This is a genomic window from Rhizobium sp. 21-4511-3d (assembly GCF_053522545.1).
Window position 1 is genome coordinate 1 of record NZ_JBNWCF010000022.1, and the last position, 56380, is coordinate 56380.

Consider the following 56380-nt stretch of genomic DNA (forward strand, 5'->3'; position numbering starts at 1 on the left):
CTCAATTGGATGCTTCGTCATATGACTACTCCTAGTGTTACCACTAGGACTGGCAGTCAGCAGGCCGTCATCGCAAGACGGCCTTCACCGTGGGCTTACCGCGCATGCCCCGCGACGCGATGTGGTGGCATGCGGAAGAGATCCGCACGGGTATGACACCGCTTCCAGAGGAGGTCGTGCTGACTGAACCTGTAGACGAAGAAACGGACCCGGCATACACAATGGCCATGTGAGGTCTGTCGTGTAGCCCATCTTTCCAAAACGTCGCTGTTGGTGGCAGTTGCTACTTGATCGCAATTTTCCTGTCCACTGCCGCACAAAGCTTTCCAACTTCGTAATGATGGGAATGCAGATCTTCCTCCTATTCGCGATATAAGGGCAAATCGGCTTCTGTACGGTTTTGAACAATCCCTCCCGAACAACTTTTCAGCGGTGTCGTTTCAGCGAGGTGAATTGGAGCCTCGCATGCCGGGAATACAGATCAACTCCTCTGTTCGTCTTATGTTGCTGTTGAATTCGATGAGTGACGTAGCGTTTCGCCCCCTCCCGCATAACGTCGGCATCAAAACGGTCATCCTCGCCGAGAAGGCAGGCCTCATTCAGCGGGAGGGTTCGCTTGGGCTACGTCCCCGCTGCAAGCTAACCCAAGCAGGCGCATCATATCGTCGCGAACGCGGATATCCGACGGGATAATGGCGGCCGGGTTTACATAGCCGCGACGCTATCGTGCTCTCCATGTCGCGGCAATCCCGCGATAGCCTCAAGGTGGCTCAATATAGATCCGTCATAGTGGCCTGCAGGAGGGACTCACACACAACTTGGTGGCCAAACGCGCACGCGATCATCGAGGCCAAGGCCATAATCAAGAAGCCTATGGCATTGGCAATGACCCTTCAGCCTTATCGCGGCCCAAACCCTATGGGTGTTCCACCTGCGGCCGCAATCACCAAGAAGATAACTGCAACGATTATCAGGGTGTACATATAGTCCTTGAGCTTTTCGAAGGGTTCATCGGGCATTCCGAAACTCCTAAGCTATCCAACGTCGACGGTATTGCACCAACCCTTGCGGGCGATCAAGGGGCTCACTCCCATGTCGTGAGGGAGCCAATGAGCTACATCACTGAAATCCAATGGACATGCCACATTCGTTTTGCTGTTGATGCCACTCCCGCCCTAATCCCGCCGGGCCGTCGACCAAAGCGTTCGAGCGTTTGCCGCCATTGTCGTACATTACGTCTCTTCCCCTGCCCGCATCGAACGCCAATCCAGGCCGCTGTAGCTGCCCACTGTATCTTGGAGGCGCCTGCGCAATACAGGGATCTGCCGGGGTTCTAGCTTGACGACAGCCTGTCGCGATCCGGTCGCTTACGCGGGGCGGCTGCTGGCAACGCCACGCAAATGCAGAGCTCGGTAGCCCATTTCTGGGGATTGGCTCGGCTCAACCAAGGCCTTAGGCTCCGCGGAAACCACCAATGGGCGAGACGAATGAACTCAGTTACGAGAACTTGCTGCACGCGCTCGCAAGCCGCGCGCAGCGTCCTGACACACAAGCTTGGCTATCTGTCGGTCGCGGCTTTGGCCGTTTTGATATGGGCGAGCGAGGATGTTCCGACTTCTCCCAAGGGTCAACTTGCTCAGAACGAGGCTGCGGTCCGCCAAAGATCGCAATGACCCGATCGCAGTGCGCGCCTCCCACGATGTTGCGAGCGCTACCTTTCGCGTATGTCGCACCTACAATATTGGGTCTTCAAGAATGTTTACCACCAGTGCTGGTCGATCATCGACATCTTTACGGGCTGGCCGCTCGATTTTGACGGCGTGCTGCTTAATACGCTCGAGGCCGAGGAGGCAGACAGGATGGCCGATGTCTTCAAAATCGGCGATTGTGCCCGCCGCGGCAATCTCCGATAACTGCATTGAAGCCTGAGCTCCCCCGACATGCACGCCATTTGGCACACCTCGCGGAGAGTTTAGCGTCTGATCGCAGCACTGCAGCAAACCCCTTCCCATATCGGATTCTTCTGCGAGCGGTAGCTCGGCGGCACATAGTCCTTCGGCCGCGAAATTTGGGGCAGCAGCCGCCATCCAATCCACTTCCAGTTCTATGCCGATCAGGCATTGAACAATGCCCGTGCGAGCACGATGTAAGTGGGGTCAGGAGCCACGTCATGCTTGTCATCATCTCAGCCGCGGTCATCACGCTCGTTGCCACTCTGGCCGCTCGATATCTGCTCGCGAAAACGCGGCTGACGGAAAAGTCGATCGACGCCGCAATCGCCCGGAGGCTCCATACGTCTCCGGTGCTGTCCGAGATGCGCGAACTGCGTGAACTCAATGGTGTGATGCGCAATATCTTGGCCGATCTCGTCGAAAACGAGGAACTGGCAGTGCGGAGACCGGACGATCATCGTTCGCCTGCGACCCGGACTCGATTGGTGGCAATGCGCGAAGCGCGCCGCCGGGAGATATATGGTGAGGCGATCCTTTTGCTTCGGCAGACCGCTCGAACCCGAACCGCGGAAAGCCCCGTTAGAGCAGCAGACTGAAGATGTTTGGGCGTGAAGAGCCCCCACCATATCTGAACCACCACCGTTCAAGTTGATGGTCGCGTCTTCAACTCCGAGGGCATGCGACCAGGGATCCCCGGTTGATATCTTTCGCGCACCGGGAACTCAAGTCGTCGTGTGTGCGTTTTCTCCGTCGTCTTTAGAGAGAGATCACATGTCCTCGGGTAGCAAAGCTCGCCACCATATGTACATCTTCGTGGCGATTATTTTCGCAGCAGCGCTCGCATTAGCGGGGACCTATGTCGTTATCGCAAAACCAGGTGAGGCCGCGAAGGAGCCTGTGTCCGAGGTTGTTAATCCGAACAGCTAGCCCGCGGCAGGAAGCCTGTGGGATCGAAACCGACAGGGGACGAACACACGGCCAATCGCGCATGTCCGCTTCCTTGTCACCCACGTGGCGTCAATCCCAGGCCTGCAACGAGCCGGCCGACAATCGGGTCCAAGCGTACTCTTCATAACCAGGACGGCTCGCCAGTCCGCAATGCAGCCTCCGTGCGGATGGCATGATCTCCCCAATTCAAGAGAGCCAATTAAAACCAGCCTTACAGCCGCCGAGACAGAGGCGTGATCGGGAACAGACCGAAAAGGTCATCGTACCGCACGAGCAAAAGGGATAGCTGCGTTTATATCTTATTCCGCCGCTATTCCGCTCACTGTTGCCTGCCGCTGGAAGTGGTCGAAATCATGTACCCGTACCGATGGACACACCTTTTTCGCAATATCGATTAGGTGTCTGTGATGCGTGAGGTAGATCACCTGGCCATGTTGCGCCATCCCGGCAAACAGCCTGAAGGCTTCTTCCGCCCGAAAGTCGTCGAACGTCTCCATGATGTCATCGGCGATGAACGGGACGCCGGGCCGCTCGGTCACGAATTCGTGGTATCCCGCCACTCGCAATGCCAGGTAAAGCTGAAACCGTGCTCCCCGCGACAGCGCGTCTGCCGATAGAGATCCGCCGCTCGCTGATAGAGCCATCAACACTTCCCCATCTTTGCCGGGCTGCGCGGCTACCCCGGAATAGGCGCCGCGGCTGATGGTCCGGAACGCTTCCGACGCTCTGGACATCATCCCGCTCCGATGACGATCCCTGTAAAGCCTGAGCGCCTGTTCGGCAGCAACGATACCGATCCTCAGCTCGAGATATCTCTCTGCCCGCTCTTCAATGTCCAGCAGCGTGGTCCGACGCCGTTCCTCGATCTGAGCGGCCGCTGCGTCGCCTCCGACCGCGTCCAATGCCTTGCGGATGGTGGAGAGCTCGTGAAACGCATCTCGGCACGCCTTCTCGTGGTGTGCAAGAAGCGGCTTCATGCCCTCCAGCTCGACCTCAAGCGCATTCCTGTCGGCAAGCGAAAGTCGGTGTTCAACCTCGAGAATGTCCTGGACGCCGGTGATCTCCAGGAGTTCGCGCTCAAGGTCATCAATGGCCGCGCGGACTGCCTGCCGCTTCAAGCAAAGATCAATTTGCGCTTCCACCTCATCAATGGTGGTGCAGCCGAAGAATGCCGTCATCTCGTCAGTGCGAGCGGAAAGAACCTGTCGGGTCACCAACAGCTCTTTCTCCTGCTCCCGCGCCTGATCGAGTGCTTCTTCAAGCTTCTCGACCCGATCCCGGTCCCGCTCGGCGATTTTGATCTTTTCTCCGATTGCCCGCGTCATATCGCCGAGCGATCCCGACCGGTCCATACCGAGGCCCGAACACAGAGCAAAGACCGTCTGCTCGAAGATAATGGCGTCCTGCTCCATCTTCTGAACGCGGTCTACCAGGCTCTCTTTCATTTCGACCGCCGACGACAGCTTTTCAAGGATCGGTATGATCACATTGACGGCGTCGACATCCGGAACAGATTGTTGATCCTCGAGCCAGCAACCAGCGCATAGCTCCGCCCACCTAGCGTTCCACTCGGCATCGTCGCTTTGCGCTTCGGCCAGAAGCTTTGTCCGCTCGTTGCGGTCAGCATTGAGGCGTTCAAGCCGGTCGGCTTGATCCATCGCCGAATTGAACCGATCGAGCTCACGTTCGGCCAGCGCGATGAGTGAGACGGTATCGTCAACATCGACGGCCTTGATGCCGGCGGCTTTGAGCGCTGCTGTTATGCGCAGCTTCGCCGAGACAGATCGATCTCGGACATCCGCAATCTCCTGGTCGATCGAACCCAAGTCGTCGCGGGCCGCCAGAGCCGTTGTCCGGCGACGGAGCCATTCTTGAAGTTCGTTTGGGTCACGCACGAGGAGCTGGGCCGCCGCCACGCCCGAGAAACTGGTGAGCATCTCCGAAGTCAACGCTGCCAGCGCAGAGCGCGCGTCTGAAAGGCGCTGGTCCGCGGACTGAAGCTCTGCGATGGCAACGGCGCGCGTGAGGCTGAGTTGCGCCAGCATTCCGCTATCGGCGAAATGCAGAAGACGCGCCGACACGGCCTGGTCGTCTGCCCTCATGGTGCGTTCGAAGTCGAGCGCGGTCTCGATCGTTAACGTCTGTCGATGCAATAGCCATGCTTCATCGCGCGCAGCACGGCTGGCGATCGCCGACGTCTCGTCGATTTTTCCGGAACGTCCCCGAATATCCGCGATTTCGGCATCCACACGGTCGAGTTCGGATTGCAATCTATCTCTGTCCGAGGCCGCGGACTTTTCAGAATCGCGGCAGTTTGCATATGTGGCTTTCCATTTTTCGACGGTGGTCGTCAACGGAACCGGGATCGCAGCCAGCTCAGCCGACGTGCCTCGCCACGGCACGAGCTGGGCCATGCTTTCCAGCACGCTGGCCTCAGCGGCTTGTCTGCGCCGCGTCAGAAGCCGAAGCGATGTTTCGTCGTCGAGCGTCTCGATCGCGTTGACAGTCGCGGCTAAAGCCTCGAACGCTCTGCGGCGTTCTGGCTGCCTGTATTCAACTAGGCGCTCGTAGGCTCCGCCCTCCTCTGCAAGAGCGCGATTGGTTCGGGCGAGCTCTTTGCTGGCGGCTTCCAACCGCGCATCAACGCCTGACCTCGCGTTGATGAGGCCCCTCAGTCTGCCGACTGTGGTCGCGTCAAGAATCAGGCGAGCCGGGTTCTTCTCTCCCGGCTGCCCAAGCTGGAGAAGCAGCGCGTCAACTGAAAGGTCTGCGATCCGCCCTTTCAATTTCGGAATGTCGACCACCGCCGTGACATAGCGTGGCTCCAGTGTCTTTAGGAGCTCCTCCCCCCTACCTGCGAAGGCCAGAACCTCCGATGGATCGGCAACTCTCTCGATCTCGCTCTCGATGGTGGCGATCGAATGCGCAACGGCGTCAATCTTAACCCGCAGTTCGATGCTTTCCTTGCGAATGGCCGAGAGTTCATTCTTCCATGAGCCTGGGGGCTCCGGTACGGCAATCGTCGCCCGCAGTTCTTCCCGGTAGAGTGACAGCCGCGCCATCGTTGGAAGAGCTCGCAGGATGCGGTTAATCTCGTTTGACCGCCGTTGAATCGCCGACTGTTGATCAACCGCCTTCTGGTATCGTTCCTCATGCGCCGCAAGTTCAATCCTCATCCGCGCGAAATCAGTTGCCAGCAGATCGAGTTCGTCACGCTTCACCTTAAGGTCCGCGAGACGCGACCTGAGCTCTCCGAGTTCCGTGTTGCGAGCCCGTAGCTTATAAAACCGATCGGCTTCGCCCCGGATTTCGCCGAGCCGTCGACTGAGATCTGAAAGACCCGCGCTTGCAGAAAAAAGCAGCTGCCCGAGATCGCCTTTGCTGGCCAGGATGCTCTCGCCGCCGCTCTTGAGGGTTTCTTCGTCGAGCGAGAACATCGTCGAGAACGCAGAGCGATCGATCCCACCGAGATCAGCCATGATCTCGGTTTCCGCAACAGTGCGCTCATCGCCGTCCAGCAGGCTATTTTGCAGGCGCTTGACCCGGACGAACTCACGATCCCGTCCAGCGACAAGCAGGTTGCCGCCTAATCTCATTGCTGAATAAGGATGTAAAAATCCGTATTTGGTGCTGTGTCCGATCCCGAAGACGAGATCGAGGATCGCATTGAAAGTGGTCGACTTGCCTGCCTCGTTAGGGCCGTAAACGACATGCAGGTCGGGCGATCCGACCGGACGTTGCCCAAAATCAACAACAGCGTCCGTGAATTTGCCGTAGCGCGTCAGGTCGAGACGATTGATCCGCACGTCACTCTCCCTCGGCCCCCTGGAGAAGCGCGAGCACATGCGCTGTCCCCTCTTTTGCAAACTTCGCCATCAAACCGTCATACGCCGCCTGATCTTTTCCGATGATGTCCCTGAGCTCCGCCGGCAACTGGCCGCGCAATTCGTCGGCAATCGCCTTGACCTCCGAATTGAAATCGATCGAGCCATGGATCTCTCGCGCAATGATAGTCGCAAGCTCGCCCAGCGCTCCCGGATTCCCGCCGTTTTGCCGCGGCCGCGACGACGAGACTTTCACTTTTTCGATCCAGATATTTCCGATCAACGACCCATGTGTTTCGAACTCCGTCCTCAGAAGATCGATGTCCCTGCGAGCGCGCCAAGCAAGCTCACTCGTCCCTATCACCTCCACCCGTGCCACGATCTGGCCTTTCGGTATCGCCGAGGCCAGTTCGCCAAGCTGAAGTTTGCACAGTGCCACCAAGTCGTCCCAGTCAGCGGCCATTGAGACGTCGATTTGGAGCCGCTCGAATTGGGCGACGGCAGTTCTTCGTTCTTCGACGAGGATCGAGCGGTCATCACGCACGGTCACCAGTGACACCGTCTTCGATCCGTCCTCATTGATGTCACGCCCCTGCGGTATTCCGGGCATCACGACAGCGCAGCTTTGGTCTTGCAGAGCGGATCGTTTGTGAATGTGGCCGAGCGCCCAGTACTGAAACCCTGCCTGTCTGAGCTCGGCAACACTGCAGGGCGCGTAAAGATCGTGTCCTGCTGAGCCACCAAGGCTGGTATGCATGATCCCGATATTGACCGCGCCGGGCAGTGGGGCGGCGAAGTGTCGGAGGAGAGATTCTGGCGCATGCGGCTTAGCAAAACTCATTCCGTGGATCGCAACGTCGAAATCCCCGGCGGACCGCTCGATGGTGACCAGTTCAGCGACCTCACCGAACACCTTGACCGTGTCCGGCATCACAAGCTGTGCGGTGATCTTTGAGAGGGCATCGTGGTTGCCGCGGATGATGTAGGTCCGAATACCGCCCTGATGCAAGCGCCCGAGTTGTTCGGCAAGGAACCGCGCCGTTTTCATCGACGTCTGCTCACCGTCGTAGAGGTCGCCAGCGATGATCAGAGCGTCGACCTGCTCTTCGAGGCACAGCTCGATCGTCTGGATGAACGATTGCCTGGTAGCAAGCCCGATGAGATCTGCCAGCTCGCCGTTGAGAAGCGCAAGGGACTTCAGCGGCGAGTCGAGATGGATGTCGGCGGTGTGGACGAATCGGAATGCCATGGTCTGCCCTTGTCCGTGTCAGCCTCGTTAGCCTTTCTGGGTTCAAAATGCCAGTTCGAATTCCTGTTTTGTTCTGCTATCCCCAACTTTCCGCAAGGTCAAATCCTCACCCGCGGCTGCGCGTTTTGCCGGCTTCTTCGATGGGCCCCAATTCTTCTGGGCGCGCCACCAGGAGGATTGCGATCGCTAAATCTCGGCTTTAAAACGCACGTTAGGCCACGCGGAAGCTGCAGAATGCGAGAGGAAGGCATGACCACCGATATAGGGATGAGGATGCAAAGGCTTATCGCCAGCTTGACGGACAAGCATTTCACCTATCCGCCGCATAACATCGGTTTGAAAACCGCGCTGGCAGCCAAGCAGGCGGGGTATATCGAAATCCAGACCGGTTTTAAAACATCGCTGAAATGCAGTTTGACCTCGAAGGGCGTCACGGCTCAGAGGCAGATCAAGCGTCACCCGACAGCCGTTTGAAGTCGGCTTCTCCATCGCGTCGTACGCCCTTTCCCGGCCGACCGGAGCGACAAGTCCAGTTCCGATGGCTATCGTTGCGCGCGCTGGATCACGTACTTTCTCATCAGCACGTCTCGGCGACGGTGCTTTATCGCGGTGAAGCGGAAGAGGCGAGCGGGCTCTCGCTCTTCAGCAAAGACCACGACGAAGCCAGCATTCGGCCCTATCAGTATTGACGGCGGTGATCATCAACGCTTGTCCATGAGGCCAGCCGCTTCAACGCGACGCTGAAGAGCATGCGTTCAACTCCGGTGCGAAGCCCAACCCCCGTAGTTGATGTGGCTTCTTCGTTGTGTAGGTAAAGCGGGTATTTGCCGAGGACACGCGGATGCCGGTGTTCGCAGGTTTTTGCACGTCTGTTCCGGCCGGCGCGCAACTCACACGGCCTGCCGCATGCAGGTAGGTGTAGCCTCGAACGAACCGATCTATACCCAAACCGGATCGCTGGAACGTTGGATCTCACAGCCTTGCAATCTTAGCCAAGGTGTAAACGTGAGCCTCAACCTGTTCGCCATCGATGGTGACGGAGACCGGCGCCCTACGATAACCCTCGCCTTCGAACGAATCCAGCCGCTGCCAGTGATGTGGAAGATCGGAGGATTCGAAGACCGACACCGGGATCGCGTAGGCCTGGTCATCGAGCACAAGACCGGGAAAGCCCAAGTCCGAGCCCCAGCCAGCGTCCACGAGGCGCCCGAAAATCTTGCCAGACCGCCAGAAGCCTGCAAGTCCGTCAAGTTGGTTATTGTTGAGCTTTCCAGGTGCAAGGCTGCCATAGGTCGCGAGGCGATGTTCAACTGTCATTGTTACTGTGCCGTATTTTAAAACCAGACGTTCTGATAACGCCTAAGTGGAAAGGAATTGCGAATGATCGCCAAGTCGCTTGAAAGGCCGGCTACTTCTTCGGCCTTTGGGAAACGCTTGTGGCTGTGGCAGACACCGCCTCGCTTGCTGGCCAGGCTTGGAAACCTTCGTCGACCTCTCCCTTTAGGGTCTCGTGATCTTGCCCGTGACGCACGCTCGATGGTGTTTGCAACCCCAAGCCGCCCTCGTCGAAGTTGCCGTCGCTGAGGGCGTCATTTCGATTGACGCCAGGATCTTCACCCTCGCCTCCCGACGACACGAGCTCAACCATGATTGCTTTCGCGTGCTCCACCGCATTTTGTGCATCAATGTTGTTATCGGAGTTATCCATAGCAATGGATACAAGCTCGCCACCCTGTCCCACAAACTCGACGGTCAGCATCCTCCCCTCCGGCGTGATCCGGGTGTCTCGCACTTGCATTGCAGCCTCCAAAGTCATTTCCTGCGAATAACTCGGGTTACGCGTTGCAGTTCCACGAAGCCGACGTCGGCATCATCGGTGCAGCATCGGCCGAATAGTGGCGACAGGTTTCCCATTGCAGAATGCGCAGGCCATTGTCGAACGGGAAGCCTGTCTCTTCAGGGCGGAGGCATTGGCTGAAACTTTCTGGGCTGCCGAGACGTAGTTCGATCGTGATCGAAAGGTTATGGCCGCCGCACCCCCCTCCCGCAGTCTCCTGTCGGGACGCGGCGGCCGCACTACGTCGCCGTCTGCGAGGTTCGATTGGCTGGCGTACCGGCGCTACTCTCCTCACTCGCCGGCACGAGCCAGAACACAGCGCAGGTGACCCTCCAGGAGTTCGCAACGCACGACAGAATGCTGCCACCGTCCGCTACTCTCCCGGACTGTTTTTCACACGATCGGTATTTTGCTGAGGAATCGCAACGACGATAGTAGCGCACAGCATTTTCTCTGGCTCCGGCCTATCCTCTCGGTCAACGCGGTCCAGGAATTTCTCTATCGGTATTCAAGCGAATGTCTTGCGCCTCAAGATAAAGCAGCTGGGCGGCGTCGGCGAAAGCAGCATTGCGTTCAGCGTTCTCAGTGAAAATCCCGCTATCCGGCGCGACGAGAACAAATTCGCCACCATCGTCTCCATCAGCCCACGCCGTTCAAAGCCTAGGCTCTCGACGGAGGGAGAAGCGAACGCTTATGTAAAGCGAAGGGCACCGGCGCCCGGCACTCGACCCTGCCTCAGTTCGCAGTGTTTCGCACAACGTTCGACATTGCTGTCGTTTCCGTGCATGCTGGTCCTCAGGCGTCAAAGCATCAGACACTTTCCCGCCTAGAGGTCATTGCTTCTCCCATCACTCTCTGGCAATGACCTCGCCGAAATCCAGGTCCGGCGGCTCGTCACTGCTCCGCCGCACAGAGATCGCCTCACAAGTCCAAGGCCTAACCCGCCGCATGAGTGAGGCGATCTCACGCGCCGGGCGTCTTGAATCGGCACGTGATCTTCGAAGGATTTTCTACGGTGATTCTTGCGTGGCCGCTTTGCCACGGTTTGGGCCGGTTGATGTCGGATCCAGGGGCCATTCGAGAACCCTCCCCTGAACGGTGCGGACGACCTCAGCCGAAAGGCTTCGTTGCCTCGCGCGCCGCTTTGAGTCGCTCGGTCTTACGGCGACGGGCCTCTGCTTCGGCCTCTATCGCCGCAATGGCAACGCGATGCGTCTCTTCTTCGCGCGATCGCCGCTCGGCCCTTGTTATCGCATTTCGGTGACGGATTTTGGGTGGATCGTCTTGCTCACTCATGCGCGCATAACTGCGTCGGATCGAGGACAAGGCAACAGTCTCGTCCGATAGCGTACAAGACCCGGTTCCAGACATCGCTCAGCCAGCAATTCCAGTCACCAGCTCCATTGATGCCAGAATGCACTGAACAACAGCGAGGCCGCCGGAGCTTCCAACATCGGATTCGTCTTGGGTCGTTGAAACCCGCGCTCGGCGGGCTATGCGAGCATTGACTAATGCTGTGTGCAGCGACATGGAGCAGACCCACAATTCGCGAAGATGGACATGACCACTTACCGCTCTACAGGCCGGCACATCCCACACTCAGACGATGGCGCCTCTGATGTCGATGTCTTCGCAGAGATCACGTGCCTCCTCGAAGCCTTGACGGGCTTCTTGGAGCACCACGTCGTCAAGACGTTGAAAGGTCCCGAACCGGCGCTCGTTGTTTGCCGCCGGGCAGATGGCGAACCGGTTCCGCATACTTGGCTGAAGCAAGAACCAGGCACCGGGCGTCTCTACAGAGACTTCGCGGTGCGAAGTGGCTCCACCAGGATCGTAGGATCAGCACGACAGGTCTTTCGCGACCCTTATGATGCAGCCCATCACCTGACGTCCCTCATGCAAATTCCATCGCCTCGCATGAGTACTTAGCGATGGAAGGCGCATAGCTGCTATGCGCCAGCTTATCTTTCTCCACCTGAGGCGAGCCTATAATGAGCAGGCCCTTCGAGACGCCTGCTGCATCGCGCGGCTTTCGCGTTTTCGAGCAACACGTGTGGGCGCTCCCCGTCTTCGGGTTGAGCGCCCTACTTGTATTTCATCAGCACCGACGCGGTTCGTCAGGCACCCGTCCAAACAAATCAGCCGATAATCCTGTTCGCCCAGCAGGTCCGACGTCCTTCATGATAAGGTCCGCAATTAGGTAGCAAATGCCATCCCTCGCCTGACTTGAGCCGCTTGATGCCGTTGCACGGATCGACCTTCGCCTCGCCCACCTCGATGGCCCACGCATAGAGAGCGCTGATCGCCGTGACGATGTTGTTGGCAGCCTCCGGACTGTCGATCCGCGTGTCTCGAATAGCAGTCACATGCTTTCTCTCGAGGAGTTCGAAAGGCTTGTCGCCATGCTTGATGCAAATGGCGCCGGCGACTCATCGGCTCGCTTGAAATACTGCTGGCAGAGCCAACGGAACGACCGCGCGACAACGGGCTTGGCCGAGTCCGCGATGACTGAAGCGTCGCTATAGGGGATGCCCTTTTCGGCGCATGCATATTCGCGCAGAAACGCGGCCGTGCCCTGCTTCTCGCGAAGCTGGACCTTCTTCCTTCCTTTGACACCGAAATAGAAGCGTACTTCGACTAGGCCGTCCTGGCGGCTCCTCGTTGCCAAGTGCGGAAGTTCAATGTAAGACTTTATGTCAGATATCAGCCTTTCTGTCAGCACTAGATCCAACGTTGGACTTTATGTCGATTTCTCCGTCGCAGTGCAGAGCCGCTCGTGCCCTATTGGAATTAGACCAAAACGAGCTCGCAGCTCGCGCTTCCGTATCGCGTGGCGTGATTATCGATTTCGAGAAAGGCCGGCGGACGCCTGGCGCAAATAACCTCGCTGCTATAGCGCGCGCCCTTCAAGCTGCTGGCGTCACCTTCATTGACGGTACTTACAGCGGAAGCGGCGGGCCTGGTGTCCGTCTTTTCGCGCCGGCCGGTGCCTCTATCGACACCAACGAAGACGAGACTATCCAATACAAGGACATGTTTGAGAACGACGCGCATCCCGGTGCCGGCGGATGAACCACACACCCAAAGCCACCACTGACCTCCTAGCATCCGCCAAGACTGTCCACGACCGGTATCTAGTCGGCCGCATGGAGCGCGAGACGGTCCGCGAGTGGGCAAGCCGCCTCGGCTTATATCCCGAGCCGCAAGGCGCACGGGTCAAGGCCGTTGCAGACTGGTTCCACGCCAACAAGAACGACGACGTCGACGACGAGATAAAGCGGAAGGATCTGGCCGTGCTGGCTGCTCTCATTGCGGAATGAGGCATCCCTCACACGATTGCGTCTGTATCGTGAAGCGCAGCAGTACGCTGGATGTCGCTCGGAATAAAAAGCCCGCCGCCGGGGGTGGCAACGGGCTTCTAGGGTATCATGCCTTTGGTCTTCGTGTCGGGACATCTCACCTTCTCGACACAGACACGATAAGGCAACATGGTTGAAACAGTTACGGAACCATCCCTGCCCTTCCCCAGTTCTTCCACCAACTCAAACTCCTGGAGGAAGACAATGGCTAAGGACGATCTGACAACCGGCTTCACCGGAACCCCCACTGAGCCGCCGACAGGCGTTCGCAAAGTGGCATCTGACGCTGTGGACGCTGTCCGCCGCGAGACGAGCGCAGTGGCTGCCGGCGCAGCCGAACATCCGCACACAGCAACTGGCCTCGCGCTGACGGTCGGCGCAATCGGCCTGTGCATCGGCTACATTCTCGGCCGCAATTCTGCGGCATCGGACTACGATTATCGCCGCTATTGGCGCTGATATCTGTGTAGGTGGCGGACGGCCCTGGGCAAACGCGCGCCGCAGACACCGGTGTGTCGCCACGCCCACCAACTGAGGGACCAGAAAGCCCGCTGAGCAACCAACTCGGCCGGCTTTCTGCGTTACCGGCCGAACACCCAAAAAAATCGGTGGGTTGTTTATCGCGCCGCTAAACACGTCCTCAAGTTGCTGCTAGATCACAAGCAGGAATTGGGGAACATCATGAAGAAACTGGTTGTAATAGCGGCAAGCCTTGCCGTCCTGTCGTCGTGCACGCCTACGCCGCAAAAATACGCTGGCACGCTGACGGTCACCGATCCGAAATTCAACAGCGCGGAGTGCAAAGAGATCCGCCTGCAAGCGCTTAACTACGACGACAAGGTCGGCGGCCGCATGGCTATCGGCCTGGCATCTGGTATCTTGTTAGGGCCGTTCGGCCTTCCTCTCGCCGCTGCGGCGGATGCCAGCCAGGAGGAAAAGCGTAAGGCATTCGCCCGAGAGATGCACCTGCATTGTTCAAGCACGCCGCTACCGAAGAACCTTGAAGAAAAGCCGTCAAAGCCATCGGCCAAAAAGAGTTGAGCGCCGAATGATCTTCACCAAGCTAATCACCATTGCGGCGTGGATCGTCCTCGTTGGCAGCGTCCTGAGAATCATCACCGGCCTCGGCATCGCGACCGAGTTCCTGGGCCCGTACGAGGAAGCGCTGCGCCGATACGGCGGCACGGCGGCGAGCTCCGGAGCAATCATAGATTGAGGCGTTTATGGCTTCCTTGCCGCACTGATGCTCGGCACCCTGGGAGAAATCAGCAAGCGTAGGGAGAAGTAGGTTGCGCCCTTCGAGTTTGGGTGCGGATGGAGCGACGAGCGATAGCAATCGTAAGATTTAGCTATAGCCTACAAATCGATTTCCGCTACTGATTTCCTCAATCATTAGAGGAAATTCGATGCACAAAACCTTCGCAGCGGCAATCTTGGCGATCATGCTGCCGGTCGCCGCAAACGCCTGTAACATGGCCTATGCGTCCTGCCGCCATAATGACTCTCGTACCGACACCAACCGCTCGGACACGCCCAAGCCCAAACAGGCTAAGCCGGCGTACGGATGGCCCGGCCTGCACGTCGAAAGTGTTGGGGGCATGCGGGTTGTCGTCGATAGCCGCATTTCGGGTGGTGTTGGCGTGATTGTAGCCTACGACAACAACGGTCACCTCAAGGTTCGGGACCGAACAGGACGAATTTTTGTGTTGACCGATCCATCGAAGAGAGCTGCGCCCAAGCCCCATGTTCGAACGACCCTGGCTCGATCACTCCGAAGCGCGCCTGCCACCGATGTGCCAACCTCAATGGCAGACGATCGCAATCAGCAGACGACCGTACATACCGATGGCAGCTCGGCCTCGCCGACCGAAAGTGATGATGCAGGGCAGACCGGTTCGGCGGCCGATGGTGGCGTTAATGAAGCAGGCGCTGGCGCATCGGATCAGACTCCCGCCGCAAACGGCGATGCGGGCGCCTCGTCCGCACCGACGGAAGCCGCCGCGCACTAGTCTGTCTGGGTTGTTGAAAGCCGCTTGACCTGTCGAGGTGTAAGGACGAGCCCGCCGGCAAACACCGGCGAGCCCTTTGATGGCTAGGCCGACAACGGATCGATCTTACATCCGACAGCATCTGCTCAAGTCACCAAGCGGCGCTGCTCATACTCGCGTCAGCGCGGGCAATTGTCAGATCCAGGTGACCGCCGACGCAAGAGATCTGTTCGGCGTCAGGATCGGCTGGGTTCGGCCGCTTGCGAGCTCGCATATACTCGAACATGAACGGCCCGCACATCCCGAGCGATAACCAGTCTTGAGCTAGCATCTTCTCATGCAGCGGGTACTCGCCTGACCGAAGCCCAACGGCATCTTGTGCAGCACAAACGGCGCCGGCGCTCCGGTCTCTTCGAAAGTGGCGAAATACAGCGTCACGGGACGATAGGTGTCCGAAATCGCGCCGATGGCGATATTGACCGGGCTGTCGCTGGCGATGCCCTCCCCGCCTATCGTTGCAAGCGAGGTCTCCAAAACGGCCAGCGTGGCATCAACGGAGCCGGTTGCCTCTGCGGCGCCAGCCGATCGATCGCGGCAACCGAGCCGCTGCCGGTGATTGCCAGCGGTGCGAAAGCCGAAGCCCGAACCTTGCTGGTGATTTCGACGACAGTGCCATCTGGCAGGTAGCGCGCGCCGTCCGTCAGGATCTCCATGCGGTCTTTGTACGGTTTCAACGAGCCCCTCGATTTGCTGGCTGCTGGACGACTAGCTTTTCGAGGTTAGTTGCAGCCATTATTCGTCGTCCCGCCGGTTGCGGACCGAAAGTCTAGCCACGTCGAATAGGTCGGCTGGTTGCCCGTTGCTGTGTCTTCCATAGATTGTTCCTTGATTATTGGTCGTGGCCAAAAAAAAGCGGCGCCTGCCGGTTACGGGAGACGCCGCTGATGGCCTGCCGTGGACTTCCACGACTACAATCGCGCTACTTTCCGTGGTTTCGCACGGGCGCATTCCCAGTTTACGGGCAAGATCGATCGTCGGAATAACCGTGCCGCGCAGGTTGATGACGCCAAGAACCTCGGGCGACGTATGTGGCAACGGTGTCGAGGCTCCCCATCCGCGGATTTCGCGGACGGACGTCGTCTCGATGCAGAATGTTTGTGCGTCAAGCTGGAATGAGATGATGTCCAGCGTCGTCTGCTCATTCAGGTTCGTGCTCATGCTGGACATCAGAATTCCTCCCAGCTGTCGCCGCCCTTGTTCGCCAAGATCCTTCGGATCTTGAGAAAATGGTACGGAAACCCCACGAGCGCAGAGGTCTTTCCACAAAATTTTCGACGATGCGGTTTACGTCTGGAACACAGGTCAGTTCGAGTCACACCCGTGTTGCCGACGACAAACGAGACGCTCGTCCTTCAAAGGAAGGTACTCCTGAGTTCGATGATTGGGATGTCTGAAAGCTTCTCGAGCGGAGAACCGTAAGCCGTCAGTGCCTACCCGTCTCGGTAGTTTAGGCCGCCACAAAATCTCACAGTACTCTATCGGCCCGAGCCGATCGAAACCTACCTGTGAGAGTGTTTAGTTCTATAGCTCCCAAGTGCAATGCCCGGATTGATGCGATAGACCCTGTCGAAATCTTCGTCCGTAAAATTGCGGTAGGAATAGGAGGCATATTCCCTAAACAGGCTACGCAGATCCTGCCTGATCTGCCGGTTGACCCATTCGAGCAGGCCCGCTTTGAAAATGACAAAGACAGGATAGTATTTCGCCCTGAAAATCCGGTTCTCGGCAAATAGCTTCTCGGCATCCTCAAGTGCCTTGAACATTTCGAGGCGGCGCTCGTCAAACGTGTTGGTATGCTGCTCACGGCCGGGAACGAGCCGATGCGTGGTGAGGCTGGTATTGATGGCCAGGAACCTGCCGGCATTCATATAGGCAGCCCAATGCGGCAGGATGTCCTCGTTAATTCGCGCCGTCGAAAATTGCCAGTTCGTCGACCGGATGAATGACGTCCTAATGATCTCGTTCCAGGGATAGTTGATCGTCACCAGGAACTATGCGGCCTCATCCAGTTCGACAATGGCACTCTCACGATCGCCAAGCACGCCGTCCCATATGTTCTTGTCGACCGGCGGCATCCCTCCGGGGATTTCGTCGGCCGTTCTGAGCACGCTGTATCTGAAGGCAGCGACATCCACACCGGAGCTGTCCATCAGCGGCAGCACTGTATTGATGTCATCTTCGCCAAGAAGGTCGTCGGCATCATGGAACAGGCAATATTCGCTATCGACAAGCGCGAGCGCCCTGTTGCGGGCGCCCCGCGGCCGGTATTGGTTTCGCTTCGAAGCAGCCTGATGTTTTGATGGACATGCATGTATTGCTCGACGACTTCGCACGTATTGTCCGTTGACGCATCGTCAACGACGATGATGTCCATGTCGGCTTTGTTTCGGACCACACTCTCAAGCGTCTGCTCGACGCTGCCGGACTCGGCCATCTGCATGAGTCCGATCCGAAATAGACCTTCAGCCGGCTGGCTGCTTGGACCGACGATGATCGGGAACGGGCCCAGTGCTACGTTCGTCACGCACGCGCCGCCGCGCACGATATGTTTGGCCAAATAGCCGCGCTGGCCTCGGCATGAGAGATCAATGATATGCTCCTGGACCCGGGATTTGCCATCGTGCTTGTAACCTTTTTCTATGCATTTGCATTGTTGACTAATTGGGCGCGCTGGGTCGCGTCTTGTGCTTGAGGGCGACCGCTTCTTGCCACCGGATCGGGTCCTTCTTACACCACTTTCCACGTCCGGCAGCTTTCGGGCCGAATACATTCGCGCTCTGATACGGCGCGACTTGAAGAGCCGTGAAGAAGCCTGGGAAAGCCTGCAGAAGCAGCTTGGTCCGGCCATGCATGCCGATGACAGCGAATTTCTGTCCGTGACGGCAGAGGATGTGATCCACCATAATACGCAGCGCTGGTCATGGGGACTACCGCTTTTATCCCCGCGCAGACGCGGCCCAGGATAAGATCTGGCGCTACACTTTTGATAAATGGGGTGAAGCGCAGGTCACAGGCCATCACCTACATCACGGGCCTTCACCAGTATTTGAGACTGCTCTGCAGAAAGCGCAGGCTTTGGCGACGGCTGCCTCAGGCGCTTTACCCGAACGCGGATTAGCCTGACCGCCCCCGGCACCCAATTTTGTTCAAAATCCTGTTCACGAGATAGCCTTATGTCCAATCAAATGAACAATCCTTGACTGTCCACCGAGCTCATGGCACAATGTACAAAATTCTGGACGCGAGGAGAAGCCTCATGTCCACTCAAATGAACAAGCAGGTATAGCCGTGCCCCGTCAGAGAAGCTACTCCAGAGTCACGCACCAAGCGCTCGCCATGCTCGGCAAGCTGATCCGCGTCGGCCGGGCCGGGCGCGGCCTGACCGCGCAGGAACTGGCCGACCGCGCCGGCATCAGCCGCACGACCCTATCCAGCATCGAAAAAGGCGCTCCCGGCCCCGAGATCGGCATCGTTTTCGAGGTCGCTTCAATCGTCGGCGTGCGCTTGTTCGACTATGACGAGCGCATGCTTCAGATGCACAATGCCCGCCTTGACGAAAAACTGACCCTGCTGCCCAAGAGCGTCCGCCACGCCGTGAAGGAGGTCGATGATGACTTCTAAGGCGGACGCTACCGAAGCCTTTGTCTGGATGTGGCTGCCCGGGGCGACGGAACCAGTGGTCGCCGGCCGCCTCGACCAGGATGGCGAGCGCCTGCTCTTTACCTACGGCGCCAGCTACCGCCGCCGTAAGAGCGCCATCCCCATCTACGAGCCTGAACTGCCCCTTCAGGAGGGCGTCATTGCGCCCATCAACGGCCTGTCGATGGCGAGCTGCATTCGCGACGGCTCGCCGGATGCGTGGGGCCGCCGCGTCATCATCAACAGGCTGACGGGTAAGAAACCTGATGCTGCCGGCGTACCCGAGATCAGCGAGCTGACCTTCCTGCTCCAGTCAGGCTCCGACCGGATTGGCGCCCTCGATTTCCAGGCGTCGGCCACGGAGTATGTCCCCCGCCTTGCCGCACAGGCATCGCTTGACGAGCTCATGGAGGCAGCCGCCCTTATCGAAAAAGGCGTCCCCCTGACCCCGGCGCTCGACCAGGCCCTCAATCACGGCACGTCGATCGGCGGCGCGCGTCCCAAGGCGCTCATCGACGACGGCACAAGGAAATTCATCGCTAAATTCTCAGCCGCTAACGACACCTACAGCGTTGCGAAGGCCGAATTCATCGCGATGAAGCTGGCAGCCGCCTGCGGTCTTAACGCCGCGCCCGTGTCGATGACCAGCGCCGCCCATAAGGACGTGCTGCTGATCGAACGCTTTGACCGCACCCACACAAAGGACGGCTGGACGCGCCGCGCCATGGTCTCGGCCCTGACCATGCTGGGTCTCGATGAGATGATGGCCCGCTACGCTTCCTACGAAGACTTGGCCGCACTCATCCGCCACCGCTTCAGTAACCCCAAAGACACGCTCAGGGAACTCTACGGGCGGATTTGCTTCAACGTGCTGTGCGGCAATACCGACGACCACGCCCGCAACCACGCCGCCTTCTGGGACGGCAAGATGCTCACGCTCACGCCGGCCTATGACATCTGCCCGCAAGGCCGCACCGGCAGTGAAGCCACCCAAGCCATGCTCATCAAGGGCGAGGGCCGTGCCAGCACGCTCGCCACTCTGCTCGCTGCCGCGCCCGACTATCACCTGAAAGAGGCCCAAGCCGCCGCGCTCATCGAACAACAGATCATAACCATCGCCAAGCTCTGGCAAGAGATCTGCGATGAAGCAGACCTCAGCCCCGTCGACCGCAAGCTGTTCGCCGGACGCCAGTTTCTCAACAGCTACGCCCTTGAAGGACTCGCCAACCACAAGGCGCTGCAGGACGCCTTCCGCACCGCCCACAACGCGCTGCTCACAAGCGCAGGCGCCTGACGATGACAGCGCCAAAGCAGCTCAAAACACGCGCCCGGCCGGGAGCATTCCTCCGCTCCCTCGGCCATGCCTCATGGGCTGCCGAGCAGACCGCCTCCGGCATCACCTTCCTCGGCAGCCGCCGCCAGGCGCCGTTCTCATCATGGGCAGGCCCGGCGCAAATCACCGCATATCGGGGTTCACCACGATAGACGTACCGCTGGCCGCGGCCGGAGCGCAAGATTGGCGGGCGTCACGCCGCACAATGCCGCCGGCTTTATTTCTGCGGGCCAAAGAAGCCTTCCGCACCCACTTCCTCAGGCAATTCGAAGCGGCACAAGGCGAACTCACTGCGCTGTCCGAAGTGATAGCGCGCCTTGGCCAGCCCCGCCGCTACCCCGCCGCCTGCCTTCTCTCACCCTTCCTCTCGCGGGCCACAGCCATCATCAACGCTTTGCCAGCCACCATCCCTGACGGCGTCCTTTCAGAAGAGCCGCAACAGCTCATCGCCGTCCGGGCGTTCCAAGACATCCCGACGACGTACTCCGCGCTGCCATCGAGCGCATCATCGATTCAGACCTCGCCGGCATGAAAGGCGTCTTCGACACGATCGAGAAAAACCAGCTGACGCCGGAGCAGCGCCTTGTCGTCGTGACCGATGAGGAGGCAACACTCGTCCTCGCCGGCCCCGGCTCAGGCAAGACATCGTCGCCAACGCCTTTCCGCGCGCCGATCAACTGTCAGGCCATCTATAATCCTTCCCGTGGGCTGTGCGTGAAGCGCAGCCGGTCCTGCCATGCTTGCGCTATGCCAGGAGTTCGATTGAACGGGCGATTTTTCCGCTGTACTGCCCAAGCGATACGGGCAAGCTTGTTTGCAAGCGCCACTGCGCTGCGGATAGTCACAGACTGGACGCTACCCTGCCGTGACGGCTCGGTAATATCCTCCTTATCACGTCGTTCGGAACCAATCGCCAGGGTGGGCGTTTTTACGGCGCATTCAGCGGGGGCCATTTGATGAGTAGTCATTTCCAAACAAAATCAATTGCGACAGATCGAGATCGGCGGGTTTTCCGAGTACTCGACTTTGCTGCTCGACACGGACTGGACGAAAAGCAAGAGCGCGATCTTCTCGCATTGTTTGGACAATTTGCGACACTGCATGAACTACTGACCAACTGCCGTCTTCCCCATCGAATCCGATAGCCCCACTGGCGGCCGATCCTATTTTGTCATCGCGCCTGTGATGCTCCACGAACAAAGCGCTCTTACCTCGGAAACAACATGAGCAAACGTACGCTGTTTCAATTTTTCCACTGGTACTTGCCAGGCGAAGGCATTCTTTGGAATGAGGTAGCCGAGAAAGCTGGCGAACTTTCGGCGTTGGGCATTACCGACGTCTGGTTGCCGCCAGCTTACAAAGGCGCCTCCGGCGCAAAATCGGTCGGATACGACACCTACGATCTCTTCGACCTCGGCGAATTCGACCAGAAGGGAAGCGTCGCGACAAAATACGGCGACAGAAATGCACTTGAGAAAGCTTGCAAAGCCTTGAATGACCACGGCCTGCGTCCGATCCATGACGTCGTGCTGAACCACAAGATGGGAGCGGACGAGAAGGAGCGCGTCGTCGTCCGACGCGTGAATTCCGACGACCGGACACGGATCGAAGAAGACGATATTGAGGCCCTCGCCCATACCCGGTTCACGTTTCCGGGACGATCCGGCAAACACTCCGAGTTCATATGGGACAAGCAGTGTTTTAGCGGCGTCGACGTCATCGAAGAGCCCGATGAGACCGGAGTGTTCCGGCTTATGAACGCGTATGGCGAGGGTCAATGGAACGTTGAAGTCGATGACGAGCTGGGCAATTTCGACTATCTGATGGGCGCTGATGTCGAATTCCGCAACAGGGCTGTCTACGAGGAGCTGAAATACTGGGGCCGTTGGTTCTCCGAACAGGTTCCTGTATCGGGGTTCCGGTTGGATGCCGCGAAACATATCCCGGCATGGTTCTTCAAAGACTGGGTCGGCCATATGCGCGATACCGTCGGATCAGACTTGTTCGTGGTCGCTGAATACTGGCACCCCGAGATGGCGACGCTCGCAAACTATCTTGACCTCGTGGACAGTCAGCTGATGCTTTTTGACGTCGCGCTTCACCACCGCTTCCATGAGGCCTCCAAAGCGGGCGCAGAGTTCGACATGCGAACGATCTTCGACGGTTCACTCGTTTCCTCCATTCCCGAGCACGCGGTGACACTGGTCGACAATCACGACACGCAGCCTCTCCAGTCGCTCGAAGCGGCGGTTGAACCGTGGTTCAAGCCCCTGGCCTATGCCTTGATCCTCCTGCGCGAACAAGGAACGCCCTGCGTCTTCTATCCCGACTTATACGGTGCCAATTACAGCGATGCGGGAGACGACGGCAGCCACCAGGAGGTGCAGATGCCCCTGATCGGCTGCTTGCCGAGACTAATTGAGGCCCGAAGGCGGTTTGCCAACGGCGTTCAGATCGATCGCTTCGAAAGCCCCAACGTTATCGGTTTCGTCCGCCAGGGAACTGATACCGATCCCGGTTGCGCGGTGATCATGTCTAACGGTGACGCCGGAAATCTGTCTCTTGAGCTTGGTCCGGACCAGGCAAATATGGCGTTCGTCGACTTTCTCGGTCATCACGATGCTGAGGTGACTACGGATCGACACGGTCGCGGCGATTTCCCCACAAACGGTGGAAGCGTTAGTGTCTGGGTGTGCCGGGACGGCCTTTAGGACACAAGATCAGCCCCCTCACCCTTGCAAACGTCTGTTTACACGCCCTCCAGGAAATGGCGGATGCGACGGAATCATCCGCCACTGGGGGGCGGCGGTGGAGCCGGCGAGGCGTGTCCCTGTTCGACGTTAAGCTCCTCTATGAGAACGGAGGGCTCACCGACGAGCTCTTCCGCACATTCTTTGTCCTGTTGCCAGCTCTCTCCGCCCGGCGCACGAACTGCTCCGGCCGTCACTCAGCAGTCTCGATAAGACCTGCGCCCGCGAATTCGTCGGCATGAAAACCATACCCTTCACTCCCGACGATCTCATCGAAACGAAGGATTGCCTGATCGCTGATGTCGGCGCCCGCCTCGTCGCGACTGCCCAACGATTCCTGACGACGTTACATGACGGCGATCCGGACATTGAAGCCATCGCCTTGCGATAGGCGGCAGAACGTCCCGCTGTGCGCTGGAAGCTGCTGAACCTGAAGAAGCTCGGTTCCGAAACCTTGACACGCACAAGGCGCAATGGGAAGAGCTCGGTAAGCTCCTTACCCTGAAGAAGAAGGAGAAACAGATGCCGACAATGGAGCCTTCGACAAAGCAGCGGCGCAGGGCAGAGGCCGCGACCTGCTTCGTTTCGACGGGGTGCTCGGCGGCGGAAGCGCTGCTGGCGCGCCCGCGCGCCGTACCGCAAGGTTTTATAGCGGCTTGCCATTGTCGGAAAGCCGTTCAGCGACAAGCGGAACACCACCGCGCTGCAGGCGGCAGAAGACTGGCGGCGCCGGCATCCGGCCCGGGTGTCTGCGCTCTCGTCTCAATCGCGTGAACGCCGGAACAAACTGGATTCCGCAAGGTTTATCCGCGGCGGGCAAGGCCCCGCTCAGGTGAGGACCATGACATATTCAACTTCAGGAATTCCAATTCAGCGCTACAGCGCGTCGCTGCGCGCCATCCCACTGCATTTCGCCGCCGCGTGTTTCACCGGCGCTTTGATCACAGACATCGCCTATTCGCAGACAGCGGAGATGACTTGGGCGAATTTCTCGGCCTGGCTGCTGACGGCCGGTTTGCTGCTTGGCGGGCTAGCTCTGCTTGCGGGCCTTGTCGATCTCGCACGCGGCCGTTTCCGCCTTGCGGGTGGGGCGGCGTTGCTTTACGTGCTCGGCAACATTGCCGTATTCGTCGTCTCGCTCTTCAACGCCTTCGTCCATAGCCGCGACGCCTGGACCTCCGTTGTTCCGACAGGCCTGGCGCTGTCGGTGATCGCCTTCGTGCTGATGATCGTCGTCGCCGTCTGTGGATCGATCACAGAACGGCGCATAGCGGGAGGATATTGAGATGACCATGCACTCCGTTGCGCGCCACGCGATTCCCGCTGCGGTCCTGCTTGCCTCCACCGCACTGCTCCTTGCCGGATGCAGCGGCGACGAGCCTGATCCTGGCAGCGAAATTGGCCCCAATCCGAAGTTGCCGGAGCAATCGCAATATCTCATCCCGCCGATGCATGTGGCAAAGGTCGTCGGCTGGAAGGATGGCGAGACGCCGAAGGTCGCAAGCGGGCTGAAGATCCAGGCGCTCGCTTCCGGCCTCAAGCATCCCCGCTCGGTCTATACGCTCCCGAACGGCGATATCCTAGCCGTCGAATCTGTCGCACCGCCGGAGGCATCCGCCAAGCGCCCCAAAGACCTCATTATGGGCTTCGTCCAGTCATTCGCGACGGGGGGAAGCGGTGGTGGAAACGAGGCGAGCAACCGCATCACGCTCCTGAGGGACGCCGATGGCGACGGTGTCGCCGAGGTTCATGACGTTTTCCTCGATCACCTCAACTCGCCTTTCGGCGTCGTCCTTGTCGGCAATGATCTCTACGTCGCCAACACGGATGCGATCGTGCGCTATCCCTATGTACCCGGCGAAACCAAGATCAACGATCCCGGCATAGTTCTGACCGAACTGCCCGGCGGGCCGATCGACCATCACTGGACGAAGAGCCTGACGGCCAACGAGGACGGTTCTCTGCTCTATGTCGGGGTCGGCTCGAACAGCAATATCACCGAGAATGGCATTCAGGCCGAAAAGGATCGCGCTGCGATCTGGGAAGTGGACCGGCAGACCGGCCGCCATCGCATCTATGCAAGTGGCCTGCGTAATCCGAACGGGCTGAGCATCGAGCCGCAGACCAAGGCCTTGTGGACGGTGGTCAACGAGCGAGACGAACTCGGGCCGAATCTGGTGCCGGACTATATGACCTCGGTGAAGGACGGCGCGTTCTACGGATGGCCCTACAGCTACTACGGCCAGAATGTCGATCCGCGCGTCATGCCGCAGCGGCCGGATATGGTTGCCAAGGCGATCGCGCCCGATTATGCGCTGAGCTCGCATGTGGCGCCGCTCGGTATGGCTTTCAGCAAGGGTACCAGCCTGCCGCAGGACTATGCCAGCGGCGCCTTCGTCGGTGAGCATGGAAGCTGGAACCGCAACGCCTTCAACGGCTACAAGGTGGTCTTCGTGCCCTTCAATGGCGGCAAGCCTGACGGTTCGCCCAAGGATGTGGTGACTGGTTTCCTCGATGACCAAGAGCAGGCCCGCGGCCGCCCGGTTGGCGTGGCACTCGATAAATCGGGGGCGCTGCTGGTTGCCGATGATGTCGGCAATACCGTCTGGCGCGTTTCCGCGCAATAGCAGTCTTCAGCCGGGCTTTGCCGCCCGGCTGCATCAGCTTCAATTGGTGTTTATGGCATCGAGATCGGCAATCAGGCCAGGGCCGGATGGGTGACTGGTAAGTTGTCTCGATGCGCGGCCCGCGCCATTTCCTGGCTGGTTCATCTGCTATCGGCAACAACGGCAGGTGGCACCGGCTCTTCGAGCATTTATCGATGCGGTCCGGGAAGGAGCGGCGATGGGGCGGACAGAGTTGGAGATTTGGACGCTGCCGGCTGAACAGACAACTACACAATCAGTGCGGTTCGAGCCATCTCAGATGCCACCGAAAGCGCCCATGAACTGCGCCGCTATCCGATCACCAAATGCCACGCGGAAAGCCACATCAGCGCTGAAAGCTCGAATGAAACAATGATGGCTGCAGCAGCGTCGCTTATGCTCATGTCGATCCCTCCGCAGCGTCCTCCAACGCCATGGAAAAAGCTTAGTACACAATCAGTTTGATGCAATGGAACTGCCGTTGCGTAAAAGTAAATTTTCCACGGTTCAAGACGTCGCGGCGGTCCTGGCTCCCTGCTCTTCGGCAACGTTGTTATTTGCAGTTACCCTACTTTCTTCTCGCCGCTTGCTCAGGACGTGTTTAATCACCATCGCGCCCACGACCGCGAAGATGGCCGCTTGAAGAACAAGATATACCGTCAGAACCCACCAAAGCATGCTTTGCACTCCGTTGACGCTAAGGGAGATGGGATAGCTATTCCGTGCGCCTATCGGACTTAGGTCCGATTTAAATCGCAAACGCTACACCTCTAATCCATGCCTATTGGCGACAATGGTGGGTGAGCGGTTCTGAAGCTGGCGGGATCAGGTGCGGCATACCGGCCAATATGTACCATAGCGAACCATCGGTTGCTGGCCTTCGCCCTAAGGGTAACCTATACGGCATGACGAATCGCGCCAAGTTCCTGCTTCTGGCAACCGCGATTTCGCTCCTGATGTGGGGCGGGATCATCGGAGGAGGCATCTTGCTTCTGTCAGACGGCGTGGATCACACCTTCACGGCCGGCACCAGATAATCCAGCTGCAGTGCAGCCAGAAGGCTGCTTAATTAAAAACGCTGACACTGAACGATAAGGCGACGGCGCCCAGGGCCAGTACCGTGAGGAAGAGCGTAAAGACCGCCAGCCTCAGGCCTTTCGGCTGATCAGAATATAAGCGAGGTCGGTCCGAATTCGAAGTATCGATACCGCGAGCCCCATGCCGGTAGAGGTGATGATCAGTGCCTTCCTCATTGGTGTGAGCATCCATTCGGCTAGCCATCTTGAAGATACTCGACCTCTTGCTCGACGTTGATGAAAAAATCATCGAGCACCCACATGCCGATCAGTGTGAAAAGAACGATGGCGGCCGCCCACGACAGGCGCATGTAAAGAGGCATTGCTTCCATGGCGCGAACATGCCGGTGAACCCGGTGAACCGCAATTTGCTATATGGACTACATCCTATGGCTAGATGAGATTTTCTGGCCCGCCATATCATCGCGGCTCAACGCGATAAAGCCCGCGTCCTGTCACGGTTGCGGGCTTTAAAGCGGATGGGTCGATCCAGATGGCAGGCCGGTCTCGAGTCGCCCTGCCGAGAGCCAAATGCTTATAATGATGCGGCTTTTGTGTGGCCCCACCGGTGGTCGTCAATCAGATTATTAAGAGATTTTCCCCGAGCGCTTGACGCTTCGCCTCAGCGTATTCACGGCGATACCTACCTGCAGACCTCCTGGAAAAGGAGCGCGGTCCTCACGGAATCAAAGGGCGCGATCATCTCGGAACAAAGCTGCGGCTTCATCGAAATCGGCACTCGGCCGTGTTCACCAGCGCGAGTAGCCCACTTAACTGCACTTTGGGTCGACGAGATCTTCCGCCGCCGCAGGATGGCGAGGCAACGAAGTCATGACATTGGCTAGGATGTAGATGCCCCTTGTGCCATCGGGGTGTTCACCGCCGATAACTCCGATTGTCACACCCTTCATGTTGCGCGCCGCCCCCGGGATCTCGCTTGCGACGACCTGAACCGGATTGACGCTAGCTAGTCCGTCGCCGGGAACGAAAAGTGCCCAGTAGAGCTGTCCTTCCAGCTTCAGCTTCAGGCGCTCGAACCGCACGGCGCTAATGGTCGACCTGGCGAGAGCGTTTTTTACGCGTGGCTTCACACATCCGATATGAATGTGCAGATGGTCTTGTGTGCGGAAGATTGCGGCATTGATCGCCAGTGCCGCGTCGTCCCAAGCCTGCCGCGTTGCGGGAATGCCAAGCGATCTCTCTTGCCACGCCATAGCGAAGTAATTGGGAGTGGCAGGATCCAAAAGCCGCGGGTCCTCTATAGCGCTTAGCGCCGAAAGCGGTGTGAAGATTGTGCGCTCGCCAGCCGTCGGCTCACGCAGGACGGCGTATGAGGACAGCGGCACCTTCCCCTCCACTACCTTAAGACAGGGAAACGCTCCTCCCGACAGCTCGTAGCTGACCTCGCAAGTCTTGAGCACGATCCCGAGTGCCGCCCGGCTCGAGAACGACATACTCCCGACCGCGACGAGCGTCAGCGCAATTGTAAGAGGCAGAAGTCGGAACGTCATGAGGTTGCCGAGTAAGTTTGTGAAATGACCACCACCGATCCAAAGAGCTGGTCGCCTGAAGCTCTTATCGTGGGAACGGCCAATGTCCAATCTCAAATTCGTGACGTCGATCCGGATACCGGTTTCGGTAGTCTCTTCCGCGGTTGACAGCCTGGTAATATTATAACTTGCCTCTTCATAAGGAGATTGGGAACGCAAGCGCACGTTCCTATTGAGCCGCAGGAGGCAAAGCTTCCGAGCGATCGGCGCGTGTTCACGATCATCTTTCATCGCTGCGAGGCATGGAAGGACAAGGCAGCGTTGATAGCGCTATCCGGGACACGCTGCGTCAGCGCGTTTGCCATCGAGAGAAGATATTCAGGCCATGAGGTCAGCAACGTTGAGTTTCACCGCAGGTGGCGTCGTCGGCAAGACGGCACTTCCCAACCGAGGCTCATAACCCGCCCTTGATCCCAACGTTGCCTATTATTCACATACGGCCAAAAGGGGACGATCAGGCGGTGGCGTCGGTAGAAATTGGTAACCACTCGGATGATCGAGCCGCCCCCAGGCTGGACGATATCTCGGCATCGTGGTTGAATCTGGATGGCGGCTTTCAGACCAACCGCCTCCCCTGATACCCATTAGCTTGAGACCCGCTGGCACACGCCAGCGGGTCTTTTGGTTCGCTGATTGGGGCGGTGGAAGCCGGTCTAGAGCCGAGCGGCTGAAAAGAGCGCCCTTATCATCATCATCCTGGACGGGAGCGCCAAAAGGATGGGGTAGTCCAACGCATCGGCGGCGTTCCCCGGCCATGTCAGCTTTTTCATGCGAGACCGCCGTTTGCCTCGTTACCGTTGGATTGGTCTACAAGGAATCAATCTGGCTTTCCGACTTCAGCGCCGCTGAATCGGCCTTATGCAGCGTGGCTGCAGCTTTCGAGAAGAATTATGGTGCCGATCATGCCTCATCCCCATTTGCTGACAACGGCGCGTATTTTTTAATATGAGCCAGGTGCGGCATCTCGCGGAACCAGGCGCTATCATCCGCAGCGTCAAAGCCAGCGGAGGACAATAATTGTTGCGAATACCGCCGGACCTTGCCCTTGTCGTCCAACTTGAACTTGCCGGTTCTCTCATTGTAAACCGCAAGCCATTCAGCGTGCAGATCCGGATACGGGTGCTTTACAACGCAGCAATCGTTGTGATCGCGATCATAAATGGATGGGACCTTAACGACGTCGGTCATGGAACGCCTCCTACAACTGAGGTTTCTTGAGATGGACGAAATGATGTTTGTATAGGCTGCGAAGGTCGCTATCACCGGACAAAACGCCGAGATCAATTTGCTCTATCCAGATCTGCGAAAGCTTCATCTTATGCCGGAGCAGGGTAATTTTGGTGTCATTGCTCATGTTCTCTCGATCGAACTTTCACCTGATGCTTCGAATTTTGTGCGACCTAATCGCAGAGATGAACTGGCAATACTCCGTGAGCTGTTCGATCGGCAAATTGGTAAAGCTGGGGGCCATTTTCTATCACGTTATTTGATGGTTGTACGCTGACGAGGTTTCGCATCCTGCCGGCGAGCTTCGAGCCGCTGCAATTCTGCCTCGATGGTCTTTCTGATGAATTCCGAGCGCCTGTTCGTTCCGACGGCGGCGTCGATGCGCTCCTTCTGACCGGCGAAAAGCCGGACCATAAGCTGTTCCAGATCCATTTTTGGTCTGCCACGATGCGTCATGCTCGTGAAATATTCTTGATTGTTTACCGTGTCAAAACCCACTTCTCGCGGATCACATCTGATACGCCGAATGATGGCGGCGAAGCGCCCTTCGTTACGGCCTTTAGTCTCCTTGCCCGTCGGTTCGTCATCCTCCAATGCGGCCAAGCCACGCTCCGTAAGCCCATGGTCGGCGTCGATCTACCCCGCCGAAAGCAGAGCCGCGAACAGAAGTTTGACTCGGGCCCGCGTTTTCCTGCGAGCATTTCCAGCATCTCTATCTCCTGATCAATCGGCATATGACTTATCGAGGATCGCGAAGTGTACGTCACCTTCACGGTCGGAAGGGACAAAGGGCTGCGGCGGTGGGCTAGTCCGGTGAATGACTGTCACGGACGCATCACGCCAAAGGCTTCATTCCTGATATATTAGCCATGTGCTGGGAAGTCACATTAGAGGATTGAATGAGGCGCCCCTTTGTTCATCATCTTGAAGTCTGTGCGAAGCTGGCCCGCAGCAAAGGTGGCAGCTTACTGGGTCCCTAAGCCGTTGGCCGATGCTCGAGCCAAAGCTGCGGAAATCACAGGAGCAGCGCGCGAACGCCGCGAGTTCTTGCGGGGCCCGCTGCACTGATGCATCGGGTTTCATTGGCTGAAGAAACCGCGCACAGATGATGATGGCACGGTCGGATGCAAACTTATGGGCATGGCCGTGTCAGCCGGCTTTGCAAACGCCTGCTACAAAAAGCCCATATCGCAGTTCCGTTGACGCTCATCATCACGCGGGAACTGGGATCGCCGCAAGTGGTTCGAAACATTGCAAATCAGCAAAAGGAAACAGGAGCGCCATTCGCTCAATCGAAGGTCCGCCAATGGTCTGACGCCTGCTCAGACTGAAGTCTTATATGAGATTTCTTGTGGAACCTAAAAACCTGACAATCATTTTATTGCGGTCTGAACACTTGAGGTAAGGCCCCATGAAGAAAATTATTCTTGCTGTCGCTGTCGCTTTCTCGTCCATTATTGCGGTCCCGGCAGCTTCTTATGCTGACACCGTCGTCATTCGCACTGATGACGGTCCTCGACTGCATCGCGGCTGGGAACGTGGCCACCACCGTGGCTGGGATAATAATCGGAGAGCACGGCTGGTACGGGAAGATTATCGTCGACACCCGGCGGGTTGCTTCACGAAACGAGTTGTAACCTATCGGGATGGCGAGCGAGTTTCGCGGACGACCAAGGTTTGCCGCTAACCGAAGCCAAGTTGGCCTCACGGAGCCGGGGAGTAATCAAACTCTCCGGCTCCCGTCGTTTTACGAATAGCATGCAGGGCTGGCGGGGTGGCGAACATCTTCGCGGGAACTTATGCACCTTTGCATGTTATCCACCACGACAAGCCTCCAGTTGGCGGCGCTGGAGTTCGAAATCGGAGCGATCTTAGACCAATTTGACGGTGTCAATGCTGTCCAGGCACTTGCCGTCGGCTGATTGGGTGGCTTCCTGATGAAATGCACCGGGTACCGCTTCCATCAGGAGGACGACCTCGCTCCCACGGGCACCGCAAGTGCAGTGGACAACGGTCATATCACTTTGTGCCGGCAGTGAATCCGTAGTCGGTTCCGTCGCTCAACATCCAGACCGCGCCGGAAATAATGCCGCCCCACATGAGGAGCGACAGGCAGATCGCCAATATCAAGGGACAGCCAAAAATTCTCATCGTCAAACTCAGGATGCTTCCTGGCGCCTACACGTTTCCCAATGGTCGAGCTGCGCCCAGCTCGGCGGATAGCAACGGCCTGCCCCGCCGAAGCGGCTCCTGAAATGTTCGAGCTCCAGCGGTTGCCTGTTCACGACCTTATCGATCAACGTTTCGAATGCGGCGACAGCGCCCTGGGCATATGGCCGGGCATGTCGAAGCCCCAGGACGGCTCCGGTTATTGGTTGGTCCCCCTTCAAGGATAAGAGCTGATCGAACGCTTCCCATGGTGGCTTGTGCTTCGTCAGGGTTCGACCTTAGGTCGAGTAGGGACCAGCCGTTCGCCCAGCGCATGACTTTATGATCCCAACGAGGGCCGTGAGAACCAGGACGACGAAGGCCTGGGCAAACCTTGACAGCTGTCAATGTTTGAGCGAAGCCCGATGACAGCTCGATACCAGCAAACACCGGGCGGATGCAGAAAACCCGTTCAGGTGATACAGATAACGTCTGTGCTGGAAAGCCCATGATGGGACTGGATTTCGACCCGGCCTGGCTAACAAAGTGAAACCCACATGACACCACACCTTTCCCTTCCGCGCGACCGAATCTCCGTCCTTCTCCTTGAGGGCATCAGCCAGAGCGCCGTGGATTATTTTTCGACCAGCGGCTACACGAACCTTGTTCATTTGCCCAAGGCACTCGACGATGCCGAGCTCAAAAGACATATCGCCGAGGCCCACATCATCGGCATCCGGTCTCGCACGCAGCTGACCGAAAAGATTTTTGACGCCGCCAAGAAACTCATCGCCGTTGGCTGCTTTTCTGTCGGTACGAACCAGGTCGATCTTGAAGCTGCTCGCCGGCGCGGGATCCCGGTATTCAACGCGCCCTATTCAAATACCCGCTCGGTCGCAGAGCTCGTCATTGGCGAAATCATCATGTTGACCCGGCAGATCTTCCCGCGTTCAGCGTCCGCGCATCAGGGCGGCTGGGAGAAATCGGCTGTCGGCAGCCGCGAGGTCCGTGGAAAGACCCTCGGCATCGTCGGCTACGGCAACATTGGTTCGCAGCTGAGCGCCCTGGCCGAGAGCATGGGAATGGTCGTACGCTATTTCGACCTTTCAGACCGGCTGCGTCGCGGAAACTCGGAATCGATGGCTTCACTCGGCGAACTGCTTGAGATCTCTGACTATGTGACGATGCATGTCCCTGAGACCGCATCGACCAACAACATGATTTCCGAACCGGAACTGCGTCGCATGAAGAAAGGCGCAATCTTCATCAATAACTCGCGGGGAACCGTGGTCGATCTCGAGGCACTCGCAAGGGTTCTCAAGGACGGTCATCTTGCGGGTGCCGCCATCGACGTTTTTCCCAGGGAGCCGGCATCCAACAGTGAGCGTTTCGAAACACCCCTGCAGGGTCTCAGTAATGTCATTCTCACGCCGCATATCGGCGGCTCGACCGAGGAGGCCCAGGAGCGCATCGGCGGCGAAGTGTCGAGGAAGCTGGTCGAGTATTCCGATATCGGTTCGACCATGGGTGCTGTAAACTTCCCGCAGGTTCAGTTACCCGAGCGCCCAAATGGCACCCGCTTCATGCACGTTCACGAAAATCGCCCCGGGATCCTTATCCAGCTGAATGAGATCTTTGCCTCGCGCGGGTTGAACATCGTCGGCGAGTTTCTGCAAACCCACGGTGATACCGGCTATGTCGTCATCGAAGCCGAAGGCGCTTCCAAGACGGCGGACGAGATCCTCCATGCGCTGCGCGCGATACCAGGAACAATACGGACGAGACTGGTCTACTAACAGCGCAAGCGATTGCGGCCGGCTACCCCGATGGCAGCGCCAGCGCCCTCCGTCACAATATTCGTTATGGAGAGCCGGGCGTCTAGGTCCTGTGAAGCCCGTCATTCGGTCCGCCTGGAGCGATCGTGGAAGCTGCCGGCCTGCCTGGACGATGGATGGCGGAACGATCCAGTCCTAGAGTAGGACGCTGTTTTGCAACGCAGCTTTGACCTTCCAGGCTCACGAGTATCCGGGCGTCAAGCGAAAGGCTGCGAACCCAGCAACAGGTAGCAAGGCTCGGGTTTGGGTCCCGAGCCCTTTCGCCTATTTCGCAGTCTTGATCTTGTTGACCTCTTCGGCGCTCAGCTCGCCGACGGTCGTCACTTCACCATTGCTGATCTTCCAGAGACGAAAAGGACCGGTAATATCACCGTACGGGTCGAAGCTGACTGGACCGATGACCCCCTCATACTTCACAGGTTTGCCCTCCTTGATGAGCTGCAGGGCCTTGGCAAATTCTTCCTTTCCCGCATGGATCGGCGTACCGCCATCGGCCACCACTTCCGGCATCGCAGCCTTGATGGCGGCGGCATCCGCTTTGCCCGCCTTGGCAATGGCGAGTGCGACGATCGCACCGGCATCGTAGGAGCGGTCGGCAGCCGGAGCAGAAGGCGAGATGCCGCCGGAGAAGGCTTCATAGTTGCCGTTGAAATATTCCGTGGACGCCGTCGGACTGGTGCCGGAGGAGGTGCCATAGGCGTTCTCCAGATACTGAGCGCCGACGCTCTCGATGAAGTCCTTGGAGTTCATGCCGTCGTTTAGCAGGAATGTCTGCTTGCCGCCGCCGGAAACCCAGGCGCGAGCAATGGTGGCTCCATCCACAGGCGTACTGACGAGATAGAGTGCGTCGGGGTCGCCGGCCATAGCAGCGCTGGCTTCCGAGGTGTAGCTCGATTGCTTCTCGTTATAGGGCGTAGTCGAGGTTATCGTGCCACCGAGCTTTTGATAGGCCGTGGCAAACTCCTTGACCATGTTTACGCCGAAATCGTTGTTGACGTTGATGATGGCGATCCTCTTCAAGCCCTGATCCATGGCAAACTTTGCGGCCGCCGTACCTTGCAGAGCATCCGAGGTGATGGTGCGGAAAAACACGCCGTTCGTCTTGCCGCTACGGCCGAGCTCGGTCAGCGTCGGTGACGAGGATGCGGGCGATACCTGCACGACGCCGGCCGGCGCCGTCACCGATGTCAGGATTGGAATCGAGACCGAGGAGATGATGCCACCGATGATGACGGGAACCTTCTTGATATTGACGAGCTGTGTGGCTTGATCAACGGCAACGTTGCCCTGGCTCTGGCTGTCGCGGGTGTCCGCTACAATCTTACAACCATTGATGCCACCGGCATCGTTGAAGTCACGGAAAGCCATCTCGACGGATTTTGCACCCGCCTGGCCATATTCACCGGCCGGACCGGTCAGCTCCATGACCAGGCCGACGGTAATGTCGCAGTCGGCGGCAAATGTCGGCACCGTGGACGCAGCAAGCGCCGCGACCATGGCGGAAAGCAGGACTGTCGTTCTCATTTTTGTTCCCCTTTGTTGAGATTGTACTTCATGATGCTGCCGTGGCGGCCTTCCCTGTCCCGCTCCAACGCATAGACGTCGCCCTCGATCGGTTTTGATTGCGCGAGGATCGCATCGATTTCGGCCATATCGCCTTGGCTGAGCGCGGTATCGGCTATGGCGAGATTTGAACGCAAGTGATCCCTGTTGCGAGCGCCGACGATCACGGCCGCGACCCCGGGCTTGGTCAGCATGGCGGCGCTCGCGATGGTCGCGATATCGGTGCCGTGCCGGTCGGCAATGCGGCGCAACGTTGAAAGCAGGGCCTGGAACAAATCCCATCCCCCGAAATCATCGATGATAAGCTTGTATTTCGTGAGCGATCGGTTTTCGAGCGGGTGCTCCGGCTCGCTTTGGCCGAGCCATCGATCACCGAGGAAGCCGCCGGCCACCGTGCCATAGCAAAGCAAGGCGAAACTCTTCTCCTGAGAAAGAGCCACCATGCGCTTTTCCGGACGCCGGTCGAGCAGCGAGTATTGCAACTGAAGCGAGGTGAAGGGCACGCCAGAGCCAATAATCTCATGAACGTGTTCGGTGTCGAAGTTCGTGCCACTGATCTTGCCGATCTTGCCGGCCTCGTGCAGTTCCTTCAGCCAGCCTGCTGTTTGCAACCAGCCCTCGATATCACAGGCCCACCAGTGGAACTGAACGAGGTCGAGGCAATCGAGGTTGAGCCGTTTGCGCGAGGTGTCGATGACGCCCTCGACATAAGCCTTGCTGATCCTTGGCAGCATGGCAAGATCCGGCACGAACTTGGTGTGGACGCGAATACGCGACAGCGCCTCTTGCCCGCGCAGGTTCCCATAGCTAACGCGGAAGCGGCCGATCAGCTCTTCGACGCCGGTATAGATGTCGGCGCAGTCGAACGTGGTGATGCCGGCATCGGCAAAGGCGATCATGTCCTCGACGGCACTGTCGCCATCGATTGCGCCATGCCCGCCCGCCAGCTGCCAGCCGCCGCGAATGACGCGGGAGATTTCATAATCGGGGGCGATGGCGATGCGCTGCATGTCGTTGTGCCTATTCGTCGGTCAAGGGAACCGCCGTGGTGGCGGCATGGCTGAAACGGCGCAAACCCGTGCGGGTGATCCTGAGCCGTGTCGAGCAGTTGGGATCAGGGCAAGCGATGTCGGCGTCCGTCGTCATCCAGTCGTTGCGATCCGTCGCACGCTGCTTGGCCGCGAGCAGCGGCAGCACCGAAGAGAGCGAGTAGATCGATATCCCCTGCCCGTCCGGCAGGTGCAGCATCTCGCCCCTGAGCTCGAAATGATCGCCGGGCTTGGCGCCGCAATAGACGGCGCCGCCCTCCGGAATGATCACGTCGACCCTGAGATCAAAGAGGTCGAAGCCGTCGTCTTTGAGCTCAGCCATCGATGTCTCCCGACGCGGTGGCTTCAGTGCCGCCATCCAGGCGCCCGCGAATGAGATCGAAGGAACGGCCGATGTCGTTCGACAGCGACCGCATCGCCCCCTCGGTGTCGCGTTTTTCAAGCGCCTCGATCAGCGCCCAATGATGATTGGTAGCGGCAAGTCCGCCCTGTTCGTCGTGAATATGGGCGGCCTTGCGGATGATCGCACCCGATTGCAGCCAAAGGCTTTCAACGATTGGGATCAGCACCTGCGAGCGCGCCGCATGATAGATATGGAAATGAAACCGCTGGTTCAGCGCCGAGGTCACATGGCCGATATCCTTGCCGTGCTCCTCGAAAGCCAGATCGCAATCGACATTGATCTGCCTCAGGACGGCAAAATCGTTATCCGTCAACCTGGGCAGTGCCAGCGCAACCATCTGGCCCTCGATCAGGATCCGGGCGCGGGCAAGATCATCAAGACGCTCGCGCGTGATCAGCGGCACCCGTACCGATCGGTTCGGAAGCGGTTCCAGCGCCTGCTCGGACACCAGCCGGCCAAGCGCCTCGCGCACCGGCATTGTGCTGGTCTGCAGGCGTTCGGCCAGATCGACGATGCGCAGAACATCGCCTGCATCGAACATGCCGTTGATCAGCGAATTGCGCAATTGTGCGTAGACCCTGTCGTGCAGCGTTTCGCGCCCAACCGGCGACAACTGATCGTCGCGATCGTGGCCACCATCGGTTGACCGGCCGGCTTGGACCCGCGCAGATGAGACTACCATCCCGCCGGCCCCAGACGACTGCGTTTTTTTGGGTTGCTTTTCATCATGCAGTAAAGTTTGATCAAACATCACCAATCAAATCAAGAGACTTCTTACTTCCATGCCTTTGCCAGTGCCAGACGCCCGATCGAAAATGGCAAAATCCGCTGAAGCGGTGATTGACGCGCGCGCTCTGATCAAGTCGTTCCAGGGCAACGTCGCCGTCTCCGGCATGTCGCTTAGGCTGGCTGAAGGCGAGATGCTCGGGCTTATCGGCCCGAATGGAGCCGGCAAGACCACGCTCTTCAATCTGATCGCCGGCAGCCTGAGGCCGACATCGGGCGAAATCTGGATCGGCGGCCGTGAGGTTTCGAAGGAAAACCCGGAACAGAGGATCGGCCGCGGCGTCGGCCGCACCTTCCAGATTCCGAAACCCTTTCCCGAGATGACCGTGCTGGAGAATGTGCTCGTCGGCGCACAGGCGCAGGACGGCGAACGGCTGTTTGCCAACTTCCTGCGCTTTGGTCATGTCAGGCGGCAGGAACGTCTGGCGGTCGACAAGGCGCGCGCGCTCTTGGAGTTCGTCACCTTGTCGGGTCTCGAAAAACAGCCGGCCAAGGTGCTGTCGGGCGGACAGCGCAAGCTGCTCGAACTCGCGCGCATCCTGATGGCCGATCCGCAGGCGATCCTGCTCGATGAACCGGCCGCCGGCGTCAACCCGGCACTCCTGGAAACGATCATCGAACGCGTGCTGGAGCTCAATGCGCAAGGCAAGTCGATCCTGCTGATCGAGCACAATATGGATATGGTATCGCGGCTGTGTTCGCGTGTCGTCGCCATGGCGCTCGGAAAGCCGCTTGCCGAGGGCACACCTGCCGCCGTCGCCTCCAACCCCGATGTCATCGAAGCCTATCTCGGAGCGGCGGCATGACCGCACCAGCACTTCAAACCCGTGCCCTCATCGCCGGGTACGAGCCTGACCTGCCGATCGTGCGCGGCGTCGATCTCTCGGTGGCGCCGGGAGAACTGCTGGTGCTGCTCGGGCCAAACGGAGCCGGCAAGTCGACCTTCGTCAAGGCGGTCGCTGGCGTGGTTCCCATCCACTCGGGAAGCGTCACACTCGGAGAGCGGGACATCACCAACGTCGCGCCCCACCGCAAGATCGGCGAAGGCCTGGCCTTCGTGCCGCAGACAGAAAACATTTTCGCGACGATGACCATTCACGAGAACCTGCAGCTTGCCGCAGCCGTCCTGCCAAAAAAGGAGCGAGCCGACAGGATAGCAGCACTCTATGGTCGCTTTCCCGATCTCGCCAGCAAGCCGTCGCGCCTCGCCGGGACGTTGTCTGGCGGACAGCGGCAGATGCTGGCGGTTGCCCGCGCGCTGATCGTCGATCCCTCCGTGCTCATCCTCGATGAACCGTCCGCCGGTCTTTCGCCGAAGATTGTCGGCGAGGTGTTCTCGATGCTGAAGAAGATCAACGCCAGCGGCGTTACCGTCATCCTCGTTGAGCAGAACGTCAAGGCGGCGCTGGCGATAGCCGGCCGCGCCGTCATTCTTGTCGAAGGCAGGATCAGGCACGAGGGCGAGGCCTCTATGCTGCTCGGCGACCCGCTGATCGCAAAGCTCTATCTCGGCACCACCAATGAGGCGCCGAAAGCATCATGAACCCGCAATTTCTGATGGATGGCCTGATTGCCGGCGCCATGATCGGCCTTGGCGCCATTGGCGTGACGCTGACCTATTCAATCCTGCGCTTTGCCAACTTTGCGCATGGCGAAATGCTGTCCTGGGGCGCCTACCTGGCCCTCGCCGTCAGCGGCGGCCTCGGGCTCGTGTCGACGTCATTGACGAAGCCAATCGGACCCTTCTCCTTCGGCTGGTCGCTGCCGATCGCAGCCGCCGTCGCGATCCTGCTGACCGGGTTGCTGGCGCTCGGAGTGGATAGAGCGCTGTTCGGGCGCCTGCGCGCGCGCGGCGGTGCAATCATCATCCTGGTGATGGCGAGTTTCGGCGCCTCACTTGCGCTGCGAAGCCTCCTCGAATTCATCTTCACGTCCAAACCCGCCTATTACACCAAAACGCTGCAGATCGCCGTGAAAATCGGCGCCGGGCTGCGGGCGACACCTGATCAGCTCTTGTCGCTCGCCCTTTCGGCGGTGGCGGTTGTCGCCGTCCACCTGCTGATGACACGGACCGATATCGGCCGCTCGATGCGCGCCGTCAGCGAAAACCCGGCCTTGGCGGGCATCGCCGGCGTCGACGTCAGGCGCGTGATCCGCGTCGTCTGGTTCGTCGGTGCCGCCCTTGCCTGCATTGCCGGCATCATGACCGGCCTCTTGGTGCAAATCCGCCCCTATCTCGGCCACGACCTGCTGCTGCCGCTCTTTGCTGCGGCGATCCTTGGCGGCATCGGCAGCGTCCCCGGCGCGATGATCGCTGGGATGATCGTCGGCCTATCAGAGGCAGCGGCCGTGCAGATCGTCGGCGCAGAGTGGCGAGCCGCCGTCTCTTTCGTCATTCTGGTGGCGGTTCTGCTTCTTCGCCCGCGGGGCCTATTCGGGAGGGCGGCATGAGCCTTGATCTGATCTCCTACGCCGCCTTCTTCCTCACCATGGCACTGACCTATGCCATCATGTGCCTTGGGCTCAACGTGCAGTGGGGCCAGACCGGCCTCTTCAACGTCGGTGTCGCCGCTTTCGTCGCGATCGGCGCCTACGTTTCGGCACTTTTGACAACCCCGGATGCACCCGGCCGCTTCGGCGGCTTCGGCCTCCCTATCGCCATCGGCTGGCTTGGCGGCGCTCTGTTTGCGGGAATGGCCGCTTGGCTGGTCGGCGCTTTGACCATACGGTTGCGATCCGATTATCTCGCCATTGCCACCTTCGGCGTTGCGGTCACCGTGCAGCTTTGCGTTCTCAACCTGGAGCCGCTGACCGGCGGCGCTTTCGGCATCGGCTTCATTCCGCGTCCCTTCGCAGGCCTCGCCGGCAGTCCGCTAGCATTTTCGCTTTCCAATCTTGCTCTGATGGCGGCCGTGGTGCTCGGGCTCTATATTGGCCTTCAGCATCTTGCCAACAGCCCCTGGGGCCGTGTTTTACGCGCCATCCGCGAAGATGAAAGCGCAGCACAAGCGCTCGGCAAGCGACCGACCCACTTTCGCCTGCAGGCCTTTACCATCGGCGGGGCCATTATGGGGTTGGCGGGTGCCGCGCAGGGACATTTCATCGGCTTCATCGCGCCCGACAACTATCTCCCGATCCTGACCTTCCAGGTCTGGGCCATGCTGATCGTCGGTGGCTCCGGCAACAATCGCGGCGCCATCCTTGGTGCGGTGGTGGTCTGGGGTTTATGGGCGTTGTCGGCAGCCGGCGTCTCAGCCTTCGTGCCGCCCGAACAGCAGGCGCGTGCGTCGTCGCTGCAGATCGTCATGATCGGCGTCGGGCTTTGCCTCATCCTTCTCCTGCGCCCCCGCGGCATTCTCGGCGCTTCCAACGCGCTGGCCTCGCTTCGAGGCAAGCGCCACCAGATCTTTGGGAAATAACATCATGTCCACCAAGCCCCCACGCGTTGCCCTCACCAAGGACCTTTCCATCAGCCGCATCGTCTGCGGTCTCTGGCAGGTGGCCGACATCGAAAAGAACGGCACAGTGATAGACCCGGACAGCGGCGCCGACATATTGCAGGCCTATGCGCGCGACGGCTTTGACACGTTCGACATGGCAGACCACTACGGTTCGGCCGAGCTCATCGCCGGGCGACTGCTGTCGCGCTATCAGATTGGTCAGCGGCCGGCCGCCTTTACCAAATGGTGCCCGGAGCCGGGACCGATGTCGGCTGAGGTCGTGCGTCGCGGCGTCGAGGAGCGGCTGACGCGGCTTGGTGTCGCCAAGGTCGATCTCCTGCAATTTCATTGGTGGAGCTTCGAGCATCCGGCATGGCTCGATGCCCTGCACGAGATGCAGAGACTGCGCGAGGAAGGGTTGATCGGCGCGCTCGGCGTCACCAACTTCGACGCCGGACATCTGGCGCTGGCGATTGCCGATGGCATCGAGATCGCCAGCAACCAGGTTTCGTTTTCGCTGGTCGACCGCCGGGCTGCGGGTGCGCTCTCGACGCTGTGTGCCGAAAGCGGCGTCAAGCTTCTCGCCTATGGGACGCTGTGCGGCGGCTTTCTCTCTGAAAAGTGGCTGGGCAAGCCCGAGCCGGTATCGGTCGCGGACTGGAGCCGCTCGAAATATAAGCGCTTCATCGATACCGCCGGCGGATGGGGCCCCTTTCAGGGCATCCTGAGCGCTGCTTCAACCATTGCGGCCAAACATGGTGTTTCGATCTCCAACGTCGCGAGCCGCTGGGTTCTGGAACATCAGTCGGTTGCGGCCACAATCGTCGGCGCGCGCATCGGCGAAAACGAGCATCGCGGCGACAACCTGAACGTCTTCTCCTTCGCGCTCGACGCCGAGGATCACGCTGCATTGAGTGCCGCCTTCGCCAGGACGCAGCCCATTCCTGGCGACTGCGGAGATGAATATCGCAAGCCGCCTTTCCTTACCGCCTCCGGCGATCTCAGCCACCATCTCGGTGCCATTGCCTCTGTCTACAGTGCTCAGCCCGTTCCTGGTCGTCCGGGCCGGCTGCGTGTCTCGTCCGGCAGCGTTTGGGAGCCGATCGCCGGCTATAGCCGCGCCGTGCGGATCGGCAACCGTATTGTCGTCTCCGGCACCACCGCGACTCATGGTGCAAACCGCTGCGTCGCGCCGGGCAATGCAGGTGCGCAAGCCACTTACATTCTTGACAAGATCGCGGCATCGATCTCCGCGCTTGGCGGCCGCATGGAAGACGTGATCCGCACGCGCATCTATCTGCGTGACGCAGATAAGTGGGAACCGGTTTCCCGGGCCCACGGCCGCGCCTTTGCAGCCATTCTGCCCGCCAATACGCTTATCGAGGCCGGAGGCCTCATCGGAGACTATGAGGTCGAAATCGAGGCGGAAGCGGTCTGCGATTGACCGCAGCAACAGCAGGCTGGGCAAGCCTTTGCGCCTGCCGCGGATGCCGCTGCAGTGCAGGGTGTCGTGATCAAACTGCTGGATGATCCATTTAGAAACCCGGAATGATCCCCACGGCGGCGTGGTGAAGTTCCGGGCGCGGCCGAGAACTCTCCTTGGCGCGGCGATCGGAAGTGATCGGTCCGGATCCACCTGCTTCTGGGCCAGTGATCACCCAACCTGACCTTGCGAGATGGCCAGTCACCTCCTCTCTGTGGTGGGAGAGACAAAGGACCATGGAACTACCGGGAGCGCCGTGGAGTTTTGTTGGAAAGGAGAACTGTCATGCCAGCAAAGTCAAAGGCACAACAAAAGGCCGCCGGAGCTGCCTTGTCTGCAAAACGCGGCGACACGCCAAAGAGCAAGCTTAAGGGCGCATCGAAGAACATGGTCGAATCCATGTCCGAGAAGCAACTAGAGGAGTTCGCGTCGACCAAGCGAAAGGGCAAGCCCCAGCACGCCGCCAACTAATCTACTGTGATCAAGAGCCTGATCAAGTGCCGCGGTCAGGGGCACGCCCTGTTCGATAAGAGCGGCCGCGTCCATGATCGCCCAAGGAGCAGCAAAGCGGGGGACGTATTGGGTGGACGCCTGGAAATCCAGGGTGCCGATGCGGTCGGAACCAGACTGGAGCAGGAAGGTCAGCTCGATGATCCCGGGCACGCCGCTGGCGTCGCGCTTTTTGCCCGTCAGCCTGTTGATTATGACCCGGCGGCCCAGGCATCCGGCGGGCCGTGGTTAATGCAGCTGGCCAGGTCAGGAGGTCGATAGGCGTGATAACGACTTCATGAGGGGGAGATCCGGCTCATAGATGGGGATCGCGCTCTTACGGCGGCGATAGCTGGCAGACAATCTTGCAAAATGCAAGAGAGCGCGGTGCGCAGCGGGCGGACCTCTTTTGATCAGTTCTATCCATCGCGGCGCAACCGCCAGATTGGCGGAAAACTGTAGATCGCGGCTGCCCCGCCGTAGGAAAGCCGGCCAAGGGCCAACCGTAGGTCCTCCGCTGGAGATTGTCTGAACTCACTTGAAGCCACTGCGGGAAGCTATTCTTTACCGGAGCTGGATTATCGTCTATCAACTTGCTGCTGCTCCGCCCTCACGAAAAGCGCCCGATCTCAAACGTTCGATTTCGGATGCCACGACGGGCCGTGAAAGGAAAAATCCTTGGAGTTCGTCGCACCCGGCGTCGATGAGCCAAGCCTGCTGTTCAGGGGTCTCGACGCCCTCGGCCGTTGCTCTCATTCCACCGGCATGAGCTAGCTCAATCATGGCCTGGACAATGCCAGCATTGCTGCCCGGCTTGCCGTATTCGCCCACGAAGCAGCGATCTATCTTGATCCGATCGACATCCAGCTTTTGCAAGCGTCCGAACGACGAGAAGCCTGTGCCGAAATCATCAAGCGCGATCTGGACCCCAATCTCTCGAAGAGCCCGAATGTTTCGGCGACACGCCTCTTCATTTTCCAGAACGGCACTCTCGGTGATTTCGATTTCCAGTTGGCGCGGGTCGAAATCGAACTTGTCCAGCAAGCCGATCACCCTCAGGGCGTAGGTTTCTGATCGAAGCTCTACCGGAGAGGCATTGACGGCCACGATCAGCTCTGGCCATTTTTTTGCATCGGTTAGCGCGGTGCTCATGACAATTTCGCCCAACCTGTCGATCAGACCCGCCTCTTCCGCAATGGAAATGAATGTTTCGGGTTGGACAAGACCTCTGGTAGGATGACGCCACCTTGTTAAAGCTTCCACGCCGATCAATCGGGCGTTGGAAGCGTAAATTGGCTGATAGTGTACGGCGATTTCATCACCGGTCTGCAAGGCAGTTCTAAGATCGCGCTCAAGGTCTCGACGTGTTCGTATCAGGTCGTCCATGTGTTGCCCGAAAATCGCAAACTGGTTTCTGCCTGCTTCCTTGGCGTGATAGAGCGCGATATCAGCCCGTCGGACGAGGTCCTGAGCATCTGAGCCGCTTGATGACACGGCAATGCCGATACTTGCACCGATAAGGATCGGTTGCCCATCGATTTCGAACGGACTGCGTATCGCAGCGACGATGTTCTCGGCCAACTTCTCGACGAGGTTCATCTTGGGGTCGGGGATTATGATCGTAAATTCGTCACCCCCGATACGGGCCACCAAGACGCCAGTGCCTGCAGCAGAACGCAATCGGCTGCCCACCTCAGCGATTAATTTATCGCCGACGGGATGACCGAGCGTATCGTTGACATTCTTGAAGCGGTCGAGATCAACAAAAAGGACCGCCGCCTGAGACTTCGCCAAGGTTTCTTCCACGGCGGCATTGAAGGCAGCTCGGTTCGGCAAGCCACTCAGCACATCGTGATGAGCGAGATGCTGCAGACGGCTTTGGCTTTCTCGCAGCCGACTGGACCTCCCTTGAAGAAGCAATACAAAAGCCGACATGGCAGCCAGCACGAGAAGCCCGCCTACGGCGAGGACGGGCTCTGTTGCCCGCAGCACTTCAGTGCCAGGCCGGAAAGGCACCCAGCTGAAGTAGCCAAAGACCTGACCCGATCGTGAGGCTAAAGGAAATACACTTCGCCCCGCCTGCCCGTCTTTCTTCCATTCAAATCGGAGATCGTTGAAGAGGTATTCGGACGCCAGCGTATGGGCGAAATCACCGTCAAGATAGCGCAAAGCGATATGAACAAACTGATGCTGTTCATCGACAGCAATCTCCCCACTGTCCGAAACTATAGGCTTGACGCTCAATATCGCAGGCCGGTCGCGGATCTTGACAATGTCGCTTTCGCCAATGGTCAGACTTTTGTCTGACACTCCGGCAGTATCCCCGTCCGCCAGCCGCTTTCGCAGCTTCTTCACCAGTTTAAGCGCATCGGCGGCGACGAAGGCGAAAGCAACTTGGTCGTTCGCCTCCGTTGCCGAGTACCCATACGCCAGCTGGTCTGTCGGACCCAACACGAATGCGGCGTCGTGACCGAAGTAGCTGTTCATCCACCGCCCGAGATTGGCAGCCATCCAATCTCGATCACCCGCAGCAACATGCGTGACAGCGTCGTCCCAGACGGTGGCGCTCTCTTGGTCATGCGCGATCGACTCCTGCATCTTGCCGACGACAAGCGCAAGCAGGCTGTCTTGCCGCTCAACGGTCGACCGATCCGACTGCACCACGGCGTACATCATGGTCCCGTATACGGTGCCGATAATGATCGCTGCGAACAGGGTAGCGAAGATGATCTTGAACGGGAGAGAAGGCTTTAGGTGGGGCATTTAATGTTCCAGCACGATGGGTACGACCCAGAATGATAGCCGACGCGGGTTAAAACATGAAAAAAGCCGCATGTATGATACCGTACCCAAGTACCGCACCCGGGAACCCGATTGCCGTCGCGCATAGCCTCAAAACAATTGCTCTCCTGTCGACTTTCGAACCGGAATTGATCGACCAATCGAAGAACGGACCATTCTCAGTGGGGGCCGCTTATCCCCTGGACTGCTGGGTGTCCAACAAGCTGGCGTCCCCATTCTCGTGATCTGCTACCTCTGATCCTGATGCTGGTTGCCTTCGAGGCGGCGATGTTCAGGCAATACCTTTCGCCAGGGGGCTCCTGGAAGGCCGTGATCGAGGAGGAGTAAATCCTAATCGTGATCGCCAAGCGCCAACCGGGCCAAGTTCAGCCGTTGCAAAGTCATCAATTTTCCAACCAGCACCGAACGGTTTCGCTGACCAGTTCGCGAAGCCGTGCGCTATCCCGATCAGCGCAACCCTCATATCTTCTGTCGACCTGTTACCAGGCCTGACACTCCGGCCTTGCCTTGGCTCGTTGCTGCTACATACTTGGTTGGTCGACAACAAGGAGCGTATTATGTTTCGCGCGTTTACGGTCGCAGCCGTATCTTTAGCTCTTTCCGGTGCGGCAATGGGCGCCGATCCAATAGTGGGCAGCTGGAAAACGCAGAATGGCGAACTCTCCGTCATCGATCGTTGCGGCTCTCAATACTGCATCGTCGCCAAATCGGGCAAATATGCCGGTCAAAAGCTGGGGTCGTTTCAGCCCGATGGCGATTCGTACAAGGGTCGACTTACTGACCCGCGAAACAACGCAACCTACAGCGGCAAACTGGCAGTCTCGGGCGACAGGTTGAAACTTCAAGGCTGTGCAACGAGTGTCCTGTGCAAGACTGAGACTTGGACGCGCGCTTCCCAATAGTGCTCCGAGGGTTAGTCCTCCTCCGCGCTACGCCCTGCTTCTTTTCGCGTGTAGGTCCGATGTTTCTGACATCTGAATTTTGAAATGATGGGACCGCCACGAAACTAAGTCTTCCTCAGATACGTTCTAAATCGTGGCTCGACCCGTGTTGGCGTGGGCTTTCGTACTCAAATTTTTGAAAGCCTTCATGTCTGAAACCGTCAAGCTGATATCCATCGGAACAGCCGTTCCTCCATATGTCATCGACCAGCACGACGCCGCTGTCGCCTCACATGGAGCTTTTGCCTCACGCTTCGGCGACTTCGATCGGCTTTCGAAAGTGTTCGAGAGCGCCGGGATCAAACGCCGCTACGGAGTTCGGCCGATAGATTGGTATCTGAAAACGTCCGGCTGGCAGGACAGAAACGCCGCCTACATCGAGGGTGCCAGCGAGCTCTTCTTCGACTCGGCCGGCAAGGCCTTGGAGGCCGCGAACCTGGCCGCATCGCAGGTCGATTTTGTCGTAACAGTCTCATCGACCGGTATTGCCACACCCAGTCTCGATGCTCGCGTCAGCACCAGGCTCGGTTTTCGTAACAATGTAGTGAGGGTGCCGGTATTTGGGTTGGGCTGTGCGGGCGGGGTGTCCGGTTTAGCTATTGCGTCGCAGCTGGCGTCTTCAAAGCCGGGCTGCGTCGTGCTGATGGTGGCCGTAGAGACCTGCACACTCGCTTTTCGGATGGATAAGTTGACCAAGGCCAATATCGTGGCGACCGCACTATTCGGTGATGGCGCCGCAGCCTGCGTCATCAGCGCTGCCCGTGACGGTATCGCCGAGGTCGAGATGAGTGGCCAGCATAGCTGGCCCGACACGCTCGACATCATGGGATGGAGCGTCGACCCTGAGGGCCTGGGCGTCATCTTCGACCGGGCCATCCCGCCCTTCGCCGAGGCTAACATTAAACCGGCAATCAGCGCTATCCTAGCTCAATCAGGTCTATCACTGTCGGACATCGATCGGTTCGCCTGCCATCCCGGCGGCGCCAAGGTGATCGACGCTTTCGAATCCGCCCTTGAACTGCGTCAGGGAACACTCAATCACGAACGAGAAGTGTTGTCTGACTACGGCAACATGTCCGCACCGACGGCCCTATTTGTCCTCGAACGCTTGATTGCCGCGGGACTTCCCGCTCGCACTATACTGACAGCTACGGGACCCGGCTTTACGGCAAGCTGCGTATCTTTAAAGGCGGCCGCATGATCGTTTCCATCCTTCTGCTAGCGGCGGTCACGTTTGAGCGGCTTGGTGAACTATGGTTGGCGAAGCGCAATACGAGGCGGCTGTTGGCGAAGGGCGCCAGCGAGGTCGCAGGCGAGCATTACCCAATGATCGTCCTTCTGCATGGGCTCTGGCTTGTCGGATTGTGGATGCTTGCGTGGGATGAGCAAGTATCCCTCGCTTGGTTGAGCGTCTTTGCTTTTCTCCAAATCCTCCGGTGCTGGACACTTGCGACGCTTGGCCGGCGGTGGACGACACGCATCATCGTCGTACCCGGAGAACAACTCGTATCCGCGGGCCCCTATCGCTTCCTGCGACACCCTAACTACGTCGTCGTGATCGGGGAAATCGCGGTCCTGCCTTTATGTTTCGGCATGCCACTTTACGCATTGGTATTTTCGGTCGCCAATGTCATCGTTCTGACCATCCGTATCAAGGCGGAAAATGCCGCCCTCAGAGGGTTGCCGCGTGCCGATGCAGTCTAACGCTGATCCCATCAAAGCTCGTCCGCGCTTGGTCTGGGCAGGTTTTATCGCCATGTGCGTGGGCATGTTCATGGCTATCCTGGACGTGCAGGTCGTGGCGACCTCTTTGCCGTCCATCCAGTCTGCGCTCGATATTGATCCGGATCAGATGAGCTGGATCCAGACGGCCTATCTCATTGCGGAGGTCATCGCGATCCCTCTGACCGGCTTTCTGACACGGGTTCTGACCATGCGCTGGTTGTTTGTGGTCTCGCTGGCGGTTTTCGTGATCGCCTCGGCAGGATGTGCGGCGAGCATCAGCTTTGGCCAACTCGTCGCGTGGCGGGTCCTCCAGGGCTTTGCAGGCGGCACGCTGATCCCGTCCGTGTTCTCCGCGGTGTTCCTGCTCTTCCCGGACAATCGGCAGGCGCTGGCGACGACAATCGCCGGCGTGCTGGCGGTGCTTGCACCAACGGTCGGGCCGATCGTCGGGGGCTGGCTGACTGAAAGCTATTCCTGGCACTGGCTTTTCTTGATCAACGTCATCCCCGGCATCCTCGCTGCCGGTGTAGCTGCCAGATCGCTTCCCCGCGAGCGCACCTCCGTTGCGCCAATAAAAGGGTTTGACGCTCCGGGACTGGCTTCCATGGCTACAGCGCTGATCTGTCTGGAAATCGGATTGAAGGAAGCGCCTACCAGTGGATGGCTCTCATTAACCAGCGGCGGGCTGTTTGTTGTCGCTTCGATTTCTGCCGCGTTTTTTATCTGGCGGTCGCTCCGCATTGCCTCTCCCTTGGTAGAGCTACGGAATTTTGAGGATCGAAACTTTTTAATCGGTTCGGCGCTGAGCTTCGTGCTCGGCATCGGACTGTTTGGGTCCGTGTATCTGATGCCTGTCTTTCTTGCCTTTGTCAGGGGACACAATTCTCTGGAAATCGGTATGACGATGCTGGTAACCGGTATTGCGCAGCTTTTCACCGCCCCAATCGCAGTCGCCCTGGAAAAACGAATGGATCCGAGGCTGCTTTCCGCTGCAGGCTTCACCCTCTTTGCCGTCGGAATAGGTGCGAGCGCATTTCAGGATCCGACATCGGACTTCGATGCGATGTTCTGGCCTCAGGTGGTGAGAGGAGTCTCCATCATGTTCTGCCTTTTACCCCCCACCAGGCTAGCACTCGGCAACCTTTCAGCGGACCACGTCCCAGACGCCAGCGGACTATTCAACCTCATGCGCAACCTTGGCGGCGCGATCGGTATCGCGCTGATAGACACCGTAATTTACACCCGATCGGAACTGCTCGGTCAGAAGATCTGGAACGGTCTGGAGAAAGGAAATCTCTCAGTTGCGCAATTCGTCGGCGTACCGACCGCCATGATAGCGGGCCATAACGGGTCCTTTGACGAACAGGCGACATCAACGCTCGATCCGCTCGTTCAAACCGCCGCGACGGTCGAAGCGCTCAACGAAGCTTGGGCAATGATTGCCCTGATTACTGTCGTAGCTATTTTGATTATACCCTTCGCGAGAAGCGTTGCATCACCTCCTAATGCAAGCTCGAACCACCTTGAGAGGGTTTGATCATGGTGGTCAGAGCCAGATTGCGAGCATTACTCCGAGGTCGCCGGCTCATCCACCTCGGTTCGCGGCTTGTGAGGTGGCATTTCGTTTTGAACAGAATGACGGCTGAGCAGTCCTGAACTCGGCAATCGGGTCGTTCATTTCGCCGGAATGGCTGATGAAGGCCGCTTCGGCCTTTTCCTCTCTAGCCGGGCCTCCGCAGGCGCCGGCTCCTTATATGTTCCCTGGTGGTATAGCTCATCCTCAAGATGATCAATGGAAGCCCCCGCCCTCTCCTGTAAGACACGGGCAGCAAAGCGCTGCGGGGGGAAGAACCCGGCCTCTCAGTCCCTGTCCAGCAACCGCGCGATCGGTAGCCAACTCGAGCAAGTCTGAAGCCAGCACACCATGGCTCGCAAGACCGCGTGTCAGTGCATCAGGCACAGCCGCATGCTCGACTGCCGAAGGCGCGATCGTATAGAATGTAAGAATATTGTCGGCACCGAATCGTCGGTAGCACAGAAGGTTTTTGAGGCATTCTGTCCGTGGCTCTGTCGGGCAAAACGGAGCAGAAACTCGTTCATCTGACGGTCGCCGCAATCGAAGACTGCCCGACCCTGTGACTTAGCGATCGGTTCCCATGCCATGAGGTAAAGTCATCGGTTGCCAGGCAAACCGGCAATCGCCGCGCGCAGCTTGGCGTTAGGTTTAGGCGGATTTTCCAGAAGCTCAAGGATGCAAACATGATCGCGCTTCGACACTTTTATCGTCTCGGCTTCCTCGATCACAGCCTCTGCTTCTCGCAGGGCGGATTGCGTCACGAAATCCCTCAGATCGGTATTACGAAGCGCCGCAGCACGCACGAGTTTAGCCTTGGCCGTGGCAGCCACCCTCAAACTCATACGCTCACTGTTCTCGTTTGCTATGCTAGGCACGTCAGCCTCCATCTTTCGACGGAATATAGGCGAAAATCTTCTCGTCGCCAATGCTGTGCGCCTTCAAGGCGTACAGGTCACCCACGCGCATTTCTATATCTTCTTGGCTTACCTCAGGGCGTGAAGTCTGCAGATAGTCCAAGCGTTGGATTCGACCAAGCAAGGTCGAACGGCATTCGCTGGGCAAGAACAGGCCCCCCAATCAAGGAATACTTCCTGAGTTGCGTAGAACCTGCCCAGCTCCTTGCATTTTTGCACTTGATCTTCGAATAGGCCAAGGGCCTTAGACGCTGTCGGCACCCAAAAATCGACTGGCATGGTCGCGGCAGGCGTGATACCTAGCGCCTTCTTGAACACGACGATGAAGGCCGTCGTCGATTCATACCCCAGGTCGCCTGCCACCCGATGAACCGTCGCACGCCGGAGCCCGATGACGAGATGGAGGTGGCGTCGTCAACGGCTGAAGCTCGACATAAGCCCTTCTGGCCTCGGGCCATTATTGGGACCTGATGAACGAGAGCAGGTCGGGGTTGAGAACATCCGCATGCGTGGTTAGCATGCCGTGGGGGTAGCCTGGATAGGTTTTTAGCGAGCCGTTCTTGAGCAGGTTGACGGCGCGCGGCACTGAACTCGCGAACGGGACGACCTCATCAGCCTCGCCATGCATCACCAGCACCGGCACGGTGATCTTTTTAAGATCCTCGGAATAGTCTTCGAGCCAGGAGTCGACTGTCGCGTAATGGGCAAGAGCGCCGCCAGCCATGCTCTGGCGCCACCAGTTCGCAATGACGGCTTCCGAGGGTTTGGTACCATCGAGTTTATAGCCGTAGAACGGATTCTCAGCGACGAAACGGTAGAATTGCGACCGGTTGCCCAATACGCCTGCCCTGATCGCTTCGAACCATTCCGGCGCCTGGCCCGTCGGGTTTTCCTCGCTCCGGTACATGTTTGGCGTCAATGATGCGACCAGTACCGCTTTGGCGACACGTTCCTGGTGACGAGCTACATAACGAGCAACCTCGCCCCCGCCTGTCGAGTGACCGATATGGATCGCTTCATGCAAGTCGAGATGTTCCGTTAGCGCCGCAAGGTCTGCAACCCATGTGTCCATATCGTTTCCGGTGCTCGGCTGATCGGACCGGCCGTGGCCGCGGCGGTCATGTGCGATCACCCTATATCCATGATGAAGGAAAAACATCATCTGGACATCCCAGTCGTCCGCTGTCAGCGGCCAGCCGTGGCTGAAAACGATCGGCTGACCTGATCCCCAATCCTTGTAGAAAATGTTTACGCCATCCTTCGTTGTAATCGTTGGCATCGATCCGCTCCTTCGGGCTGCCCGCTATTTGCAGCTGGACCGTAGGTTCTTCTTTGCGGCGTGACAAAGACCTTGTAGGCTCCGCCTATGCTTGAAAGGTATAGCGAGGGCACGATGGAGCTTCGGCATTTGCGTTATTTCGTTGCAGTGGCTGAAGAGGGCAGTTTGTTGACAGCAGCCCAACGTCGGCTCAATACGTCCCAGCCCTCGTTAAGTCGGCAAATCCGAGACCTGGAACTCGAGGTTGGTGCACAGCTGTTTGACCGGCAAGCCCGGGGTGTCTCGCTCACGCCGGCGGGACGTGTTTTCCTTGATCACGTACGCTTCGCGCTCCTACAGGTAGAGGCAGCTGTCGATGGAGCCCGTCGCGCGGCTGAGCCGCAGAGACCCTCGCTCTCAATAGGTTTCCTCGTAGGTTTGGAGGTTACATGGCTTCCTCATTTATTGCGCATCCTGCGAGAGGACACACCGGACATCGAAGTCACCTTGTGCAGCCTGTCGTCTCCGGAGCTCGCTGTTGCGCTGGTGCGAGGGAAATTGGATGTCGCATTTCTTCGCCGCGAACAACATAGCATGGGCCTCAAGTTTAAGCTGCTTACCGAAGAACCATTGATCGCAGTGCTGCCAGCAGGTCACCGGCTGGCGTCACGCAAGAAGATCTCGCCCAAGGATCTTGCATCCGAGGTCTATGTCAGCTCAGCGCGGACCTCACCAGTCCTTCAGGACGTAATACTCGACTATGCGTCGAAAGCGGGGATCGCTCTCAAGGCAAGATATGAAGGTGAAAACATTTCGTCGGCAATGTCGCTTGTCGCCTCGACGGGCGGAGTGACACTGGTCCCGCTATATGCGCAGAATATCTTGAGCCCAAATGTCGTCGCGAGGGCGCTCGATGGTGTGCCTCCTACGGTCGAGCTCACGCTCGGATACAATGAGGCGAATTCGTCACCGTTGCTACAGGGGCTTCTGTCTCGTGTCGATGAATTGACCGAAAGTGTTCGTAATCAGAGCGTCATTCAATACGCAGACACCTCGCAATAGGCATGCGGCGTGAGTCGGATACTTGCGTCTATCTGATGCGTTAGGGTTCTGGTTTTGTTGAGTTCCCAATTGCTCTTGAAACGATATTGCTCGCCAGATGTCGTCATAGATCGAATCCGTGCGGTGAATGAAAACCCCGAATCCCATGCTCGATCACCCACCATGGTGACCGCGCTTTAGACCAGGGAGATCAGTAACCGTGCATGGGCCCGAGTCTCGTACAGCCTTTGATCACCGGGCACTTAGTTTTCGCATGTACAGAGGATCGGTGTCATCAAGCTGACATCTGCATCCATGCGCTCGAGAACCTTTGCCGGAAAAAATAAGGATCATTTATGTAGCTTTGTGACGTTTTCGGCCGGCGGCGCTGGGCTTCCCCACCACACGAAGTCTTTGGGCGAGGACACCCAGGACGACCGGCTGCCCGAGACCGCTGTGGAAGACACCGCTTGTGATCAGTGAATAGTGTGGCTCCCTCCGCTCCCATGCTCGAACTTGGCAAGAAGATGGATAGCATCTCGAACCACAGACTCGGCTCTCTCCGGGTCGTCTGTCGCGATGGTCTCGGCATCCATCTGAAGGCGATTGCCGAGTTTAGCCAGATCTTCCCAGAGAGGATCATCTTCATGTTTCGCGATTGAGGCCGACATCAGGAGGCTTTCAGCCAGGGTCTCTAGGAAAGCGACGCGTTCCTCCGTGCTCATGTCGTCGAGTCGTTTCAGGTCCGCCATGATGGCTCCTCGGAAGCATTGGGCCGAGGAGCTTGGAAAAGACCTCTTCTTCGGTAACTAGGCGGTCGCCCCCGATATCAAGCCGCGAGCCACCACATAGGGAACCGTGAGGCAAACCGGTCGTTTTGCGAAAATGGCTACGAAATCTCTCCGACTTATAATGCCCTTCAACTCGATGAGTGACCGTCCCTATCGCTCCATTCCAACGAATGTGGGACTGAAGACAGTCATTCGCGCTGAGGACGCAGGGCTCATACAGCGGGCAGCCGATCTTTGACCGACTTCGCCGTGTTCGCTAGTGCGTTAGCCATTGGAGGTTAGCGCCTCGAGACAGGGTTGGATGACCTTCCAGGCGCCGCCGGCCTTCGCGGCTTGGGCGATCGCGCTTGGAGTTGCCTTGCGTTGCTGGAGAGCAGCACGCAGGCCTTCGACAGCAACCGATCGGTCCAACAGTTTGGGGTTTCGGAACAGATCAGCAAGGGTTTTCGGGATCGAATACACCGGAACGTCACCCCGGCGATTACCTGATGTTCAATGCCCTGTTGCAGATACGGTGTCTGAAGCGGGCCGTACGCAGCGGTGGATAGGACTGCACGGGCGCCCAATCGCTGGTCCCGATCGCTATCCAGACCCGCCGCGGCATCTGATGGGTCAGTCCGTGGAAGGCGAGCGCCGACACCCGAGCGATCACGCCTTTTGGCGCAAGCATGATCGCTTCAGCGAGGATCTAGTTCTCTTCGATTTCCACGTCACGCTTCTGATAAACGCCGCGCGAGATACAGTCGATTTCACCGCCCTCGACGGCGCGCGCGATCGTTTGTCCGCTGATGCCGGCCTCGCGCAGTTCATGTGCATGCATCATGCTGCGCGCAGCGAGCAGGCTTCTGAGTTTTGCTCTTTGAGACTCTTGCACTGATGGCATGTTACAAATCCTCTAACGGTTCGCAATCTTATCAGAGGTTTTGTCACTCATCATCCCGCATTGGCGAACGATAGAAAACGCCTCCAGCGAGCTCGGATCCTCTGCTGGAATGTCTTTTCGATTCATTCGCCGCCAGCAGCGAGAGTGAAGAACCGTCATCTGCATTGAACGGGCGTGTTGTGATCGTAAACAAGAATGAAGCACAACGACGCCATTACCGGGAACTTGCTCCGCGCCTGCGAGTTCCGTTCCATAAGGAGTAAGAGCATGACCAACAATTCAATCCCAAGCTCTGCAAAGCTTCCGCCGAAGGCTTTGAGCGAAGACACCCATGACAACGAACTGCCGGAGACAAACGCCGACGACCGCCGCGCGCCGCCGGTAAATATGGGCAGCAGCCGCGAGGCCGGTGACGGCGTGACGGACGCCGATCCCACCACAGGCCGTGCTGATGCGAAGGACCGCATCCCTGCCCCGCAGACCGCCAACCGGGAATAGTCTCGTGTAGTTGCGTAAGCGTTACACGAACACCAACGACTGCAGGCGGACCATCAGATCTACCCGAGGCCGTCCTTAGGGAAATGACGTTCGTCCACCGGCATGGGGAGACGTATCCTCTGACGGATCGTCCCGCCACCTACGATTAGGAAAAGGAGATGTCCAAGATCGATACCAACGACGCCCCGAAGGATAGAATCAAACAGAGCGGCGCAGGTCTTCCTGATGATCCCGGCCAGCCTATCGGAGCCACAGAGGAGGAGGCGCTCCGAATAAGGGCTAAGCTTGGCACCTCAGACGACGAAGAACGCAAGGATGACGTCCGCGAAACTGCGGCGCAGCTTGCCAGACCGAAACACGGCACCGCATGATGCCGGGGACGTTTTCTGCATTGAGCATATTCGCCTACGATCTCGATGACCGAGGCGAGCCCATACAAGCATGGGAGACCGTCGTCAGCGGCACAGAAGAAGAGGCCATTGCCGAGGCAAAAGAAGCTGCGAGCCGCCACGCTGGAGTGTTAGTCGTGCGGCGAGACGGCCGTCCCGCAGTCGGAGAAGAGGGCGACCCCGTGGTCGTCTTCCGGGCTGGGAGAACTGGCGACTTCGACTAGAGATCGACCATGATCGTATTCCTGGATTTCGAAGCTTCCTCGCTCAGCAAGCATAGCTATCCGATCGAAATTGCTTGGGTGTTCGAGGACGGCCGGTCGCGGTCTCTGCTCATCGCTCCGGAGCCGAACTGGACGGACTGGTCGGAAACCGCAGAAGGCATTCATGGCATTTCCCGAGAAAAGCTTGCTGATCAAGGCGTCCCGTACGCGAGTTCGCCGTCATGGGACGGAAAATGGCTCAGCGTCCTGCTTCGCGCCGGGGGGGTTCCGAGACACAGTCTGCGGGTGCGAAAGTCCGACGATCTCTTCGTGGAGGTTGCCTTGATGCTGATTGAAGACAGAAATGTGCGTGGCGTTGACGCCGCTGCGCTCGTCGCAAAAGTCATTGCGCGGAGCGAGCCTGCTAGACCGGCCCACCGCGCGCTTCAGGACGCCGCCCTAGAACTTGAAAGATTGCGTCTGATGCGGGAGGCTATCGAGAGCTTGGCTATCGCGCAGGCGCGCACCTGAAACGCCTTGACATGGAAAAAACCGGATACCGCAAATTCCCGGAAAACACCCTCCAATGATCGAAGCGGGTCGAAATGTCCAATGAGCGAGACTATATGAAAAGTCATACTTTTCATCGGAGGTGTTTACAATGGCAATTAAAGGGAACCTTTTGATCGCAGGATCAGAAAAGCGCGGCTCGAGCGGCGAGTTTTC

General features: G+C 58.5%; 54 protein-coding genes and 4 pseudogenes (1 of these 58 cut by a window edge). 32 read left to right on the forward strand and 26 right to left on the reverse strand.

What is annotated here, in order from left to right; all coding sequences use genetic code 11:
- Positions 1-1733: 1733 nt before the first annotated feature.
- Complete coding sequence (locus ACQZ5H_RS30665) at positions 1734-2087, reverse strand: hypothetical protein (RefSeq protein ID WP_203431273.1); 354 nt, start codon at positions 2085-2087, stop codon at positions 1734-1736.
- An 83-nt stretch (positions 2088-2170) separates the two neighbouring features.
- On the opposite strand from ACQZ5H_RS30665, the gene ACQZ5H_RS30670 reads away from it, so the two are divergent.
- On the forward strand, positions 2171-2548 hold the full coding sequence (locus ACQZ5H_RS30670; protein WP_112719030.1) for a hypothetical protein: 378 nt from the start codon (positions 2171-2173) through the stop codon (positions 2546-2548).
- A 651-nt stretch (positions 2549-3199) separates the two neighbouring features.
- Here ACQZ5H_RS30670 and ACQZ5H_RS30675 read toward each other — a convergent pair.
- Together ACQZ5H_RS30675 and ACQZ5H_RS30680 are read right to left on the reverse strand one after the other, a co-directional pair.
- A complete protein-coding gene (locus ACQZ5H_RS30675; RefSeq protein ID WP_449100001.1) occupies positions 3200-6706 on the reverse strand; it encodes an AAA family ATPase in 3507 nt (1168 codons plus the stop codon).
- A gap of 1 nt (position 6707) precedes the next feature.
- Positions 6708-7973 (reverse strand): metallophosphoesterase family protein, encoded by a 1266-nt coding sequence (locus ACQZ5H_RS30680; RefSeq protein ID WP_148194569.1) that lies wholly within the window; start codon positions 7971-7973, stop codon positions 6708-6710.
- A 249-nt stretch (positions 7974-8222) separates the two neighbouring features.
- On the opposite strand from ACQZ5H_RS30680, the gene ACQZ5H_RS30685 reads away from it, so the two are divergent.
- Complete coding sequence (locus ACQZ5H_RS30685; protein ID WP_199629757.1) at positions 8223-8447, forward strand: hypothetical protein; 225 nt, start codon at positions 8223-8225, stop codon at positions 8445-8447.
- Between the two features lie 498 nt (positions 8448-8945).
- Here ACQZ5H_RS30685 and ACQZ5H_RS30690 read toward each other — a convergent pair whose 3' ends face one another.
- The 3 genes from ACQZ5H_RS30690 to ACQZ5H_RS30700 form a co-directional block, all read right to left on the reverse strand.
- Positions 8946-9290 carry a gamma-glutamylcyclotransferase family protein gene (locus tag ACQZ5H_RS30690; protein ID WP_199629758.1) on the reverse strand — a complete coding sequence of 115 codons (345 nt, stop codon included), beginning with the start codon at positions 9288-9290 and terminating at the stop codon, positions 8946-8948.
- A 91-nt stretch (positions 9291-9381) separates the two neighbouring features.
- Entirely contained in the window at positions 9382-9732 is a 351-nt protein-coding gene (locus tag ACQZ5H_RS30695) for a hypothetical protein (protein ID WP_199629759.1), read from the reverse strand.
- A 2216-nt stretch (positions 9733-11948) separates the two neighbouring features.
- Positions 11949-12176 (reverse strand): hypothetical protein, encoded by a 228-nt coding sequence (locus ACQZ5H_RS30700; protein WP_199629760.1) that lies wholly within the window; start codon positions 12174-12176, stop codon positions 11949-11951.
- Between the two features lie 376 nt (positions 12177-12552).
- On the opposite strand from ACQZ5H_RS30700, the gene ACQZ5H_RS30705 reads away from it, so the two are divergent.
- The 6 genes from ACQZ5H_RS30705 to ACQZ5H_RS30730 all read left to right on the forward strand — a co-directional run bounded on the left by ACQZ5H_RS30705 (position 12553) and on the right by ACQZ5H_RS30730 (position 15178).
- Positions 12553-12882 carry a helix-turn-helix transcriptional regulator gene (locus tag ACQZ5H_RS30705; RefSeq protein ID WP_203431637.1) on the forward strand — a complete coding sequence of 110 codons (330 nt, stop codon included), beginning with the start codon at positions 12553-12555 and terminating at the stop codon, positions 12880-12882.
- Entirely contained in the window at positions 12879-13130 is a 252-nt protein-coding gene (locus ACQZ5H_RS30710) for a hypothetical protein (protein ID WP_203431275.1), read from the forward strand. Before ACQZ5H_RS30705 ends, ACQZ5H_RS30710 begins: the two co-directional genes overlap by 4 nt.
- A 243-nt stretch (positions 13131-13373) precedes the next feature.
- Complete coding sequence (locus ACQZ5H_RS30715; protein WP_203431276.1) at positions 13374-13628, forward strand: hypothetical protein; 255 nt, start codon at positions 13374-13376, stop codon at positions 13626-13628.
- 222 nt (positions 13629-13850) lie between these two features.
- A complete protein-coding gene (locus ACQZ5H_RS30720) occupies positions 13851-14210 on the forward strand; it encodes a hypothetical protein (RefSeq protein ID WP_203431277.1) in 360 nt (119 codons plus the stop codon).
- A 7-nt stretch (positions 14211-14217) separates the two neighbouring features.
- Positions 14218-14385, forward strand: coding sequence for a hypothetical protein (locus ACQZ5H_RS30725; protein WP_449100002.1), 168 nt, complete (start codon positions 14218-14220; stop codon positions 14383-14385).
- 190 nt (positions 14386-14575) lie between these two features.
- On the forward strand, positions 14576-15178 hold the full coding sequence (locus ACQZ5H_RS30730) for a hypothetical protein (RefSeq protein ID WP_203431278.1): 603 nt from the start codon (positions 14576-14578) through the stop codon (positions 15176-15178).
- Between the two features lie 303 nt (positions 15179-15481).
- Here ACQZ5H_RS30730 and ACQZ5H_RS30735 read toward each other — a convergent pair whose 3' ends face one another.
- Together ACQZ5H_RS30735 and ACQZ5H_RS30740 are read right to left on the reverse strand one after the other, a co-directional pair.
- A complete protein-coding gene (locus ACQZ5H_RS30735; protein WP_199629766.1) occupies positions 15482-15691 on the reverse strand; it encodes a hypothetical protein in 210 nt (69 codons plus the stop codon).
- 258 nt (positions 15692-15949) lie between these two features.
- Positions 15950-16384 (reverse strand): chemotaxis protein CheW, encoded by a 435-nt coding sequence (locus ACQZ5H_RS30740; RefSeq protein WP_203431279.1) that lies wholly within the window; start codon positions 16382-16384, stop codon positions 15950-15952.
- A 27-nt stretch (positions 16385-16411) separates the two neighbouring features.
- On the opposite strand from ACQZ5H_RS30740, the pseudogene ACQZ5H_RS30745 reads away from it, so the two are divergent.
- Positions 16412-16529, forward strand: a pseudogene (locus ACQZ5H_RS30745) (conjugal transfer protein TraH); the annotation flags it as partial.
- A 187-nt stretch (positions 16530-16716) separates the two neighbouring features.
- On the opposite strand, the gene ACQZ5H_RS30750 reads toward ACQZ5H_RS30745, so the two are convergent.
- The 3 genes and pseudogenes from ACQZ5H_RS30750 to ACQZ5H_RS30760 form a co-directional block, all read right to left on the reverse strand.
- Positions 16717-17202, reverse strand: coding sequence for a hypothetical protein (locus ACQZ5H_RS30750; RefSeq protein ID WP_246777683.1), 486 nt, complete (start codon positions 17200-17202; stop codon positions 16717-16719).
- A gap of 6 nt (positions 17203-17208) precedes the next feature.
- Positions 17209-17379 carry a hypothetical protein gene (locus ACQZ5H_RS30755; protein ID WP_449100016.1) on the reverse strand — a complete coding sequence of 57 codons (171 nt, stop codon included), beginning with the start codon at positions 17377-17379 and terminating at the stop codon, positions 17209-17211.
- A 15-nt stretch (positions 17380-17394) separates the two neighbouring features.
- Positions 17395-18065: pseudogene (locus tag ACQZ5H_RS30760) on the reverse strand (glycosyltransferase family 2 protein); the annotation flags it as partial.
- A 488-nt stretch (positions 18066-18553) separates the two neighbouring features.
- On the opposite strand from ACQZ5H_RS30760, the gene ACQZ5H_RS30765 reads away from it, so the two are divergent.
- The 7 genes from ACQZ5H_RS30765 to ACQZ5H_RS30795 all read left to right on the forward strand — a co-directional run bounded on the left by ACQZ5H_RS30765 (position 18554) and on the right by ACQZ5H_RS30795 (position 25566).
- Positions 18554-18838 carry a helix-turn-helix transcriptional regulator gene (locus ACQZ5H_RS30765; protein ID WP_199629768.1) on the forward strand — a complete coding sequence of 95 codons (285 nt, stop codon included), beginning with the start codon at positions 18554-18556 and terminating at the stop codon, positions 18836-18838.
- Positions 18828-20150, forward strand: a complete 1323-nt coding sequence (locus ACQZ5H_RS30770; RefSeq protein WP_199629801.1) for a type II toxin-antitoxin system HipA family toxin — start codon at positions 18828-18830, stop codon at positions 20148-20150. The genes ACQZ5H_RS30765 and ACQZ5H_RS30770 overlap by 11 nt, the downstream gene beginning before the upstream one ends.
- A 244-nt stretch (positions 20151-20394) precedes the next feature.
- Positions 20395-20721 carry a hypothetical protein gene (locus tag ACQZ5H_RS30775; RefSeq protein ID WP_449100003.1) on the forward strand — a complete coding sequence of 109 codons (327 nt, stop codon included), beginning with the start codon at positions 20395-20397 and terminating at the stop codon, positions 20719-20721.
- Positions 20722-21412: 691 nt separating this feature from the next.
- Positions 21413-22900, forward strand: coding sequence for an alpha-amylase (amyA, locus tag ACQZ5H_RS30780; protein WP_199629770.1), 1488 nt, complete (start codon positions 21413-21415; stop codon positions 22898-22900).
- A 277-nt stretch (positions 22901-23177) separates the two neighbouring features.
- Positions 23178-23330, forward strand: a complete 153-nt coding sequence (locus ACQZ5H_RS30785) for a hypothetical protein (RefSeq protein WP_199629771.1) — start codon at positions 23178-23180, stop codon at positions 23328-23330.
- A 450-nt stretch (positions 23331-23780) separates the two neighbouring features.
- Positions 23781-24224 (forward strand): DUF2231 domain-containing protein, encoded by a 444-nt coding sequence (locus ACQZ5H_RS30790; RefSeq protein ID WP_199629772.1) that lies wholly within the window; start codon positions 23781-23783, stop codon positions 24222-24224.
- A gap of 7 nt (positions 24225-24231) precedes the next feature.
- Positions 24232-25566 (forward strand): PQQ-dependent sugar dehydrogenase, encoded by a 1335-nt coding sequence (locus ACQZ5H_RS30795; RefSeq protein ID WP_199629802.1) that lies wholly within the window; start codon positions 24232-24234, stop codon positions 25564-25566.
- Positions 25567-26857: 1291 nt separating this feature from the next.
- On the opposite strand, the gene ACQZ5H_RS30800 is transcribed toward ACQZ5H_RS30795, so the two are convergent.
- The 4 genes from ACQZ5H_RS30800 to ACQZ5H_RS30815 all read right to left on the reverse strand — a co-directional run bounded on the left by ACQZ5H_RS30800 (position 26858) and on the right by ACQZ5H_RS30815 (position 30040).
- Complete coding sequence (locus ACQZ5H_RS30800) at positions 26858-26983, reverse strand: hypothetical protein (protein ID WP_281438226.1); 126 nt, start codon at positions 26981-26983, stop codon at positions 26858-26860.
- Between the two features lie 447 nt (positions 26984-27430).
- On the reverse strand, positions 27431-28369 hold the full coding sequence (locus ACQZ5H_RS30805) for a CDP-diacylglycerol diphosphatase (protein WP_203431281.1): 939 nt from the start codon (positions 28367-28369) through the stop codon (positions 27431-27433).
- A gap of 741 nt (positions 28370-29110) precedes the next feature.
- Complete coding sequence (locus ACQZ5H_RS30810) at positions 29111-29398, reverse strand: hypothetical protein (protein ID WP_199629773.1); 288 nt, start codon at positions 29396-29398, stop codon at positions 29111-29113.
- Positions 29399-29692: 294 nt separating this feature from the next.
- Positions 29693-30040, reverse strand: coding sequence for a hypothetical protein (locus tag ACQZ5H_RS30815; RefSeq protein ID WP_246777685.1), 348 nt, complete (start codon positions 30038-30040; stop codon positions 29693-29695).
- Between the two features lie 2102 nt (positions 30041-32142).
- On the opposite strand from ACQZ5H_RS30815, the gene serA reads away from it, so the two are divergent.
- Positions 32143-33381: a phosphoglycerate dehydrogenase gene (serA, locus tag ACQZ5H_RS30820; protein ID WP_449100004.1), complete on the forward strand. Its 1239-nt coding sequence runs from the start codon at positions 32143-32145 to the stop codon at positions 33379-33381.
- 303 nt (positions 33382-33684) lie between these two features.
- Here the strand turns inward: serA and ACQZ5H_RS30825 are convergent, their stop codons facing one another.
- The 4 genes from ACQZ5H_RS30825 to ACQZ5H_RS30840 are packed head-to-tail and all read right to left on the reverse strand — an operon-like array spanning position 33685 to position 37117.
- Positions 33685-34917, reverse strand: a complete 1233-nt coding sequence (locus ACQZ5H_RS30825) for an ABC transporter substrate-binding protein (protein ID WP_449100014.1) — start codon at positions 34915-34917, stop codon at positions 33685-33687.
- 23 nt (positions 34918-34940) lie between these two features.
- Positions 34941-35993 (reverse strand): aldo/keto reductase, encoded by a 1053-nt coding sequence (locus tag ACQZ5H_RS30830; protein WP_203431284.1) that lies wholly within the window; start codon positions 35991-35993, stop codon positions 34941-34943.
- Between the two features lie 10 nt (positions 35994-36003).
- Positions 36004-36354, reverse strand: coding sequence for a TIGR04076 family protein (locus tag ACQZ5H_RS30835; RefSeq protein WP_130279634.1), 351 nt, complete (start codon positions 36352-36354; stop codon positions 36004-36006).
- Positions 36347-37117, reverse strand: a complete 771-nt coding sequence (locus tag ACQZ5H_RS30840; RefSeq protein WP_449100015.1) for a GntR family transcriptional regulator — start codon at positions 37115-37117, stop codon at positions 36347-36349. Before ACQZ5H_RS30840 ends, ACQZ5H_RS30835 begins: the two co-directional genes overlap by 8 nt.
- A gap of 133 nt (positions 37118-37250) precedes the next feature.
- On the opposite strand from ACQZ5H_RS30840, the gene ACQZ5H_RS30845 reads away from it, so the two are divergent.
- The 6 genes from ACQZ5H_RS30845 to ACQZ5H_RS30870 all read left to right on the forward strand — a co-directional run bounded on the left by ACQZ5H_RS30845 (position 37251) and on the right by ACQZ5H_RS30870 (position 42615).
- The gene (locus ACQZ5H_RS30845) at positions 37251-38027 is read left to right on the forward strand and encodes an ABC transporter ATP-binding protein (protein ID WP_246777687.1); all 777 of its coding nucleotides are present in this window, start codon (positions 37251-37253) and stop codon (positions 38025-38027) included.
- Positions 38024-38764, forward strand: a complete 741-nt coding sequence (locus ACQZ5H_RS30850) for an ABC transporter ATP-binding protein (protein ID WP_148195235.1) — start codon at positions 38024-38026, stop codon at positions 38762-38764. The genes ACQZ5H_RS30845 and ACQZ5H_RS30850 overlap by 4 nt, the downstream gene beginning before the upstream one ends.
- On the forward strand, positions 38761-39672 hold the full coding sequence (locus ACQZ5H_RS30855; RefSeq protein WP_199629779.1) for a branched-chain amino acid ABC transporter permease: 912 nt from the start codon (positions 38761-38763) through the stop codon (positions 39670-39672). The genes ACQZ5H_RS30850 and ACQZ5H_RS30855 overlap by 4 nt, the downstream gene beginning before the upstream one ends.
- The gene (locus ACQZ5H_RS30860; protein WP_199629780.1) at positions 39669-40640 is read left to right on the forward strand and encodes a branched-chain amino acid ABC transporter permease; all 972 of its coding nucleotides are present in this window, start codon (positions 39669-39671) and stop codon (positions 40638-40640) included. The genes ACQZ5H_RS30855 and ACQZ5H_RS30860 overlap by 4 nt, the downstream gene beginning before the upstream one ends.
- 4 nt (positions 40641-40644) lie before the next feature.
- The gene (locus tag ACQZ5H_RS30865) at positions 40645-42105 is read left to right on the forward strand and encodes an aldo/keto reductase (protein WP_203431286.1); all 1461 of its coding nucleotides are present in this window, start codon (positions 40645-40647) and stop codon (positions 42103-42105) included.
- Positions 42106-42429: 324 nt separating this feature from the next.
- Positions 42430-42615 (forward strand): DUF3008 family protein, encoded by a 186-nt coding sequence (locus ACQZ5H_RS30870; protein ID WP_203431287.1) that lies wholly within the window; start codon positions 42430-42432, stop codon positions 42613-42615.
- Here ACQZ5H_RS30870 and ACQZ5H_RS30875 read toward each other — a convergent pair.
- Positions 42586-43005, reverse strand: a pseudogene (locus ACQZ5H_RS30875) (type II toxin-antitoxin system HipA family toxin); the annotation flags it as partial. The gene ACQZ5H_RS30870 and the pseudogene ACQZ5H_RS30875 sit on opposite strands and share 30 nt — an antisense overlap.
- Before the next feature lie 216 nt (positions 43006-43221).
- Positions 43222-45396 carry a putative bifunctional diguanylate cyclase/phosphodiesterase gene (locus tag ACQZ5H_RS30880; RefSeq protein WP_449100005.1) on the reverse strand — a complete coding sequence of 725 codons (2175 nt, stop codon included), beginning with the start codon at positions 45394-45396 and terminating at the stop codon, positions 43222-43224.
- 596 nt (positions 45397-45992) lie between these two features.
- On the opposite strand from ACQZ5H_RS30880, the gene ACQZ5H_RS30885 reads away from it, so the two are divergent.
- The 4 genes from ACQZ5H_RS30885 to ACQZ5H_RS30900 all read left to right on the forward strand — a co-directional run bounded on the left by ACQZ5H_RS30885 (position 45993) and on the right by ACQZ5H_RS30900 (position 49638).
- Entirely contained in the window at positions 45993-46337 is a 345-nt protein-coding gene (locus tag ACQZ5H_RS30885; protein WP_148195277.1) for a DUF2147 domain-containing protein, read from the forward strand.
- Between the two features lie 187 nt (positions 46338-46524).
- Positions 46525-47577, forward strand: a complete 1053-nt coding sequence (locus ACQZ5H_RS30890; protein WP_449100006.1) for a type III polyketide synthase — start codon at positions 46525-46527, stop codon at positions 47575-47577.
- Complete coding sequence (locus ACQZ5H_RS30895; RefSeq protein ID WP_203431290.1) at positions 47574-48080, forward strand: isoprenylcysteine carboxyl methyltransferase family protein; 507 nt, start codon at positions 47574-47576, stop codon at positions 48078-48080. Before ACQZ5H_RS30890 ends, ACQZ5H_RS30895 begins: the two co-directional genes overlap by 4 nt.
- Positions 48070-49638 (forward strand): DHA2 family efflux MFS transporter permease subunit, encoded by a 1569-nt coding sequence (locus tag ACQZ5H_RS30900; protein WP_203431639.1) that lies wholly within the window; start codon positions 48070-48072, stop codon positions 49636-49638. The genes ACQZ5H_RS30895 and ACQZ5H_RS30900 overlap by 11 nt, the downstream gene beginning before the upstream one ends.
- A 635-nt stretch (positions 49639-50273) precedes the next feature.
- On the opposite strand, the gene ACQZ5H_RS30905 is transcribed toward ACQZ5H_RS30900, so the two are convergent.
- The 3 genes and pseudogenes from ACQZ5H_RS30905 to ACQZ5H_RS30915 all read right to left on the reverse strand — a co-directional run bounded on the left by ACQZ5H_RS30905 (position 50274) and on the right by ACQZ5H_RS30915 (position 51870).
- Positions 50274-50564: a type II toxin-antitoxin system TacA family antitoxin gene (locus tag ACQZ5H_RS30905; RefSeq protein ID WP_130279643.1), complete on the reverse strand. Its 291-nt coding sequence runs from the start codon at positions 50562-50564 to the stop codon at positions 50274-50276.
- Between the two features lie 315 nt (positions 50565-50879).
- Positions 50880-51005, reverse strand: a pseudogene (locus ACQZ5H_RS30910) (AraC family transcriptional regulator); the annotation flags it as partial.
- Positions 51006-51048: 43 nt separating this feature from the next.
- On the reverse strand, positions 51049-51870 hold the full coding sequence (locus ACQZ5H_RS30915; RefSeq protein ID WP_130279645.1) for an alpha/beta fold hydrolase: 822 nt from the start codon (positions 51868-51870) through the stop codon (positions 51049-51051).
- A 114-nt stretch (positions 51871-51984) separates the two neighbouring features.
- On the opposite strand from ACQZ5H_RS30915, the gene ACQZ5H_RS30920 reads away from it, so the two are divergent.
- A complete protein-coding gene (locus ACQZ5H_RS30920) occupies positions 51985-52911 on the forward strand; it encodes a LysR family transcriptional regulator (RefSeq protein ID WP_203431291.1) in 927 nt (308 codons plus the stop codon).
- Positions 52912-53366: 455 nt separating this feature from the next.
- Here ACQZ5H_RS30920 and ACQZ5H_RS30925 read toward each other — a convergent pair whose 3' ends face one another.
- Both ACQZ5H_RS30925 and ACQZ5H_RS30930 read right to left on the reverse strand, forming a co-directional pair.
- Positions 53367-53642, reverse strand: coding sequence for a hypothetical protein (locus ACQZ5H_RS30925; RefSeq protein ID WP_130279647.1), 276 nt, complete (start codon positions 53640-53642; stop codon positions 53367-53369).
- 727 nt (positions 53643-54369) lie between these two features.
- Complete coding sequence (locus ACQZ5H_RS30930) at positions 54370-54564, reverse strand: type IV toxin-antitoxin system AbiEi family antitoxin domain-containing protein (RefSeq protein ID WP_348652533.1); 195 nt, start codon at positions 54562-54564, stop codon at positions 54370-54372.
- A gap of 267 nt (positions 54565-54831) precedes the next feature.
- Here ACQZ5H_RS30930 and ACQZ5H_RS30935 point away from each other — a divergent pair, with 267 nt between their 5' ends.
- From ACQZ5H_RS30935 to ACQZ5H_RS30950, 4 genes are all read left to right on the forward strand, one after another.
- A complete protein-coding gene (locus tag ACQZ5H_RS30935) occupies positions 54832-55062 on the forward strand; it encodes a hypothetical protein (RefSeq protein ID WP_203431292.1) in 231 nt (76 codons plus the stop codon).
- 158 nt (positions 55063-55220) lie between these two features.
- Complete coding sequence (locus ACQZ5H_RS30940) at positions 55221-55433, forward strand: hypothetical protein (RefSeq protein ID WP_203431293.1); 213 nt, start codon at positions 55221-55223, stop codon at positions 55431-55433.
- Between the two features lie 251 nt (positions 55434-55684).
- On the forward strand, positions 55685-56185 hold the full coding sequence (locus tag ACQZ5H_RS30945) for a transcriptional regulator (RefSeq protein WP_449100007.1): 501 nt from the start codon (positions 55685-55687) through the stop codon (positions 56183-56185).
- A gap of 130 nt (positions 56186-56315) precedes the next feature.
- Positions 56316-56380: the 5' end (the start) of an aldehyde dehydrogenase (NADP(+)) gene (locus ACQZ5H_RS30950; RefSeq protein WP_203431294.1), read on the forward strand. It continues 1459 nt past the right edge of the window; only the first 65 of its 1524 coding nucleotides appear in the window; its start codon is at positions 56316-56318; its stop codon lies beyond the right edge, outside the window.

Coding starts and splice junctions, on each gene's coding strand:
- ACQZ5H_RS30665 (WP_203431273.1), bottom strand. CDS start 2,087: ATGGCGGCTGCTGCCCCAAATTTCGCGGCCGAAGGACTATGTGCCGCC.
- ACQZ5H_RS30670 (WP_112719030.1), top strand. CDS start 2,171: ATGCTTGTCATCATCTCAGCCGCGGTCATCACGCTCGTTGCCACTCTG.
- ACQZ5H_RS30680 (WP_148194569.1), bottom strand. CDS start 7,973: ATGGCATTCCGATTCGTCCACACCGCCGACATCCATCTCGACTCGCCG.
- ACQZ5H_RS30685 (WP_199629757.1), top strand. CDS start 8,223: ATGACCACCGATATAGGGATGAGGATGCAAAGGCTTATCGCCAGCTTG.
- ACQZ5H_RS30690 (WP_199629758.1), bottom strand. CDS start 9,290: ATGACAGTTGAACATCGCCTCGCGACCTATGGCAGCCTTGCACCTGGA.
- ACQZ5H_RS30695 (WP_199629759.1), bottom strand. CDS start 9,732: ATGCTGACCGTCGAGTTTGTGGGACAGGGTGGCGAGCTTGTATCCATT.
- ACQZ5H_RS30705 (WP_203431637.1), top strand. CDS start 12,553: ATGTCGATTTCTCCGTCGCAGTGCAGAGCCGCTCGTGCCCTATTGGAA.
- ACQZ5H_RS30710 (WP_203431275.1), top strand. CDS start 12,879: ATGAACCACACACCCAAAGCCACCACTGACCTCCTAGCATCCGCCAAG.
- ACQZ5H_RS30715 (WP_203431276.1), top strand. CDS start 13,374: ATGGCTAAGGACGATCTGACAACCGGCTTCACCGGAACCCCCACTGAG.
- ACQZ5H_RS30720 (WP_203431277.1), top strand. CDS start 13,851: ATGAAGAAACTGGTTGTAATAGCGGCAAGCCTTGCCGTCCTGTCGTCG.
- ACQZ5H_RS30725 (WP_449100002.1), top strand. CDS start 14,218: ATGATCTTCACCAAGCTAATCACCATTGCGGCGTGGATCGTCCTCGTT.
- ACQZ5H_RS30730 (WP_203431278.1), top strand. CDS start 14,576: ATGCACAAAACCTTCGCAGCGGCAATCTTGGCGATCATGCTGCCGGTC.
- ACQZ5H_RS30740 (WP_203431279.1), bottom strand. CDS start 16,384: ATGTCCAGCATGAGCACGAACCTGAATGAGCAGACGACGCTGGACATC.
- ACQZ5H_RS30765 (WP_199629768.1), top strand. CDS start 18,554: ATGCTCGGCAAGCTGATCCGCGTCGGCCGGGCCGGGCGCGGCCTGACC.
- ACQZ5H_RS30770 (WP_199629801.1), top strand. CDS start 18,828: ATGACTTCTAAGGCGGACGCTACCGAAGCCTTTGTCTGGATGTGGCTG.
- ACQZ5H_RS30775 (WP_449100003.1), top strand. CDS start 20,395: ATGCCGCCGGCTTTATTTCTGCGGGCCAAAGAAGCCTTCCGCACCCAC.
- amyA (WP_199629770.1), top strand. CDS start 21,413: ATGAGCAAACGTACGCTGTTTCAATTTTTCCACTGGTACTTGCCAGGC.
- ACQZ5H_RS30785 (WP_199629771.1), top strand. CDS start 23,178: ATGAAAACCATACCCTTCACTCCCGACGATCTCATCGAAACGAAGGAT.
- ACQZ5H_RS30790 (WP_199629772.1), top strand. CDS start 23,781: ATGACATATTCAACTTCAGGAATTCCAATTCAGCGCTACAGCGCGTCG.
- ACQZ5H_RS30795 (WP_199629802.1), top strand. CDS start 24,232: ATGCACTCCGTTGCGCGCCACGCGATTCCCGCTGCGGTCCTGCTTGCC.
- ACQZ5H_RS30800 (WP_281438226.1), bottom strand. CDS start 26,983: ATGCCTCTTTACATGCGCCTGTCGTGGGCGGCCGCCATCGTTCTTTTC.
- ACQZ5H_RS30810 (WP_199629773.1), bottom strand. CDS start 29,398: ATGACCGACGTCGTTAAGGTCCCATCCATTTATGATCGCGATCACAAC.
- serA (WP_449100004.1), top strand. CDS start 32,143: ATGACACCACACCTTTCCCTTCCGCGCGACCGAATCTCCGTCCTTCTC.
- ACQZ5H_RS30825 (WP_449100014.1), bottom strand. CDS start 34,917: ATGGTCGCGGCGCTTGCTGCGTCCACGGTGCCGACATTTGCCGCCGAC.
- ACQZ5H_RS30830 (WP_203431284.1), bottom strand. CDS start 35,993: ATGCAGCGCATCGCCATCGCCCCCGATTATGAAATCTCCCGCGTCATT.
- ACQZ5H_RS30835 (WP_130279634.1), bottom strand. CDS start 36,354: ATGGCTGAGCTCAAAGACGACGGCTTCGACCTCTTTGATCTCAGGGTC.
- ACQZ5H_RS30840 (WP_449100015.1), bottom strand. CDS start 37,117: ATGGTAGTCTCATCTGCGCGGGTCCAAGCCGGCCGGTCAACCGATGGT.
- ACQZ5H_RS30845 (WP_246777687.1), top strand. CDS start 37,251: ATGGCAAAATCCGCTGAAGCGGTGATTGACGCGCGCGCTCTGATCAAG.
- ACQZ5H_RS30850 (WP_148195235.1), top strand. CDS start 38,024: ATGACCGCACCAGCACTTCAAACCCGTGCCCTCATCGCCGGGTACGAG.
- ACQZ5H_RS30855 (WP_199629779.1), top strand. CDS start 38,761: ATGAACCCGCAATTTCTGATGGATGGCCTGATTGCCGGCGCCATGATC.
- ACQZ5H_RS30860 (WP_199629780.1), top strand. CDS start 39,669: ATGAGCCTTGATCTGATCTCCTACGCCGCCTTCTTCCTCACCATGGCA.
- ACQZ5H_RS30865 (WP_203431286.1), top strand. CDS start 40,645: ATGTCCACCAAGCCCCCACGCGTTGCCCTCACCAAGGACCTTTCCATC.
- ACQZ5H_RS30870 (WP_203431287.1), top strand. CDS start 42,430: ATGCCAGCAAAGTCAAAGGCACAACAAAAGGCCGCCGGAGCTGCCTTG.
- ACQZ5H_RS30880 (WP_449100005.1), bottom strand. CDS start 45,396: ATGCCCCACCTAAAGCCTTCTCTCCCGTTCAAGATCATCTTCGCTACC.
- ACQZ5H_RS30885 (WP_148195277.1), top strand. CDS start 45,993: ATGTTTCGCGCGTTTACGGTCGCAGCCGTATCTTTAGCTCTTTCCGGT.
- ACQZ5H_RS30890 (WP_449100006.1), top strand. CDS start 46,525: ATGTCTGAAACCGTCAAGCTGATATCCATCGGAACAGCCGTTCCTCCA.
- ACQZ5H_RS30895 (WP_203431290.1), top strand. CDS start 47,574: ATGATCGTTTCCATCCTTCTGCTAGCGGCGGTCACGTTTGAGCGGCTT.
- ACQZ5H_RS30900 (WP_203431639.1), top strand. CDS start 48,070: ATGCAGTCTAACGCTGATCCCATCAAAGCTCGTCCGCGCTTGGTCTGG.
- ACQZ5H_RS30905 (WP_130279643.1), bottom strand. CDS start 50,564: ATGGAGGCTGACGTGCCTAGCATAGCAAACGAGAACAGTGAGCGTATG.
- ACQZ5H_RS30915 (WP_130279645.1), bottom strand. CDS start 51,870: ATGCCAACGATTACAACGAAGGATGGCGTAAACATTTTCTACAAGGAT.
- ACQZ5H_RS30920 (WP_203431291.1), top strand. CDS start 51,985: ATGGAGCTTCGGCATTTGCGTTATTTCGTTGCAGTGGCTGAAGAGGGC.
- ACQZ5H_RS30925 (WP_130279647.1), bottom strand. CDS start 53,642: ATGGCGGACCTGAAACGACTCGACGACATGAGCACGGAGGAACGCGTC.
- ACQZ5H_RS30930 (WP_348652533.1), bottom strand. CDS start 54,564: ATGCCATCAGTGCAAGAGTCTCAAAGAGCAAAACTCAGAAGCCTGCTC.
- ACQZ5H_RS30935 (WP_203431292.1), top strand. CDS start 54,832: ATGACCAACAATTCAATCCCAAGCTCTGCAAAGCTTCCGCCGAAGGCT.
- ACQZ5H_RS30940 (WP_203431293.1), top strand. CDS start 55,221: ATGTCCAAGATCGATACCAACGACGCCCCGAAGGATAGAATCAAACAG.
- ACQZ5H_RS30945 (WP_449100007.1), top strand. CDS start 55,685: ATGATCGTATTCCTGGATTTCGAAGCTTCCTCGCTCAGCAAGCATAGC.